Raw genomic sequence first — 51,399 nt, 5'->3', positions numbered from 1 at the left:
GAGATATCGACAGTCTTAGCCTTCTTGGACGGGTCGTTGGCCCAGCCTTCCTTCAGCTTTTCGGAGGTCTTGTCCAGAGTCTGGACCTTGGCCTTACCCTTGAAGCCGTCGATGTCGAGCTTGATGTCGAAGTCGCTGTAGGGGCTCTTGTTCACGAGCAACAGCTGCTTCTTCTTGCCCTTCACGGTGTAGTAGGCCGTGAGGAGAGCATCTTCGTCACCGGTAATCGTCGTCTTCATGAGCTTGCCGCGGAGAGCGTCGGAAGCCATCTGGAAGGCCCAGTAGCTCGGACGCGGGCAGTTCATGCAGTTTTCACCGGAACGGGTCAGGTAACCATAGTCACCGCCTTCCGGAGTGATGTCGTTATGGATATCCCAGTACTGGGCGTTGTCCACGTTTTCGGTGGCGAGCATACCGAGGTAGTCGGCGACGAACAAGCCGTTCTCGACAGAGAGAGTCTGCGGGCCCGGGTTGAAGTCGACAGAGTTCCATTCGGTGAGCCAGAGTTCGATCTTCTTGTCCTTCTTGTAGTGGGCAGTCCACTTGTCCACGACCTTGTGCAGGCGTTCGTAGATAGCGGTGAGAGTCTGCGGAGCAGAGAGGAGCGCGAAGTCGTTTTCTTCGCCGAAGTGCTGCGGATAGTGGTGGACGATAAGACCGTCAGCGATGTCACCGGTTTCCTTGAGCACCTTTTCGTTCCAGTCGCCTTCGAGAACGCCGAGCACAGCCACCTTGATGGTCGGGTCGACTTTCTTCATGGCTTCGATGAACTTGCGGGCGCGCTTACCGTAGATAGTACCGCCGTCCTTACCATACTTTTCGTAGTACGGGTGCCAGTTACCATAGACTTCGTTACCGATTTCCCAGTAGAGGATGCCGGCCTTCTTGTCGATGTTGGTGTGCTTCACCCAAGCGGCAGCTTCCTGTTCGGTGCCGGAACCGAAGTTCACGGTGAACATGGCGTTGGAGCCGGTCTTCTTCAACCATTCGAGGAATTCGTCGGTGTCGACCATCCAGTCGTGGTTGTCGAGAATTTCCTTCCAGTGGTCGTCATCAGCACGGAGACCACCCGGATAACGGACGATACCGTGGTTGATGCGCTTCACGAAGTCGCGAGTCTGGACCTTGAAGTTCTTGTTGTCGAGCATGTCGCCATCCCAGAGGGCGGCGTTGATACCGAACAGGCCACCGGAGATTTCCTGGTTGAGCACGTCGTTAGAACCCTTGATGGCCACCTTGATGACGGCCGGACGTTCCTTGGCCTTGACTTCGCGCTGGTTGGTGAGTCTGATGTTGTCAATCTTGAAGCCACCGGCAGTACCTTCGCCACTCGGCTTGAAGTCGAGAGCAACGACACCCTTCAGGTCGAAGATGCCGTTTTCGACAGCGTTAGGCGGCTGGTAGTACGGGAACTTGCCGAAGGTGCGGAACGGCACGAGCAGAGTGGTCTTGCCCTTCGGAGCACCGACGTTGGAAACGAAGATTTCGTTGCCGGCATCCTGCACCTGCACGGTGATGGACTGCCAAGCCTTTTCGGAGTACACGTCGAACATGATGCCCCAGTGCTTGGTCCAGTCGCGGTCAGCAGCCGGACGGCCGCGCTTGTTCATGTCGAGCACGACGTCGACCCAGTCGGCGAGGAGGTAGTGTTCGATGTTCAAGCAGTTGCTCTTGAATTCGGGGCAGTTTTCGATCTTGAACTTGAGCTGGGACTTGGGACCGAATGCCGGTTCCCAGGTCTCGCTGCCGTACTTGCCTTCGAAGTCAGAAATCACGAGATCCTTAGCCGTAGACTTGAAGCTATCCCACTTGAGGTCCGGGTCAACCCAGTCGATGTTCTCGGTGAAGGTAATCTGGTCGACGAAGACGGTCACAGGAGCCGGCTTGCCCGGTTCACCCTGGTTTTCGCCCTTGCCCACAGAGAAGCGGATTTCCTGAATCTTGTTCCACTTCATGTCCTTGGCGACTTCGGCCTGCTTGTTAGCATCCCAAGCCTTGCCCTTATCCATGAAACGCTTCAGAGGAATCTTGACGAGCTGCCAATCCTTGCTGACCTTGGCCCAGTCGTTGAGGCCGACCTTGGTCTGGCTCTTCACGTCGTTGCCCTGGTTGTCGAGGATACCCACGTACAGCTTTTCGCCGCCGAGCTTACCCTTGATCCAGAAGTAGAGGCCACCCTTGTTGCGGACCTTGGAGAGGTCGATGTACTTGCCTTCGCCCAGCGAGTAGGTCACACCGGACCAGTCGTTGTTGTCGATGTACATGGCGAGCACATTCTTGTTGCCCTGGGTCTTGGACTGAGCTTCGCGCTGGGCAGTGAGACCACCGTAGCTGTAGCTGAAGCCCTTGAGGCCGTCGGAGTAGAACGTAGCGAGCGTCTTGGCCTTGCCGTCGAGCTTTTCGGGGTTCTTCGGGCCGTCGATGACGTCGTTGTTTTCGTCCCAGTAGATCATCTTCTTCTTCGGCGGGGCCTTCTTGTTGCCCTTCACGATTTCGATGTTGTCTACCCAGATTTCAAATTCGGAGGCACCGCTCTTGTCGATGGAGAAGCGGATTTCCGCAATCTTGTCCCAGTCGATGCGGGCCGGGAATTCAGACTTGCGGGTGTTGTCCCAGTAGAGGCCGCGGTCCGGGAAGTCCACGAGAGGGATGGAAACCTTCTTCCAGTCCTTCGTCACAGCACCACCCTGAATGTACTTGTTCATCGGGAGCACGACCTGCGTCTTCTTGCCGTCGCTGACTTCTTCGTCGAGGAGGCCAATCTTGACGTTTTCGCCGCCGTTCTTGCCCTTGATCATGAACTCGACCTTGGAATCGAGCATGAACTTATTCAGGTCGAAGAATTCGTTGTACAAGCAGATGGAGGCACCGGAGTATTCCTTCGGGTCCAGTTTGATGTTCAAGGCAGCCTTGGACTTGTAACCGCCGTCCTTGGTAATCGTGACGCCCTTGCTCGTGCCACCATAAGCATAGTCGAACCCGCCCTGACGATACTGTTCGTCAAAGAACTTGTAAACGACCGTCTTCGGCTGCTTCGGCTGCGCCATTACGGCCACGGCCATGCCCATTGCGGCAATCGCGGCGACCTTCATAGTTTGCTTCATCATGATTAGCATCCTTTGGTTTGTGTTTTAAAATCTTTCAAGAATATAATTTTCTCAAATCAAAAAACTGCAACCGACGGAACATCCGCCGGTTACAGTTGTAAACGTTACTTGGCTTCCTTCAGGAGCTTTTCGACCAGTTCCGGAGAGAAGCGGTCCTGGCGCTTGCCGTTGATGTAGAAATTCGGGGTCCCCTGAACGCCGACCTTGACACCCAGTTGGAAGTCCTTGTCGATGCGGGCCATCATAGCAGAGTCGAGAACCATGTCCTTCTTGAACTTTTCGATATCGAGGCCAACTTCCTTAGCCACGGCGACATACATAGAATCGCTGAGTTCGCGGCTGTGCGGAGCGAGCGCATAGCGGAATTCCCAGAACTTGCCCTGCTTGTGGGCGGCGATGGAGGCTGCGGCAGCGGCCTGGGCGTTAGCATGGAAGCTGAGCGGGAAGTGCTTGTAGACGAACTTGATTTTGTCCGGGTACTTCTGGTTGAGTTCCTTCATCGTAGGAGCGATACGAGAGCAGTACGGGCACTGGAATTCGGTGAACTCGACGATGGTGAGCTTCGGATCCTTGGTGTTGCCAAAAACCGGGCTGTCTTCGTCCGGGATGTCCCAGACCTTGTTATCGGCTTCCATCTCGGCGCGGGCCTGTTCGAGAGAAATGCCACGCTTGTCGAGAGCGTACTTGATGATTTCGAATTCTTCCTTGACAATCTTGAAATCCTTTTCAAGGCTGTCCAGGCGAGCCTGCTGGTTGAACGACCCGCCGGCAGAAGCCTGGTTGCATCCGACCAAACCGACAACGAGAAATGCCATAGCGACAATAGAGAAGTGTTTCATATTTTTCCTTTATTAATGAAAATAGGTCAGACCGGACATGCCGGCCCAAAGTCTGCAACGAAATATATTAAATGTTCGGTGTCAAAAAAAAGAATTACTTGCATAAAGTAAAAAGTGGCCACGTTCATGTTTCGGAATTTTTACACTAAGTCCAAACTATCTAATAGTAGCGACGGCATCCGCTCATTCATCCTACTTCGTACCTGTTTTTTGCATGCGCCTTGCTAGCGCCGCAACAGGTTAAAAAGCTAAATTGCTTTTGCATCATGCTAAAGGAATTGCTGACATCGACTGCCGTGCAGGAGTTCATCCAAGGCGCCCTTGCGAAAAAAATGGACAAGTTGCAGGTATCAAGCGCACTCGCCAAAAAGTACAGTTTCGACGAGCGCGCCGCCATCATGGACTACATGGCGCTCGTGCCCAAATTCCGCGAAAAGTTCGGGGCAAGCAAAGCGTTCCTCCTGTGCGACAAGCTCGCCCTGGAACAGAGCACCGCCCAGGACATCGGCCGCTACAAGGCGACTCTCTGGCCAAACGGCGAGGAGGCCAGAGGAAAAAGCGTACACGACCTATGCTGCGGCATGGGCGGGGACAGCTTTTTCCTGCCGCGCGAACTCAAGGTCACCGGAGTAGACCTGGACGAAGACCGCATCACCATGTACAGCCATAACGCATGCGTGATGCGCGGCGACGGCGAAGCCGTCCTGGCCGATGTCAAGGAAGCCTTTGCCAAATCCCCCGCCGACTACTTCACCATCGACCCGGCCCGGCGCACGGACGAGGGCGACAACCAGCGCGACCTGAACAACCTCTCGCCCACCTTTGCCGAAGTCCTCGACATCGCGAAGCACTACAAGGGCGGCATGGCGAAACTCCCGCCCGGCTACCCCGTTGGCGAAATTCCCCACGACACCGAAATTCTCTACATCGGCAAGCATTCCGACTGTCGCGAATGCCTCGTCCTCTTCGGCGAACTCGCCCGTGCCCCGGGCACCGTCCGCGCCGTCATCGTCGACAAAGAGGGCAATGCCATCGCCCAATGGGAAGCCCCCCGCGATGCTGCACGCGAGACCCGCGACGAAGCTGAACAGCGCCATTTCGACGAAAACCTGCAAATGGAAGGTCGCGACAGAGTCTACCGCACCGCAAGCAGCCAGTCGGACCTCCCTCTCGGCGAACTATCCAAGTACATCTCGGAACCCGCCGCGGTCCTCGTGCGCAGCCGCCTTTTCGGAATCGCGGCGCTGGCCCACGACCCCGTAGCCCACCTCATCTCCGAAGGCATCGCCTACGTATCTAGCGATACGCCCCTCCCCTCGCCCGGATTTTCCTGCTACGAAGTCGTCGACCGCACCGACATTTCCACCAGCGCCGTCCGCAACATGCTCAGGGCGCACAATGTAGGCCGCCTCACGATAAAGCTCCGCGGAGTCAAACTCGACCCCGACGCCGAAATCGCACGGCTCAAACCCAAGGGCAAAGAATCCGCCATACTCTTCTACACCCGCGCCTACGGTGAAAAAATCGCAATACTGGCAAGGCCCGAGCCTCCAGCCTCTAACCACTAACCACTGTTTACCAACCACTATTCCCCATGTCCGTCAAACTTGAACAATCCTGGCTCGACCTCCTGCAAGACCAATTCGAGCAACCCTACTTCAAAAAAATCAAGGAAGTCCTCCTAAAAGAAAAAGCGGAGCACCACGTTGTCTACCCTCCCGGCTCCAAAATTTTTGCAGCACTCGACTTCTGCCCTGTCGACAAGGTGAAGGCGGTCATCATCGGCCAGGACCCCTACCACAATCCAGGCCAGGCACACGGGCTCTGTTTTTCTGTCCCCGTCGGCATCGAGCCGCCGCCATCGCTTATCAACATTTTCCAGGAACTCCACGACGATCTCGGCATCACGCCCCCGCCCCATGGCAACCTAGAATGCTGGGCACAGCAAGGAGTGTTGCTCCTCAATGCGTCCCTCACCGTGCGCGCCCACATGGCGGCAAGCCATGCAGGCATCGGCTGGCAGCAATTCACCGACACCATCATCCAGAGGCTCTCGCAAGTCCGCGAAAACCTCGTATTCCTGCTCTGGGGCAGCTTCGCCATCAAGAAGCAATCCCTGATAGCGCCCGGCCGCGGCCACCTCATCCTCACGGCCCCGCACCCCAGCCCGCTATCGGCATACCGTGGGTTCTTCGGCTGCAGGCACTTCAGCAAAGCGAACGCTTATCTGCAAAACAAGGGCCTCGAACCCATCGATTGGAGCATAAAGTAGCGGGCACGAAAAAGCCGGCGCAAACAGCACCGGCAAATATCAAACAAACTAGACAGAGACTGGCTAGCGGAACTTATATTCCAGCTTGCCCTTATCGGAAGCAGTGACACGCAGGTACATGCTGCCGCCATCAAAATCCAGCATCCGGTAATCCACGAGCGTATCGCCACTCGCGTCCGCACTTTCGGTGTACTTCACGCGAATCTTGAACTCGCCCACCCAATCGCCGGCCACGACGCGGCTGCGTTCACCCGGTAAAACAGTCTCGTCGATCCACGAAGAATAAACGCTACCATCAAGTGACACGACATCCAGCGAGAGAATGGAATAATCTTCGGTCGCGTTTTCCACCTGGAGTCGAGTCTCGGATTCGATGAACCAATGACTCAAACAACCGGTTAGCGAAAGAGACAGAGCACAAAGGATGCAAAAAGCAAACATCGGACGAACAAATGCTTTCATTACAGAACGAACCATTAGTGACCTCCATTCCCGCTACCGGACTTTTCATAGCGGATTCCGGTCGCTTCAAGAGTCTTTGGCTTGTTCCCGACCGAAGTCGAGGCATCTGAGGGATTCAAGTGAATCAGGCCATCACCCTCGGGCGGATTGTCCTTGTTTTTCTTTTCGATATTAATCGTCTCGAGCGGGGCCGAACGCGTGCCGCCACGAGCAAACAAGAAACCGTCAATCGCTGCCAGGTTGAACTGGAACTCGACAATGAACGTTCCCTTGGCATGGAAAAAGTTTTCGTATTCGTAAGAGGAATTATAGGCAAAGCGGACAAACGGGAACTCAACCGCACCACCCCAAAGGAGGTCGTCCGTACCGTCGATATTCTTGTCCCGGCGAATGCAAGTTGCCTCGAAGGCCACCATGCGCGAAGGATCCGGGTAATACTTGAGTGCTGCCGAATGGAATCCGTCGTCGGGGAAATCGTACGAGACTTCAGCATAAAGGATTTGTCCGTACAAATTCTGTTCCCAATTCACACGGTAATTGTCGGCACTGAACCGATCTGCAGAGTGATTGTACACCGTGACATCGACATTGGGCAAATAAGTCAAGATTCCGCGAGCCGAACCGCCGTAAACAAACCGTGATTCCAAGTCCAGCGACAAGCGCAAAAAACGCACGTCGGAACGGTGGAAATTTCCCTGTAAGCTGAGGTGTCCCCAACGCAAGTGTGCCCAGGAGTAAAGCAGGGAATCGTTCTCTTCGGGATAGATATCGCCGATACGCTCCACGTTGTAGTGTTGCATACCCCCTGCAAGAGTTACATCATACTTTATCTGGGTAAAAGTAAGCCCCCAGGTCGTCATGGAAGACACATGCGAGAAATCGTTATACTGCGGGAAGAGAAAGAAGTCCTCGCCATCCCAGCCAGAACGTTCGAACCACAGCAATGCACCGAGCTGAGTGTGCTTGGCAACCTCGCCACTGCCGAAACCAGCAAAATGGTGCCTGAAGGCAAAACCGTCGTGTTCACCGTAAGGGCTCTCCAAAGGAGTCTGGCTCGGAAGGGGCAAATAGTTGAAACCCACGTCCAAGAATCCACCTCGTCCACCGCGCATCACATCGCGAATTTCGCGGAGTTGCTGGTCACGCGTCTGCGAAGCACCCGCCGAAAGCGCCCCGGCAGGGATCGCATCGGCAATGGAGAAACTCGCCGCGAGCGAAAGCAGGCAAAGAGCACGTCCTAAAATTTTCCGCATCAACATGTCCATAAATTAGAAAAAAAATTTTTAGAGGCGTCCTAGAACTGGAAATAAAGGAACGGGTTGTAGCTCTGGGTAAATAGCGCAAGCGTCGCGAGCACAAAGAGCCCGAGGGCGACCACCGCCTTCCAGAATTTCACCTCGTTACACCAGTCGAAACTGCGGAACTTCCAGAACGAAAGCAGGCCCGCCACCGCCATGAACACCACACACGTCGGCGTGAAGATCTCGGCAGTCAGGATGGCATCGGCGCCACTTACCGGCATAAGCCCGAGCATCGATTTCCACATGCGCCACGCCTCGCCAATGTTATCGGCACGGAACAGCACCCAGCCAAACAGCACAATCACCTGCGTAATGAGAATCTGCACCACGCGGGGCGCCTTGTAGTAGAGCGCGTTCTTGTTGTTTGCACGTTCCAGAATCATGAAGAAGGCATGGTACAGGCCCCAGCAAACGAACGTCCAGTTCGCGCCGTGCCACACGCCGCTCAAGAACATGACCATGAACAAATTAAAGTACAGGCGTTTCTTGCCCACACGGTTTCCGCCGAGCGCAATGTAGAGGTAATCACGGAACCAGCTCGTGAGAGAAATATGCCAGCGCTTCCAGAATTCGGTAATGCTCCCCGAACGGTACGGGCCGTTGAAGTTGCGCGGGAAATGGAACCCGAGCATCAGGCCAAGGCCAATCGCCATGTTGCTGTACGCCGAGAAGTCGAAGTAAATCTGGAACATGTAGGCAAGGCTACCCCACCAGCAGTTCAACACGCCGGGGGCGTCTGCCGCAAACACGCGGTCGGCGATGATGCCCACCTGGTTCGCAAGGAAAATCTTTTCGGCAAAGCCGAAACTGAAGAACATGATGCCGCGCACGAAGTTCTCGAGCGTATGCGTGCGGGTTGCGAGTTCCTCGGCCACCGTATTGTAGCGCACAATCGGGCCCGCGACAAGTTGCGGGAAAAGCGCTACGTAGCAGGCGAACGTCACGAAGTCCTTGACCGGAGGAGCCGTACCGCGCCACACGTCAATCGCATAGCTCATGGACTGGAACGTATAGAACGAGATGCCCACCGGCAAGAGCACCGTCATCACCGAGAACGGTTCGCAACCGAGCTTCGCTACCACATCGTTGATGACACCCATGCCGAACATGTAGTACTTGAAGAACCCGAGCGCACCGAGGTTCACGACAATCGCCGCGAGGAGCGCCAGGTTACGCTGCCGCTTGCTCGCCCCCGGAGCCGAGATGAACCGCCCGCTCACGTACACCACGAGCGTCGAGCCGAACATCAGGAACACGAGCCACGGTTCGAGCCAGCCGTAAAAAATGTAACTGAAAACAGTGATGAAGAAGTTCAAGCCGGAATGCTTGACCCCGGCACGGAACAGCACAAAATAGCCAACCAAGAACGTCGGCAAAAAGTAGAACAGGAATATCTGGGAAGAAAAAACCATAAGCTAGTGGTTGGTGATTAGTGGTTGGTGGTTAGGATTTATAATCGCGGCGAAGCCGCCCTATTTACTAACCACTGTTTACTAACCACTGTTTACCGATTACTCGTTCACCTCTATGGCCAGATAGCGCGGGGATTCGTCGTCAAAGTATTCGTCTTCGACGGCTCCGTCCCAGTTTCCCTCGAGCGGCACAATCTTGAGCGTGTGCTTGGCCTTCGCCTTGAACTCGCCCACGTTGCCCTTGCTCTTGTCGGCCATCTTGTCTTTGACCTTGCCGCGTGCAATGAGCGGGTTGTAAACGCCCACCAGCACTTCCTTGGCATCGAGCTTGCCAGAGACGACCTTCAACACCTTGTACTTGAACACGTACACGTAGCTGTACAAGTCGTTGCTCGGCATCTTGCCCGGGATTTCGGTCAGGCGGCCTTCGATAGTGACTGGATCAGCCGCCAGCGCGAACGCGGCCGCTGCGAGAATAGCGATAAAAATTTTCTTGAGCATATCCGAAATATAAAAATTTCCTATCAAAAAAAAGAGACCCACCACGAAGGCAGGTCTCTGTTGTATGAACTTTCTAGAAACTCATGTAGAGCGTTGAATTGCTGGAATGCCGATTTGCATAGAAAACATGCAAATGGTGCCAAGTACCGTCTTTCCAGGATCCATCATTTTCAATTTTCCCTCTACAGTAAGCCTGCAAGGGGTCGTCCGAATGGCATCCATGACTGTTCACTGCGAGCCGATCCAATTCAACCCAACCTTTCTTGGGCGACGAGGTGCCGCCCAAATCCAGCACCATAACGCCATCGACAAAAACCCACATATCGTCCAGCGAAGTAAACTCGAACATCTTGCCGGCACCCTTCTTATACTTGAACGGAGCATACCCCATCATAGTAAAGCCGGAATTGCGGAGATTAACTAACCCAGCCCGAGCATCTCTCATGGCAGCAGTCAAAGCCGCATCTTCAACTCTCGGCCCACCTGCATTCAACCATGCCGAGCAAAGATTATTTGTTTGCGACCCAAACCGATCCGTTTGAGTTGACGCATATATATAATTGTAAGGCGGACAATAAATCGTCAAACTTTGCGGACCAAATTGGTTTTCGAACTTAGTATTTATAGACTTCCATTTGCCATCATCTTCAACGGAATCTAGAGGATAGAACCCACCATTATTCCAGTCATACCAAAGTCCCGTCTCTGACTCTTTTTGCTTGAGTTCGAGCGTTCCTTCGGAAGTTTTATTCATTGAGTTGTCTGTAAACCACAATTCAAAATACATGTTGTCACATGCGTCGCGCGCCTTCGTAATGACCGGTTCGAGCATGTTCAACTTGCCATCTTCACCATTCTTGAAAGTAAGTTTCTGTTCGACCATGCCCGGCGTAATATACACCTTTTCGGCCCAAATATAAGCGCCACATTCTTTATCACACCTACGGGTTACTGTAGAATCATCCCACGTTTCCGTCGCATCGGTACAAAGTTCGTGAGCATAACCGCGAACAGTTCTGTTACCGCCATTGCATGCCCCAAATTCTCCATACCAAACGTACGAAGCATCAAGATTTTCATTTATGTAATCGGGCGTAGCCAAAGATACTCCCGTGGCACTTGTACGGTCATGAGGAGCCCCCTGAGTCCCGACAGCTATACCATACTTAGGCGTCTGGGCATTTCCGCAGCCATAAGTATCGTAACCATTAGGAATTTCACGGCGGGCCTTCCAATCCTCATTGTCGACATAACCGGGATAAAGCCAAGTTTTCCATGTGTCAACGGAGGGGGTTTCAGGATATTTTTCGCGATTGATTTTACTACTGACCTGGCTTTCGTAAGCTTCCGACTGGAAGTTATCAAAATCAGGGAATCCTGTAGAGAAATCGCGGATAACGACTTCCAGAGCCTTGATATCTTCGCTCTGGGTCGGATCCGGATCAATCGATGCAAGTTCTTCATCAATGACAATCGGCTTAGAAGTGTGCGAAGAATCGCAACCAACGAAAGCCATAGTCAGCATGCCGACCGCACAAAAAAAGATGAATTTGTCCATATTTAACCCCACAATTAAAAAATAGTAACTAATCCATCAGGCAGCGGACAGCCATGCCCCAATCCTTACTATAAGTTTCCTTGTAAGGATACAAGTCAGAGCGGTCATTCAGCAGACAGCGATATTCATATTCGTCCGATGTCCAGTACACGCCGTGATCTCCTCTGCAAATATAGACGCTTCCGAAATAATGACTGGCAAGACCGGAGAATCCGAATTCGTCATTTCCCTTTTCTCTGGTCCACGAATTAATGGATTTCAAGGCATTTCCATTGCCGATGTCGCTTTTTTTCAAGGCGCTGACGATTGTATCCAGGGTATTCCATTCCTCGCTGCTCGGCAAATGCCATCCTTCAGGGCAAATATGCAGAGCTTCCGACTGATAGTAGAGACGTCCATATTTTGAGCAAGCGTTATAGCATTGACTAGAATCAGTCATGTAATTTAAATTTTGAGCAAGCCAAATCTGCGAACCGATTGCTATGGTACGATAAACCTGACTATCACGGACATCAAGGAACTGGCCGTACACGCCGGAATCGAGCATATTCTGGTTCAGGAGCGCCGTTGTCACGCAATCGTACACCTCGCAATCATATTCCACAGACAGGTCAATATTCGGTTCACGTGGCAGCAACAACGAATCAAGTATCGACGAGCTAGATTCCTCGGAAGAGCTGGATTCCTCGGAGGAACTGGATTCATCGGAAGAACTAGATTTATCGGAAGAAGATTCCGGCTTCGACGAACTGGATGACTTGGCAGAAGACGAGGACTTTTGCTTCGAGGAACTAGACGACTTGGCAGAAGACGAAGAAGACTTCTTGCTCGACGAACTCGATACCTTTTTAGAAGAGGACGAAGACTCCGGATCCGCATCCAGTTTCAGCCAATCTTCACCTTGACAAAGGCGGTACGATTCATCCTTCAGAATAAAAACAACTTCACCATTACGCTTTTTATTGCATTCGCCCAAATCGTAAATGGTTTTGACAGAATCAATAGCTTCGGCATCGTCGGAGCCACGCCCTGAGTCAAGTTCAGACGTCGTAACTTCGACATCACCACAAGCACTCAGGAGAAAAAAGAGGCCAAACAAAATACTCAACAAAGCAGACTTATACATTGGATTTTTCCTCCACGTCATTGTAATTTTTTTATTTGCGAAATATAAAAAAACGACAAGAAAATCCAATAACAAATTAAGCTACAGAATAAACAAAGAACCCCGCTCTTTCGAACGGGGTCCTAAGCTGCTTCACTTGGACTCGAACCAAGGACAACGCGATTAACAGTCGCGGGCTCTACCAACTGAGCTATGAAGCATCGTCTGTTAGACGCCCCCAAATATAGATAAAGAAAAAACTTTGTCAAGGGGAATTTTGAAAATTTTTGAAAAAAAACGCTTTTTTTTGAATATATGCGGGAAGGGCCCCTCCCCTTCCCTGGTCGACGCAGGCAAAACTACTTTGCATGCTTACGCATAAGCGCAATTTCGGCGGCGTAGCCGGGGAGTTCGTTCGGAGTTTCCAGGTAGAAAGGCAAATCGCGAAGTGCCGGATGGTTCACAATACGAACAAGCGCTTCCAGCCCAATAAAACCCGCACCGATAACTTCGTGGCGATCCTTGTGGCTTGCAAGCGGATTCTTGCTATCGTTCAAATGGATGGCGCGCAACCGTTTCAACCCGATAATTTTGTCGAACTGTTCCAGCACCCAGTCGAGGTGGTTCACGATGTCGTAACCGCCGTCGTGTACATGGCAGGTATCGAGGCACACTCCGATTTTATCCGCCAGTTCCACGCGGTCGATAATCGCACGCAGTTCCTCGAACGTGCGCCCGATCTCGCTCCCCTTCCCCGCCATGGTCTCGAGGAGCACGACCGTCTTCAATTCCGGGTGCAAAATGGCGTTCAGGTGGTCGACAATCAGTTCGATTCCGCGCTCGACGCCCTGCTTCACATGGCTCCCCGGATGGAAGTTATACATTGCCCCCGGGAAATGGTCCATACGCCACAGGTCGTCCTTCATCACATCGCGGGCATAGTCGCGAAGTCCTGGATCGGCAGCACACGGGTTGAGCGTGTAAGGAGCATGCGCAAGTGCTGGCCCGAAACCGTTTGACTGCATCAAATCCACAAGCGCCAAGGCATCGGCCTTGTCAAAAGGCTTCGCCGCTCCGCCGCGCGGGTTACGGGTAAAAAACTGGAATACGTTTGCGCCAATAGAAAGGGCATCCTTGCCCATCGCAAGGAAGCCCTTCATAGAAGATAGATGACAACCGATGTACATTCGGCCCTTGATTAGAGGGACAGACGAGCCACACGGGACTCGCGGTCCACGCGGACCTGCAAAACATACACGCCGCTGCGAGCCGGGGCGGCCAAGCGGAAGTCGTTCGTGCCGGAACGGGCATTCCCGTAGACCGTCGAGACCACGTTGCCGTTCACGTCGAGGAGGCGCACAGAGGCCTTCTGGCCGGCCATTCCGGCCGACACGTCAAACTGCACGGCAATCCCGCCAGCAACCACATCGTAATGCACATTGCCAATTCCCTTGGCTGCGGCAATCTTCTTGCCCGCCGGAACGACCTTCAATTCGGCCGTCTTGGAACCCGAGACATTCACGTCCATCGAGGAATTGTCGTTCCATTCGTAAGTCTTTCCATCCATGACGAGAGAGACTTCGTAGCCCATGGCCCGAACTTCGTCCAGGCCTTCGAGAGCAAGGTTCACCTTCCCGCTCTTGGAGGCGTTCAGCTGGACCTTCCAGGTGTATTCTTCACTGGAGGCCTTGGCCAAGATGCGCTTGGCGAGCATGGCATTGTCTTCACCCACGAACGACACGCCAACAGCACTTTCCATACCGGCAGGCGGTTCGGCAATCGCGATGTTCTTGGAGCCCACGCCGAGTACGTTCCAGGAATCGGCAGCGCCGTCTTCCGTAGTAGCAACAAGCATCATACTCCAGGAATCCTTCGTTGCACTCTTGAGGAGCGAAGACTTCTTGGCCGCGGAGTTTGCCTTGACCGCCGGGAACACCGGCTTCGAACTAATGCTGATCGTGCTCTTGCGATCCACCTGGATCCAGAACGCTTCGTTCGCCAACAAGGTATCGATAATATCATACCTTGCGGTGATGTTATTCCAGTGCCAAATCGGGGATGTTTCGTCTTCCGGAGACTTGAATCCATCCACAGAACCGACATACAGGTTCCAGGAGTACGGGTTAGCAAGCATATTCCAACCACTGAACGACTTCTCGACAGTCCAGCTCAGGGAATCGGATTCGGCCTTCTTCAGCGGCAAATCCAGGCTGAATTCCACGTTGGATTCGGTACGGACCCAGTAACCAACCGTCTCGACGGCCTTGGCATTCTTGGGCAAAGCTTCGTACTGCCAGTAGTCGCCAATCGCGTTCGACTCGTTCCAAGAATAAATCGTCGGCTTGGCGTTCTTCAGAACGTTCTTCGGCCAAGAACCGTAAGCCACCATGTTCCACACGCGGCCGCGGATTTCGATATCGGCAGAGAATTCCTGCTTGACAGACTTGCTCTTCTTCGAAGAAGCCTTGATCTTGAAGGTGTACTCACCCGGATCGAGCGGATAAATCATGAACTCACGAGTCTTGCGGCTAAATGCGAACGCAGAGTCCTTCACGATTCCATCTGCACCCGAGACAATCACATGCGGATTCAGGAGCGAATCGCAGAATTTCGGAGCATCCATCTTGAAGGAGAACAACGCTGCGGTACCCGACTTGATCACACTGGCATCGGAAATCGAGACACTGTCAGCACATTCGTCGGAATGGTCGACAACAGGCGGAAGATCAGGAACAATATCTTCCGGCGGCTCTATAGGCACAATCACCGAGGTTCCAGTCGAATCAACAGTCACGATAGAGGGCTTTCCTGTAGAATCCACAACAATCACGGAATCCGGCCCTGTCGGCACATGATATATGCGTCCCATCCGATAAATCATCAGTTGGTCACCGTCCGAGAGAAGCGTGGACAAATCAAGATCTTCTCCATACAGATATTCAGAACGGAGCACTTCACCACCGGTCTTGCTGATGACAAAGGAGAACGAAGAAGAATCTCCATCCAAGACATCGATAATTGCGAACTTGTCAACCTTCGGCAATAGCGCAGAATTTCCACCCTTTATTGTAACAGCACCAATCCTCTCGTGCCCGGCCGAAGTATAGCGAGCCAACACGCCCGAGGTATTTGAGAACACCACAGTCGTTTCGAATCTCTGAGATTCCAGAGATTTCCAGAGATTCTCTTCCTCAAGAGTAAGCGAAGCATTATTCGTTTTCTTGAACATAAGTGCGCTTATGGCGTCAAAAGCGAATTCTAACTTCAGGTTTCCATCTTCTGGCAGATTGTGAGAGACATAATCAATGAGTTGCGCCGAAGAAGTGAACACGACATTTTTCCCAGGAACCGTCCAATAGGCGCCCTTGTAAATCGTCGACACTCCGTTAAACACGATTTCAAATACGGCATCAGGCAACTTTTCATCGTCAACCATGCTGTATTCGGAATTGTCCCAGAACCAAATGCGGTTTCCACTTTCGACAGTTGTATCCACGCCAAACGACACCTTGGGGACATCAACGACCTGCTTCTCGAATACCATGCCATCAGCAAGAACACTCCCCATTTCAGAGAGGCCCTTCCATTCCAGATCGCCACCTTGCTGCTTCCAGAATACGAGCTTTTTCGTTGTAGGATCGTAAATGGCGACATCCAAGTCATTGTCGTTGAAGCGACGACCGTCCCCCTTGAGTTCCCATTTGCCATCACTATTGGTATAAATGACGACATCAGACGCCTCGTCTCCGCTTACGTCAAAACCAGCCAAGGTCACCTTCTGGGTTGGCTTAGGATCGCTTGCAGCCAGGCTCAATTGCGGAAGTCCGCCGTTACTATTCATATCATAGAACCAAAGGGGTTCTTCCAGATTTTCGTTGAGGCTGTATGCAAATGCAGGAGAATTCATCGCCATCTTATTTGTTACATAATTTTCATTGCTAAATGCAAGAGCATTTTCAAGATTCACTTTAGTGTACGCACCAGCCGAATAAAGCGATCCAGAAGAGGCCATGCTATTCGTTTCGCACACATACACATTGCTTAGCGTGAGGTCATCAATCATACCAAACGATGCAACTGGGTAGTAATTTACACTAAGCTCAACATCATCAGGCCAACCAGGATCCACCGACGTAACCATTGCGCCATGGTAGTAGGAATTCATGATATCAACATTCCCATTCACCAAAATAAAGCCTAGCATACCCGACATGTAAGAAATGCCATCATGCTTCATGTCTTGCGCAGTGATATCCCCAGTGACAAAGGTTTTTTCGATTCGAATAGACTTTGTTCTAAGAACAGAGCCACCGATTAACCCACCCGTCATGAAGGAGCTGTAGTTTTTATTTCCTTTGAAAACAGTCGATATCAATGTTCCATTCTTGCCGACAGCACTAGAATTCAAGATAACGACTTCGGGTGCAGACTCCGCATCGTTGGTGCCATAAATTTTACCGACAAGGCCACCAACATATTGTTTTGAGGCTTTTTCTTTTGTCGATCCAGAATTGTCGCGAGTAACCGAAATCGTTCCCAAATAATCTACATCCAATTTCAATGAAGATTCTTCAGCATAACCAACAGCACCGCCTATGGACAAATCCAGTCTATCGGCAGACATGTCTGCATTTTTCATATTGTCGTCAACGAACAAATCGCTTTTGACAGAGACATCGATGAATTTCACAGGAGCTTGGATTGCAGTACCGATAACGCCACCAACAGAAGCGCCATCAATGTCCCCTTCATCTCCAGAAAGCGTCACATGGATGTCTTTTTCAAAAACACTTTCACTTGCGCGAATCGAAGCATTCACAGCAACACCCATGAGATTTCCGACGCTTGCATAGCCAGTGCCATCATACTGTATAGCTCCATCTCCATTCACTTTTACATCAGAGAACGTTAATGGCGACTCGTCAGCACTTGTATTTTTATATACGCCGATAATTCCACCAAGCCCAGGATATCCTAAGTCGCCAGACTGATAATTTATAGATCCCGAAAATTCAGATTCAATGACATTGATCTGATTTTTGTCCGAGAATGCGACATATCCAACAAGTCCACCTACAGCAGATTGGTTGATAACTGCGGAGACACTGCTCGGCTTCGTAATGACAGTCTGCTCATAATTTGACAAATCCACAGAAAAATCCACCGAGGACTGTATTTTTTCAAAATTCAATCTAGAATTCAGATTTCGGGAATTCCAATAAGCGAAAATGCCTGCAGCTCTAATCGTCGAAGCCTTCGTCATTGCAGACGTGCTAGAGTTCTGCACATTAATGTTTCCAGAAACAGAAACGCGCTCAATGTCAGCAACATTGGCCATCACATAACCAGCAACACCAGCGGCATAGGCAAATTTTTCAAAACCTTGGCCCACGAGAGAAATGTCCGCATCTATCGATGTATTGTTCACCGTAAACAATCCGGCGCTTATATCTTGTGAACCCACAAGGCCACCAAACGCAGACATCGAGATAACATCTTTAGAATTACCGGGCATCAACGATCCCGTCAAAGCAATATTAGACAATTGGCAATCATCCGCAGAAACGCTCCATTTAGCACGCCCGAAAAGACTGCCCATATTAGAGACATACATATCGAAAATCTGAAGACCATCTACAGAGACGTGAGTCACCTCAGCCGTTCTTTCGACGACACCCACAAGGAATCCCACATCATTGAACGTCGATAGTGAATTCGTGGAATCTAAAAGTCCCCTCATACCGACATTTTTCAGATTCACATTCTTGAAATAGGCATTCTTCACTGTATCAGCAAAGAAACCGACGTTACGAGGAAGCTTTCTTTCTGCTTGAGGAAGTATGAAACTGTTTTCAATATCAACACCGTCAACATAGAGAATATTACCAAGATTCGTAAAAAGCGACGTCTCCCTACCTTTCAGCACAACACCCTCAATGACATTCTTGCTTGAATTCGGGTCTCCGTAAATGTAGAGGTCACGTTTTTGCAAATCAATTTGCACGTCAATTGTAGGAAATGCCGACTGCTTAGGCATAGAAGAGACATCGGAGAAATGGAGTGTCCCGGAAATTTTGACGGCAATAACAGGGCAATCGAAAGAAGAGTGTGTTGTAATATCACTACGCAGCCTGTCCCAATCAATAACATCGTCTATAAAAAACGTGCAAGCTTTTTCTGGAATAGCATCCGTAACCGAATCTGCATACGAATAGCCCGCAGCACACAACGCAAATGGAAAAATGGCCAAAATGCGATTAAATATTGTCTTTTTCTTGTATTTATTAACGTTTTTCATCTTTCAACTCCCCATACGCCTAGAAGGCATAATTCAAAGAAAGAATACCATAGAAGTCTTTGTATTCGTCAGAGCGGCTATCCGGGCGGTAGTCGTAAACGGCACCCAAAGTCCAGTCCGTAAAGAATGTTTTCGTGAAATACACACGGAACATGACAGATCCGTCCACATCCATTTCCTCTTCGGAATAGTCCACACCCTCGTCGGTGTATTCCAGCAACTCGCGACGGAGCGACCCGGCAAGAGTCAGCTCGAGGAAGTTCTTGGAAATGCCCCAAGTAAAGTTGTCAGAAAGGAACCACTCGAAATCGGTCATGTCGTTGCGGTTGAACACCTTGTAGCGCGGCGTAAACGAAATGACGTTCGTGATGTCGCCCACCGTCGTCGTCAAGCTGGTCGGGAAGCGATGTTCCACATAGTCGCCACCATGGAAATAGTAACCGAGAAGGCCGTAAGTCTCGTCGCTAAAGTCGAATTCGTCCATGGCCTTGTCGTCGTCGAATTCAGAAAGATCGTTGCGGAACGTGAGAATCCAGCCAAGGCTCAGCACATTGTACGGCATCTTGATGTCGAAATTCACCTGGACGGACTGTTTCAGCAGTTTTTCGGTAAAGTCCGCAGCCAGGTATTCATCCTGGACATGAGAATAGTACTGAGCCCAGCGGGCAGAATCGATTTCCAGGGAATCGTTGACCTTGAGGGTCGATTTTCCTCTAGCCTTGAACCAACTGTCTTCATAGACACCCGAAGCCTTGTCGAAATCGGCATAGAGGCGAGTCGGGCGATGGTGGCTTCTGTAGTTCAACGCATAACCGAGAGTCAAGTCCACATAAGAACCGATATTGATGAGGTTCTTGGCGCTCGCATCCTGAGTGTTGATGGCGCGGTTTTCATCCATTTCGTGTTCCTCGAGCCAGCTATCCGGAGCTTCGTTGAACAAGCCCCAAGTCGTACCCTCGTTGAAACCGAAGGCGTTGTACTGGTTGCCGTTACCGGCATTTTCGACATCCACGTCATAAGTCATCGTCAATGTCCAGAAGTCGGAGAATCCCTGCTTGAAGAAAGCACCGAACTCACGGGAGTTCTGGATCTGATCCGGAGAACCGGCACTGTAGAATTCAGGACCGACAGCACGGAGGTAGGCGCTCAGTTCGGACTTATGGTATGTCCAGCGGAAATCGGCACCGAAAGCGGCATTTTTGCCGTTCCAGTCAGAAAGGCGGTCATTTTCGTAACCATTCGAGGCATACTGATTGCGAACCCTCTTCGCCTCTTCGAGCAGGCGCTTCAGTTCAGCCCTCATCTGCGAAGTCGTCATCATCGTGTTGTCGCCAAAGATGGCCACGAGTTCCTTTTCGCTCATGCGAGAGACGACACCCGGGTCCTTCATCAAGCGGTTGAGCAGGTTATAATTGGAAGTGCTCACGCCCGCATTGGAGAACACCTGGTTCACAGCGCGGATAGAACGGGCGTTCGACGTATCGGCGGCACCGATAGCGAGGTTGCCGTGGAATTCCATGTTACCCGGATAAGCAATCCAGCTACCCTCGGCAAAGGCGGTCTGCGAACTGCGGCGCGGAGTGGCAAGCAACGTATTTTCGCTCATGCCGTCGCGGAGGAACGGGTCTTCAATATAGTCCTTGCTGCCCATAAAGCCGAGAAGCCCGGAGAATTGCGGATGCATGTTCCAGCGGACCATACCGCCAGCGACCATTTCCTGGGATTCAGCCTCGCCCACCTCGACATAATCCTTGTAGATATCCGGATTTCTATCGCCTTCTTTCAGCGGGTTACGAGTTTCACCCGCAAAGCCGGTCACGACAAAGAGCGGGTCACCGGCACGGTTGTGCAAAATCTTCAAGTCATAAGAACCACCGAGCACATCAATACCTTCGAGGTAGGTGTTCCCACCGGAGAGGTATATATTACCCAAAGCCAATTTCTGGAACGGGTCCGTATAAATAGCCTGCAAGGTATGGGGATTGAAACTGTTCCAGGAATCGCTCGAGAGGTCCACAGTGAGTTCCAAGGAACTGCCCCACGGAGATTCCATCAACATGTAGGCGCTCAAATTCGTAAAGAATCCAGGCGTCTGGAAGTAGTTGACGTAGCGGTCGCCATTCTTGACCGTATCCCTCACGCCACTATAGAAATCGGCACCCGTATGATTGTGGCGGGTACGCACGAGGTGGTATCCCACATCGGAAACCACGTTACCGGACATTTTCCAGCGAGCATCGGGGTCGATATCGTCAAGGACCGGCTCGTTTGCACGATAGCCACCCGCATTGGGGTTTTTCGGTTCCTTGGGCAAGGTGGAATGCAGCTTTCTCGCATTGGAAGCGGCATCTTCTTCGTTATAGCTAATGGCATTCTTGAATTTCACCGGGAATTCGGTAGAGACGACGCCAAAATTGTTCCCCGTGATGGACGAACCCGTCTCGGTGACATTGTTGTCGCCCATGTTCAAGACAGCGACCTCGTTGGAGCCGAAGGTAGAGGTATTAAGCCGGACTTCGGCATTCGATTCGGCCACAAGGCCGACCTTGTTGCCGTTGACACGGACATTGTCCAAGCGGAGAGTCGACTTGTCGGCAGCCCAGAAACCAACGCCCAAGGCGTTCGTCATGATAGAATTCTGGAGGGTCACCTTCGCAGCGCGGGCGTAAACACCCGTTTCGAGCGGTTTGTCAATAACGGCATTCTGGACTGTAAGAGTTCCATTTTCCACCGACACGGCATTGACGGCATTGCGGATAAATACGTTCTTGAAGTCCGCCTGCATGGGGCCAGCAATGCGGATACCGCCCCAGTGGCCCATCTTGTTGAATGGGCGGAAAATCACCGGAGACTTCTCTTCACCAGCAACAGCAAGGGAGCCTCCACGAATATCGAGGATAGCTCCCGGTTTGAAAGCAATAATAACACCCGGCTGGATGACGAGGGCCTGGCCTTCGCCGACAATCAGGGAATCGCTAATGAGGTACGGGGACTTGTCTTTGCTCAAGAAGCCTGAAACAGAGCCCGAAAGCGGCGTTCCGTTCACGACAGGGAGCGTATCGCCAGAAAGAGCATCTATATCGTCAACCGGTTCTTCGTCTTTCACCTTCTTTGCCACATTTTCCGTTGCCGGAGCCGGAGCTGCCGTTTGCTTAGGGGCCGGAGCAGATGCCGCAGCGGGAGCTGGTGCCGGGGCGGGAGCTGGGGCTGGGGCCGCAACCGGAGCCGGAGCAGGTGCCGGAGCCGGAGCAGGCGCTGGCGCAGGAGCCGGAGTCGCCGCCGGGGCAGGCGCGCTAGCTTTAGACGAAGCCTGCGAGGTTTCTCCTGCAGCAAACGATAGAGGGGTGACAATGAGAACTAGCGGGAGAATTCGATATAGAAAATTCATTTAAAAGACCTCGTATACCTTCTGAGCTTTTACAATGTAACCACTCTTATGAGTGACTTCGACTTCTATTTTGTTGACTCCTTTGCGAACCAGTTCCACAGGGACCTGGTAATCCAAAGCCTGAATCTGGTTCAGAGATTCCTCCAAGATGATGCGGCTATTCTGCTTCACAACAACCTTGTAAAGAACACTCGGATCGCCACCCGGCACACGGACGGTAAACTGAACCGTCTTTACAATCTTGTCATACCCCTTCGGAGTCCCTGGCGGGTTCGACACAACTTCGCGTTTTTTGCCGAGAATCTGGACATTGAACTTCCGCGGCGGGAAACAGCCCAGCTTTTTATTCAGTTCAACCTTGTTTTTCGCCATATCCACTGCGGAGAACACGTATTCGTGAACCCCTTCGGAGAGTTTGGCGCGTTTCAAGGCGTTACGGGTCAAAGATTCGTGCGTTTTCGGAGTTCCGTCCACATCCACGGAGAATATGGCGGCATCGTCCTCGAGGCCGGAAACGGCCACATTCGCGACACAACGGAGGGAATCATAGCTACTGAAGCGGATCTGTGCGGGGCGCGTATTCACCTCGGCACAGCTCTTGTCGGCCGTATAGGAGACCGTCTCGGTAACAACCTTTTCGCCGGCAGTCAAGACAACGTCAGCAGAAGTAAGCGTCCAAAGTTTGTTTTCATCGGTAACAGGAACGCTGACAGAGAAAGTATGCGTCTTCCCGTCGGTCGATGTGGCCAGGTTCTCAGAAACATACGTTCCGGCCTTCACAACAAGGGAAGCGGTAGAAACCGCCGTACGGTAGGAACCTTCAATCTGGAGGCCACCCGAACAAACTACCGACGAAACGGAAGAAACCTTCATGGATTCTTCGTCAAGCGGCGCGTTTTCCTTGGCAGCGACCGTAGAATCGGCCACTTTGGCCGCCTCGACAATCTGGTCGATAGAAAGCGTCGAGTCTTCGGTTACCTTGGCCAAAGCCTTGGCCAGAGAGGGGCTACCGGAAGTTGCAAGTTTGAGCACAACGAGAGAATCACGACCCAAGGCCGTTTCACCGGCGCCGATCGAGAATTTCCGGCCGCTCTTCGTCGAGGTAATCTCAAGCTTACCTTCCTTCAAGCTACCGACAAAGCCCTTTTCGCCGCCGATAAAGCCCTTTGTACCGCGAATCGCAGCGGTCGCCGTACCGGTTTTGAACTCGAACGAGGACTTCTCCGAAAGCTTCTTGACATCGAAGCCGACATGGCCCTTCTTAATATCCAATTTTGTCCTGAAAACGCCATCCTTTTCGAAAAGGTCGGCAATCACCATTTCTGCATTTTCGGCAATGCTAACGACACTCCCGTCCGGCAGGCCGAAGATCACTTCGGACTCTGTCCCCGTACGCACACGGTCGGACATGTACACGCTAGCCCCGACAGAAAGGGGTTTCCATGTTTGTTGATTTTCCTTCTGGCGATTGACATCGCCTAGCTTGGAACGGACTTTACCTGCAGTGGAATCAGAAAAAGCCATTGTGGGAACCAATAGGAATCCCAAAAAGGCCACGCAAAGAGACTTTTTAAACATATATACCCCTGACTGAGTAATGAACCAATAATAGTAATCTATGTAAACTTTTGATTTAGCGTTTTTGAAAAGTAAGCTAAAACACACCTTTTGGAGAAAAAAGGCGCAGAGTATGATTTACATCAACTTTTTGGGGTCTAGCCGCCCGAAATTTTGACGGTAAAGCCGCGTTTTTCGAGTTCGGCCTTGAGGACGGCACGCTTGTCGCCCTGAATTTCGATATTGAAGTCTTTCACGGCTCCACCGACACCGCATTTCTGTTTCAGGGTGCGAGCCAAGTCCTTCAACTCGGATTCGTCCAGAGGGACACCCGAAACGATACTCGCCATTTTGCCACCGCCAAGACGCTTCAGCATGATGCGGACAATTCCATCACCTTGGGGGCGTTCGGCCTTGGGTTTTTCTTCTTTGATACGGCCAACGCCAGAGACAAAAACTAGGGAGGAGCGTTCTTCAATAGACATAGTCGTGTAAGATTAAGTTAAACAAAAAAACATAGAGAGGTGTCTTTCGTCACGATTCAGTGTGTTTTTTGTCACACTTTTGACTGGACCGCCCATTCAGGTCGGACCGACGCGAAAACACAAACCCGATGCAAACCGCCGCCAGCACATACAGACCGACAGCAGCAAGCAAAGCGAGAATCTCGGAACCGGACACCGCCTGAACCTTGATATAGAGCCATACAGACAGCGGCGCCGCGAGAATGAAGAGGATTCCGGGGAGTTGTTTCATGCAAGAGAAAATAGCAAATCGCCCCTTACCAGACATCCTTGTCGAAGCTCTTGTCGCCGACCGTTACCTTGTAGCGGCCCTTGAACCCGTGGAACTTCGCCATGCCGTCCGGACCGGCCGTGGCGGTAGTATCCGTTGTCCATTCCTTGTGCCACAAGTCGTAGACGCGCTTTGCGGCGGGCTTTTCACGGCCGTCAGCGGCGACGATGCCGCCGTTCTTGACCCAGTGGCGGTTATCCCAGAAGCCCCACAGCACAATGCCGTGTACAGCCGGATGGCTAAACGCCGTGCGAATAAAGGTTTCGAACTTCTCGGCCTGCACCTCCTCGGACTCGTTCATGCCGACCTGCCAGTCGCCCACGTCGAACTCTGTCACCTTGATAGGCAGTCCGAGCGTGGCAAGTTTGTCCAAACGTTCCTTGATGAGGCCCGGCACCACGGGACGCAGCCCGAAATGGCACTGCACACCGATGCCGTGGACGGGCACCTTGCGGTCGAGCATTCCCTTGACCAGGTCCACATAGCGGTCGGTCTCCCCCGCCGCGACGACGTTGTAGTCGTTGATGTAGAGCTTGGCCGTAGGATCGACGCGGTGCGCCCAAATGAACGCGCTGTCGAGAATGCCCCAGCCACACGTGTTGAAGGCGTAGGCCTCGTGGAGCGGCTCGTTCCACACGTCGTATTCCGTAATCTTGCCCTTGTATTCCGTCAGGTCGCGCTCGATGCGGGCCTTGAGGTACTTCGCGAGGTCGCCGCACTGCTTGGCCGATTTGGGATTGGAGTAATGTTTGTCGTAATCGTAGCCCTGGTGCGCCCACATGATGGCGTGGCCGCGCAGTTTCCAGCCGTTCGCCTGGGTGAACTTCACGTAGCGGTACATCTCGTCCTTGCGGAGCTTGCCCTTCTTGGGCTCGTACTCAGGCCACTTGAACTGGTTTTCGCTCACGGCGTACCAGAAGAGCTTCTTGGCCTCGGCCTTGTACCAATTTTCGATACTGTCGCGCGGGTTGTCGGTATGGATGTTGAGCGCGGTGCCGAACGGGAACGCATGGCGAACAAGCTTCACGCTGACCTTCTCGCCCGGCTTGGCCTCCACGGAAAAGTCCTGCTTGCGCAGCCACTCGATACGGGAATTCGCCTTGGAATACCATTCGGAATCCATGGACTCGGCCTTCTCGATTTCCACGTCATCAATCTGCATCCAGCCCTTCTGGAGCCCGACATGGAACGTTACGTTATTCAAACCATACCCTTTCTGGTCGGCAAGGAACGTCATCGAGAACGTCTTCCACTTGTCGGTCAGCTGGAAACTGCCGCTCTCTTTTTGGCGATAATCGGGAGGCCCGCCCTGCACCACGGCGTTGATGGGCATGTTGCCCTTCGCCTTGAAGGTGAGCGTATAGTAGCCGGTATCGGGAGCAAGCCACTTGGGCGGCTGGAGTTGCAGCCCCCACCAGTCCTTGGGAAGTTTCGTCACAACCACTTTCGCGCCTTCGGAAGCGTCGACACCGAGACCCATCTCCCCTATCTTGGTCTGCACCTCAGCCGGGCCGGCGGGATTGTTCCAAAGGTACCACCCCCCGTCACCGTACGACAAGTCACCGTTGGTCAAGAGGTTCTGCGCCAACAGCGGAGCAGCAACCAGGGCTAAAGCTAAGACAATCAATCTTGAAAGTTTCGTTTTCATAGGCGTCCCATTTTAATTTCATTCTACATGGATAATAAATAAAACTGAGCCAAACGGGAAGAATGCATTTCTCATTCTTGACCAAAGTGTATCAATTGTATCAATGTCGGGACAGCGCAACGAACACGCTAGTCAAAATAAATGTAACCGTTCGCATCCGCCTTCCGGGTAGCGCCAAGAATAGCCTCGATAATACCCAGCACCCCAGGAATAAACGTCCAGCAGAACAAAAGATACAGGATTCCCATCCCGATTTTCCCAGCATAAAACTTGTGGATGCCGAAACAGCCCAGGAGGGCAGCCATGAGTACATAGGCAACTTGGTTCACCCTTTTACCGGTGTGAAACTCTTCCAAACGAATGTCCGTATAAGACTCGGAATTCATTGACCGAGCCAAGCCACATTTCGGGCAGAAGCGTCCATCCTCGGCAAGCTCAGTCCCGCATTTCTGACAATAAGGCATGAAAAATCCTCTTTTCTTGTAAAATAGCAAAAAAGCAGCATAAAAGCACAAAGTATCGCTTATTTTCCCTCTCGTCTTTCGTCTCTCGCCTATCGTCTATAACTATCTTTCTCAATATGCACTACACTCCCTACCGCGATTTACTGCTCAAGATTTTCCCGAACTACCTCAAGGTGCGCAAGCTCCCGCTAAACGGAGGCATGAGTTGCCCGAACCTCGACGGTACCAAGGGATTCTCGGGTTGCAGCTACTGCAACAACCGCAGTTTCAGCCCGGTGTTCGACCAGGCGAAGGTTTCCATCCAGGAGCAGCTCGAGACATTCGTGCCGCGCCTACGCGATAAGTACCCGCATGCGGGCATCCTCGCCTACTTGCAGCCGTACACGAACACGCACGCGCCGCTCGAGCACCTGAAGGGGATTATCGACCCGATCATAAAGCACGAAGAAATCGCCGGACTTGCCATCGGTACGCGCCCGGACTGCCTCGAAGACGAGAAAATCGCATACCTCGCGGAGATGAACCGCATAAAGCCCATCATCGTAGAAATCGGCCTCCAGACCGCCAACGACCTGACGCTAGCCGCCATCAACCGCAGGCATACCCTCGCCGAGTTCGAAGATGCGGTCAAGCGCTGCCAAGCGGCAAACCTCACCGTCACCACGCACGTGATTGTCGGGCTCCCTGGCGAAACCATGAATGATTTCAAACGCACCGCCGAAGTGGTTCGCGATTTGAAACTTGCCGCCGTGAAAATTCACCCGCTGCACATTGTCGCGGGCACCGTGATGGCGCAGGACTTCTCCGCCGGCGAAATCAAGCTGCTGGATTTTGAAGAATACTGCGCCGCCGTCGCCGAAATGATCAAGATTATCGGGCCAGATACCGCTATCGAGCGATTCAGCGGAGAAAGCCCGAGCGATATGCTCCTCGCCCCCAACTGGTGTGGGGAAAGGGACAGGATTATTGCGAAGGTGGAGGAGATTTTGGGAAGGGATTAGAATCTAGGATCTAGAGGCTAGGGAGAAGAATCTAAAGATTAGGGGAGCAAATGAAACGTATCGAAGACTTTATTATCTCTGTTCCGGATTTTCCGCAGCCGGGAATTTTGTTCCGCGACATCACGGGAATTTTGAACGATGCCGACGGACTCAAGCTCACGCTCAACGCCCTCTACAAGGCGCTAGAGAACGTGGAATTTGACTTGGTCGCCGGGCTGGAGGCACGCGGATTCCTGTTCGGGGTCTCGCTCGCCGAGCATTTCCACAAGCCGTTCGTGCCCGTGCGCAAGAAGGGAAAGCTCCCCCGCGAAACCGTCGGCATTACCTACGATTTGGAATACGGGCAGGCAAGCATAGAAGTTCACAAGGATGCCATAAAGCCCGGCCAGAAAGTAGTCATCATCGACGACCTGCTTGCGACAGGCGGCACGGCCAAAGCCGCGGCGCACCTCATCGAAAAATTGGGTGGTAAGGTAGAACTGCTGCTGTTTGTCATTGAGCTATTCGACCTGCATGGCCGCGATGTTTTGAAAGGCTACAACATCGAGACACTCACGAAATTCCCCGGGCACTAATAGAATTTGGAATTAGGAATTCGGAATTACTATATTTCCGCGCGTAAAAAAGAGGATTTTAAAATGGCAAAGACTAGCGCAAAGAAAACTGAAAAGAAAGGCACCCAGACCAACATGTGGACCGGCCGCTTCGCAAGCGGCATGGCGCAGAGCATGGTGGACCTGAGCTTCAGCCTGCAATTCGACGCCGAACTCATTGAAGAAGACATCGAAGGCAGCATCGGCCATGGCAAGGGCCTAGTGGAATCGGGCGTGCTCAGCAAGGCCGACTACAAGAAGATTTGCGACGGCCTGGCCAGCATACTCAAGGACTACAAGGCCGGCAAGAACCTGTGGCAGGAATCCGACGAGGACATCCACATGGCCGTGGAACGCGTGCTCACCGAACGCATCGGAGCCCTCGGCAAGAAAATCCACACGGGCCGTAGCCGTAACGACCAGGTCTGCACGGACTTCAAGCTCTACATGCGCCACCGCGCCGCCGAAATCCGCGCCCTCGAAGTTTCTCTCATGGAAACGGTGCTCGACCTCGCGAAAAAATACTTCGGCAAGATGATGCCGGGCTACACGCACCTGCAGCAGGCACAGCCCATCTACTTCAGCCATTACCTGATGAGCATGTTCTTCGCCGTGAGCCGCGACGTGAAGCGCCTCGACAACTTCCTGGAACTGCACAGCGAACTCCCGCTCGGTAGCGGTGCCATGGCCGGTTCCGCCTTCCCGTACCACCGCGCCTTGGTGGCCAAGGAACTCGGTTTTAATGGCGTGAGCCCGAACAGCATCGACGCCGTGAGCCATCGCGACATGATGCTCGAATTCGAGGCCGACCTCGCCATTATCGCAAACACGATGAGCCGCTACGCCGAAGATTTCGTGAACTGGAGCACCAGCGAATTCGGCTACCTCACCTTGCACGACGCATTCTCTAGCGGTTCCTCGATGATGCCGCAGAAGAAGAACCCCGACTCCATGGAACTGATTCGTGGTAAGTCTGGCCGCATGCTCGGCAACTTCAGCGCCCTCTACACTCTGGTGAAGGGAGCCCCGCTCAGCTACAGCCGCGACCTGCAAGAAGACAAGGAACCGGTTTTCGACTCCGTCCATAACGTGAAGGTGATTCTCCGCGTCATGAAAGAAGCCTTGGAAAGCGCACGTTTCAATTTCGACAAGATGCACGCGAAGATGCTGCCGGCGCTGCTGGCTACCGACCTCGCCGATCTTCTGGTCGAATCCGGCGTGCCGTTCCGCGACGCCCACCACGTGGTCGGTAGCCTGGTCGGCGAAGCCGCCCGCCAAGGCCTCGAATTCACGGACCTCAGTGACGAGGCCTGGGCCAGCGCCGGCGTCCCGAACGTGAAACAGATGAAGAAGACCCTCACCTTCGAATACAGCGTTTCCCGCCGTAACATCGAAGGCGGTACCGGTCCCAAGTCCGTGAAGCAGCAGTTCGTGAAAGCCGCCGCAATACTGAAGAAATTAGGCTAAACTTTACATAAAAAAATTTCATTCCGGCCCGGATAAAAACCGCCGTAAAAACGTCTATAAGCACAGACGGATTTTCGTCCGTTTGCGAACCGGCGCGTTCCGGAATGGAAAAGACATATGATTCGAGAAGAATTCGCGCAGTTCCTCGGGAAACTGAGGGAAACGAGCAACAACGGCGGGGATATTGACGCATTCGTCAAGGAGTACGAGCACAAAAACGTGTACTTCTACAACGACGGATGCATCAAGAAAATTCTCGCAAGCGAAAAGAACATCATGCTCACGACGGATCTCGTGAACGCGGCCCTGGGCCTCATCGGCTCCGACCGCATCATGAACCCGAAACTCGTAAACCCGTTCATCCCCGGCGAACTTGGCTACCGAAGCGCAGAGCCGGACATTCTCCTGACGAACGACCGCGATGGCGATGTTCCTCGGGACCGAATATCTATCGAGGTTCAGCACGAAGACAAGAGAGTGTTTAGAGATCGCTTAGTCCTCTACGTGGCTCGTCTTACAAGCAACATGGCAAGGAAAGGGAAAGAGCCTCAACTCGAAAACCTGAACGTGATCGGATTCCAGTTCTTCAATGCGTTCCCCGAATCTGCAAACTACCGCCATACAGTACAGCTGCGCAATCAGGAACAGCAGGTCTATTTTGACCGGCAGACAGTAACACTGATTGAGGTGGAGAAATTCTTCAAGGATGCCGAACGTTTTGCGGACGACAGCAGCCGCCTTGCACAATGGCTCCGCGCCATCGATACATTGAATCGAGAAGCCGATTTCAGCGAATTTGCAAATGACCCCGTGTTCAAGGTATTGCAAAACGAGGTGAAATTATGTAATTTCAGTTCGAGGTATCTTATGACAGTAGACATGAGCGACTATGACAAAGCCATGGAACGCTATGAAGGAGCCATGGATAAAGCGGAAGAAATCGCGAAGGGTTTGCTGAAAGATGGCGTTCCGATGGAAATAATTGTGCGAAATACCGGCCTTTCTGAAAAAAAGATCCGTGAGTTGTAGTTTGTATACTTAAGCAAATTTGAGCGGCCTCGATGGCCGCTTTTTTTGTGTTTTGCTTCTAAGCCACAATGTTTATGTTTTTTGGGGGCTGAGATTATTCCGGCGCTGATTCGGTTTCATTCATCGTACAACGGACTGAATAACCATTTATTTTTTCCGCATGAATATCGGTATATGTTTCTGTTGTATATCTTGATTGCCATGCAGCGTTAGACCATTCTGCCAAATTTTGCGAATTTTCCTCAGGATAGTGCCAATAGGTATATTGATCTAACCCCATGAATGAATAAACCCAATTAAGGCCTGCTCCAATCAAACTGAATCCACTACCGTTAAGCCCTCCGTATCCCGCAGCACGAAGTTCCATGGCTCTATAGTCATCATCAATTCCATTTGTATTTACGACAATGTAAAAGTCATCGGAAGTCAACAGATGCCAGCCCTCCGGGCAGATTCCTTGATGGTTCGGTTGTATTAGTTCGGCGCAACTTTCCTTGTTGCAGCGACTCGGTAACTGCATCATTTCAGCCCACTGGTACAGGCCCCCATATTTTTCGCATTTTGTGGTATCGTTATCATAGCAATAACGCTCTATTGCTTTGTCATCTGACTGATCTTTTGATCCGTCCACCATCTCACCAATATTCAAATTTTCTGCCATTACCGTAACAGAAGCAGAATCTCCATTGCGATTTTTTCCATTAATCGTCAAATAAAAATACGTTCGCCCATTACGGCTATCCGTAAATTTCTTATAAGCTCCAGCTTGTAAACTATCAGCTCCAATCGGACGAGAACAATACATATAGCCCGGTGTACATAATCTTGCCGAATCAAGAACAAGAACAGAACTACTTGATGCAATTTTCACACTACTACTCGATGCCACCTTTTTGCTGGAGCTGGAGCTTCTTCTGACATTTCCCGCAGAACTGCTGGATGACGAGGATGCCGTTTTTTTGTCGCTAGAGGAATCCGGGAGAATCTCGACCGAGTCGGCCACAGAAGAGTGACTCGCCTTACCGCTACTCGATACGACCGACAAACTTGTCAGTTCGTCACTGTCACCGAGAACATCGCTGTTTGCAGATGTCCCATCGTCCCCGCAAGCGGATACCAAAAGAAGAACAGCCCATAACAGCACAGTCCAAAGGCAATACTTCTTATTCATATCCAACTCCATTTTCTACAGGAAGTCAACTTTCTGCAGTCGACTTTCCGTAACCTGTTTTAACTACAGCTCGATATTGTCGATCAAGCGAGTCTTTCCGAAGAACGCAGCGACAAGGATTGTCACCGGGATATCGTCTGGGAGGAGCCCGTTGCAGCGCTGGAGCGTCCTGCGGTCGACAATTTCCACGTACTGCACGATGCCGCGATTGCCGAGAATCGATTTCAACACAAGGTCACGGAGCTTAGCAACGCCGCGTTCACCCGAACTGTAGGCAATCTTTGCCTTCTTGAGCCCTTCGTGGATGCCGAGCGCCTTGTACTTCTCGTCCGAAGAGAGGTATTCGTTGCGGCTAGAAAGGGCAAGGCCCGATTCCTCACGCACAATGGGAACGCGCACAATCTTGATGTCGAAATTCAGGTCGCGCACCATCTTCTCGATCATGAACACCTGCTGGTAATCCTTCTCACCAAAGTAAGCGACATCCGCGCCCGAAATATTGAACAACTTGGAAACTACGGTAAGCACGCCACGGAAATGGCCGGGGCGGTAAGCGCCGCAATACATTTCCTCGAGTTTTTCGTCGCGGACCGTCGTCATCGGCGAACCATCGGGATACATTTCGGCAACAGACGGAGCGAACACGTAATCGGCCCCCATGGACTCGGCAAGTTTCACGTCGGCTTCGAGGCGCACGGGATACTTTCCGAGGTCTTCGTTCTTGCCAAACTGAATCGGGTTCAAGAAAACACTCACCACGGTCACGTCACATTCCGCGGCAGACGCCTTGATGAGCGCGCCATGCCCGTTGTGGAGCGCACCCATCGTGGGTACGAGCCCGATCTTTTTTCCTTGTCTAGCGAGAGGTTTCAACTGTTCGCGAAGTTCGTCAATCGTCTTGACTAAAAGCATTATAGACTTCCTTGTGGTACAAAATATGTCGTTTGGGTCGGGCACGCACTGATTGCGTCAAGGATCAAATTCAAATGGTTCTCGTTATGGACGAAATCAATGTTGTCCGTGTTGATGATTAAGACTGGTGCACTGGTGTAGTGCCAAAAATGGTGGTCGTAGCGTTCCTGCAAATCCTTGAGGTAATTCCCTTCGATGGCTTTTTCCATTGCGCGGCCACGGCTGCGGATGCGTTCCAACAAAATAGGCACGCTCGCCTGCAGGTAGACCACGAGGTCCGGCTTGGGGATGTCCTTATCCAAGGAGCGCGCGATAGTTTCGTACATGGCGTATTCGCTGTCGGACAGGTTCTGCGAAGCAAAAATCTGGTCTTTGTCGTACGTGTAATCGCTGACTAACAAATCGTGGAAAAGGTCGCTCTGAAGAGCCGAGTTCTGCAACTGTTTGTGGCGGTCCAGCAAAAAGAAAAGTTGTGTCTGGAATGCGTACGCTTCGGGATTCTCGTAAAACTTTTCAAGGAACGGATTCTTGTCGTAGTTTTCCTCGATGCACATTGCGTTCCAACGTTGGGCGATAATCTGGGCAAGCGTCGTCTTCCCTACCCCGATGACGCCCTCGATGGCGATAAAATGGATTCCGCTTTCTTTTATCATATTAGGGTTCCACCTCTGTTATCTTGCGGAACGGGATTTTCTCTTCCCGTGCGAGGAGAGTCTGCAGCAGGGAGTTCACGGTACATCCGCTCAACGAATCTACCCAGTCCGGAGCGATGTCGTTCAAGGGAACCAAGACAAACTGCCTTCTGTCTAATTCTGGATGCGGGATGCAGGGGCGCCCCGCCTGGACAAACTTTCCATAATACAACAAGTCCAAGTCGATTTCGCGAGAATTCCAATGCCCACGGTCCTTGCGTCCCAATAAAATTTCTGCGCCCTTGAGGTAATTAAGCAAGCGCTTGGGAGTCCCGGAATACATGAAGCTCACGACCTGGTTGAAATAAGGACCCTGACCCGCCGGCCCTACCGGAGGAGTCTCGTACACAGGGCTTTCCATCCAGCCGCCCGAAGAGATACGACGGAGCATGTCCCTGCCGGAAAAAAGGTTCACCCATCGAGGTGGCACATTGCTGCCCAGGGCGACAAAAACTCTTTCTAAAGAATCCACGGCACTAATATAATTATTCCAAAAGTGCTCGAAATGCGCAAAAAAGTGAAATACTTCGGATTTATTGACAAAAAAAAATTTTTTTCCTTTTTTTTGGATTTTTCTATGACAAAGCCGATAATTTTATGTATCTTATGGCAGTTCTCATGTAGAACATTTTATTTATTCCAATCAAATTTTCGGAAATCACTGACTTGCAAGCCAAGCTGTTGTTCCATTCTTCATCATTCATCCACGTAAAATTTTTAATCTAATCTACAGAAGGACGTTACAGTGCCTAGAACAAAGAAAATTCAAGAACAAGACAATGCTTTAGAACTTGAAACTGCACCTAAGCCCGAAGGCGAAGCTGCCCAGCAGCCCAAGCGCCGCGGCAGGAAGCCGAAGGCCCAGGTCGAGGCAGAAAAAGCAGAAAGCAAGGAAGTACAGCCCCAGCAAGAAGCCCCCACTCCCAAGAAAAAAGAAGTGCCCGTTTTTGAACAGGAATTCACGCCCGCTTATGAACATGCGCAGAACGCACCTGTTGTCGATGCCATCGAAGCTGCCGAACGCAAGCAGGCCCGCGAACTCGGAATAGAGACAAACGAACAGAAGGCACCCAACCAGGAAGGTGCGGCACAGGCTCCCGAAGGAGTTCCGGCACAGGCCGGTGAGAACGGCCAGCAGAACGCCAACCCGCAAAACCAAGACGGCAACCAGCAGCGCCAACAGTTCAACAACAATAATGGCAATAACGGGAACAACGGCAACAACAAGTTCAACAAATTCAATAAGTTCAACAAGTTCAAAAACCGCCGCAACCGTTTCTTGCCGCAAGACGATATTCTTGACGATTCCGTGCAGCTGCCGCCTCCCGACCCCGAGAAGGTGGCCGCCTCCCGCGCCAAGTGGAAGGAACTGCGCGGGCTCCCGATGTTCGAACTCCAGCGCCAGGCGATGGAACTGAACATCCCCGACTTCAAGAAGATGCGCAAGCAGGCGCTGATTTACCGCATCCTCAGCGCCACCAACGGCGAAGACACTCCGATTTACGCCGAAGGCGTCCTCGAAATCATGCCCGAAGGCTACGGATTCCTCCGCAACCCCGACCACAACTACCAGGCCGGCCCGGACGACATCTACATCAGCCAGAACTGGATTCGCCGCTTTGACTTGAAGATGGGCGACACTATCACGGGACAGGTCCGCCAGCCGAGAGACCAGGAAAAGTATTTCGCCCTGATGCGCATCGACACGGTGAACTTCGATTCCCCCGAAAAGACAAAACGCCGCGTCGCATTCGAATACCTCACGCCAATCCACCCGAACCAGAAGCTCAATCTGGAATGGAAAAAAGACGAGTTCAGTACGCGCGTCATGAATTTGTTCACACCTATCGGCAAGGGCCAGCGCGGCATTATCCTCGCTCCCCCGCGTACCGGTAAGACGGTGCTCCTGCAGAACATCGCGAACGCCATCACGCAGAACCATCCCGAAGTCAAGCTTATCGTGCTCTTGATTGACGAACGTCCCGAAGAAGTGACGGACATGCGCCGCCACGTGAAGGGTGAAGTCATCGCCTCCACGTTCGACGAGCCGCCCGAGCACCATACCCGCGTCGCCGACATCGTCATCGAGAAGGCAAAGCGCCTCGTGGAAAACGGCAACGACGTGGTTATTTTGCTCGACTCCATCACGCGTTTTGCCCGTGCGAACAACGTTGTCATCCCTCACTCCGGCAAGATTCTTTCTGGCGGTGTGGACGCGAACGCCATGCAGCGCCCCAAGCGCTTCTTCGGTGCGGCACGTAAAATCGAGAACGGCGGTTCGCTCACCATCATGGGCACGGCACTTATCGAAACCGGCAGCCGCATGGACGAAGTGATCTTCGAAGAATTCAAGGGTACCGGTAACATGGAACTCGTGCTGGACCGCCGCCTTTCCGAAAAGCGCATCTGGCCCGCCATCGATATTTTCAAGTCAGGTACGCGTAAGGAAGAACTCCTGCTCACCGAAGACGAACTCCAGCGCGTTTGGATTCTCCGTCGCTACCTGCAAGACATGACCTCCACCGAAATCATGGACTTCATGATCAGCAAGATGAAACTCTACGAGGACAACGAAACGTTCCTCAACTCTATGAACAAGTAAGGTAAAGCCATGAGTGAAAAAATTTTCTTCGCAGGCACCGGCAACATGGGAGGAGCAATTCTTCGTGGCCTCCTGAATGCCGGCACCAATCCCAAAGACATCCTCTTCTTTGACCCGAGCGACAAGGCGGCCGAAGCCGTCGTCGCACTCGGCTGCATCCGCGTCGGCAGTTTCGCCGAAGGCGCCGAATCTGCCGATGTCACGTTCCTGTGCGTGAAGCCGCAGATTTTCAAGGTAGTCTCCGCCGAATGGAAAGCTGCCGCAACTGCGCTCAAGTCCGAAAAGACATTCATCAGCATCATGGCGGGCGTCGCTCGCAAGAACCTGCTCGAAGTCCTGGGCGAAAAGAACCAGGTGCTCCGCGTGATGCCGAACCTCCCGCTCACCGTGGGTAGGGGCACAGTGGCTCTCGCCACTGACGGCGTCAACGAAAAGACTCTTTCCACCGCCGAGAAGATTTTCGGCACCGTGGGCGTCACTTGCCGCGTTTCTGAATCCCTGATGGACGCCGTCACCGGACTTTCCGGTAGTGCCCCTGCGTATGTGTTCGAGTTCATCGAAGGTCTCACCCGCGGTGGTGTCAAGGCCGGCCTCACCCGCGATGTCGCGCTCAAGCTCGCCCTCGGCACTATCGAAGGCAGCGTCGAGCTCGTCAAGCAGTCCGGCAAGAGCCCAAGCGACTTGTGCGCCATGGTCTGCTCCCCCGCCGGGACGACGATTGCAGGCGTGAACGCCCTCGAAGAAGGTGCATTCCGCAGCACGCTCATCAAGGCCGTCGTCGCCGGGACCGAACGTTCCAAAGAGCTGGGCAAGTAAAACATGCCCCGCTAAACGCGAAAGATGTTACCCATCGACTTTTTCACGAAAGAAAATGCGACGTCCTCGTTTATCCAGGACGTCCTTTCTTCCGTGGATTATCCGGTGAACATCTTCCCCATAGCACAGGCCGCCAATACCGACAACCGCGCCTCGCTTGTCATCTGGGACTTGGACGCCTTCGCCAACGAGAGCGAAAGCGCACTTTCCAAGCTGCGCAGCCGCAACCCCGATACGATGATTCTTGCCTACGCCGAGAATCCGGACCAGTTCAGGGACATTCCCAACAACCTCTACGACATTCTCCTTTCTGTCGAGGCGCTACGGCTCCACCTGATGAGCAAAATTGCGCGCCTCAAGGAAATCTACACCGCGAAGCGTACCTTCCGCGAAAGGATGTCGCACCTTGTCGGTAAAAGCGAGGCCATGCAGAACCTCCGCAAGACCGTCGAAAGGGCGATTTTGCACACAGGTTCCGTCCTCATCCAAGGCGAATCGGGCGTCGGCAAAGACCTTATCGCGCGCGCCATCGCCTGCGTGTACGACAAGTTTGTCACAGTGAACTGCAGCGCCATCCCCGAAGCCCTTTTCGAAAGCGAACTGTTCGGGCACACGCGCGGGGCTTTCACCGGAGCGCAAAACGAACGCATCGGCCTTTTCGAAGAAGCGAACGGCGGAGCCATATTCCTCGACGAAATCGGGGACATGCCGCTCCACGCCCAGGTCAAACTGCTTCGCGTCATCCAAAACCACGAGATCAGGCCCATCGGCGCAAACAAGACGCGCCATATCAATGTCCGCATCATTGCGGCCACCAACCGCGACCTCCGTGAAGAAATCCGCGAAAAGCGCTTCCGCGAAGACCTTTTCTACCGCCTGAACGTCATCCCGATGCAACTTTCACCCCTCCGCGAGCGCAAAGAAGACATCGAGGACTTAGCCAATTACTTTATCCGCCAGTACGCACCCGAAGGCGAACCCTACACCCTCTCGCCCGAAGCCCTGCAAAAGCTGCAATCCCACGACTGGCCCGGCAACATCCGCGAACTGGAAAACGTCATCCAGCGCACCCTGTGCTTTACCGCCCCCGGCATTTTGAACGCCGACGATTTACAAATCGATACAGGCATGGGTCCAGCGGCAAATATGCCCGGCACAACCAATGGCGGAATCGCCATGTCGGCCGATACCTACAACGAGTTCCGCAAAAAGCAGATGGACGAGGAAAAGGAATTCCTCAAGGCAAAAATTCTCGAATGTAACGGTTCCATCAGCCTCGCCGCCGACAAACTCGGCATGGTCCGCACGGCACTATACAACAGGTTAGCCCGACTCGGCCTGAATGTCAAGGATATCCGTTAGTAACGTTGTACTTTAAGCCCACGACGGCGCAACAAATCTACGACATTATCTTCGTCAAGTACCAAGTGCGCAGCCCCGACTACGACAAACACGTTCCTGTCTTCGGAGAGGAATTCTGCAATGCGTTCTGCAATTTTCACGTTGCGGGACTTGTAGACCTTTTCATCTAGCTTGTCACTGAATTCCTTCTCACGAGTTCCTTCGTCGTACTTTTTCTCGCCTTCCATCGTCTCACGCAACAGCGCGTCATCGCCCGTTTTCCAGGCACGCACAATTCGTGCCACCATCGAATCAAGTTCTGACACCTCGCGCAACGTAGACTTGAGATAGAAAATGCCCGCCGAATCGGAATCCGTCGTGTCGGCCAAGGCACCAATCTGTTCGCTCGCCGTTTCAAGCCCCACGATGGCTTTACCATCATGCGCCGCACGGTCAAGCAATACAGCGTCCACGCCCAAAGTGGGATCAATCCCCGCCCGCTGAATAGCAAAAGCACTCAGCGTCATCGCGGCAAACCACGGGCGCATCACCTGCAAAGTCATCGACGGGAATCCCCAAGCAGAACAAATGCTGTCAATCGAATTCCACATTTCCGGGGGCAGAATATCTTGTAAGCGCTTTCCCGCAGGCATCATCCCACGCTGCATACTCTCCGAAGCAATTTCGCTACTCACAGAATCATCGCTCACGTCGATTTCGACGGCCAATTCCTCGGCGTTCGCAAAGGCGGTCTCGATAACGGAATCAAGCGGGTAGAACGAGGAATCGGCAAAGTGGATACTCCCTAGGAGCCACACCGAAGAATTCGAATCCGACACTTTCCAGAAAAAATGCTGCGGAGCAGAAGCGCTTTGAGGCGCAGACGTTTCGCGTGGGGCATTTCCGGCGCAAGAGAGCAACAGCCATCCCGAAAAAAGCACGCACATCACCCGCAAAGCCAAGTGAATCATCACATATCTAGCCTTCATTCGTCCCTCGCCCAGTCTAAAAGCCCAAGCGTCCGTGCTTCGGAAGCAGGAGCCACACGGAAACATCCACCATCAATGACGGCGATGCGGTCGCAATACTTTTCGGCATACTCGATAGAATGGGTCGAAACGATAATTCCCATTTCGCGCATTCCGACAAATTTTTTCAACAGACGGAACAGCGCATGGCTCCTCGGAATATCGAGGAATGCGTTCGGCTCGTCGAGCAAGAGCACGTTCACCTGCTGGGCAACCGCCTCGGCCAAGAACACGCGGCTACGCTCGCCGTCACTCAGTTCCGTAAAAGGGCGTTCCGCAAAGCAGGCCACATCCGTTGCCTGCATTGCGTCGTCCACGATTTTTTCATCTTCAGCGGTCCGGCCATCCAGAAAACCGGAATACGGCGAACGGCCAAGCCCCACGAATTCCCGGACCGTCATGCGGTCCGGTGCCGTGCCCGACATACGGACAAGTCCGACACGACGGGCCCGCTCGCGGGCGTTCCAAGCCTGCAAAGGCACCCCATCCAAGTACACATTCCCCGAAACCTGAGGAACAAGGCCGGCAAACGTCTTGAGGAGCGTACTTTTCCCGCAGCCGTTCACACCCATCAAAGCGACGACTTCGCCAGCATGCAGTTCAAACGAGAACGGTTCGAAAAGGGACAGCGGACGCTCGGCACCCCGTTTGGGCCGACTGTCACCATACCCTACGCAAAGGTTCTCGCACTTCAACAGCACACCGCAAGCCATCACCACCACCCCGTCCTAGAGCCGCGAACAAGCACATAAAACACAACCGGCACGCCGACAATGCTGAGTACCGCATTCAGAGGAATGCTCACCGGGAACAGCCCCGCCAAGAGGCAAAGCACCGTGCCGCACAATGCGGCTCCCGGCACAAGGACGCGGTGGTCGGTTGTTTTGAACAACATAAAAGCCAAATGCGGGACGGCGATACCCACAAAAGCCACCGGACCGCAGAACGCCGTACATGCCGCAGCGAGGATACTCGCACCGAGTAGCACGCACTTCTTGGAAACTTCAACGCGCACACCGAGACCGCGGGCAAAATCGTCGCCAAGCCTCGCCGCATTCAAATAGCGCATGCTCACCACCACAAGCCCAAGCCCCGCGGCCACGGCGAGCGCAAACACCCACACGCCATCGAGCAGCATACGGCCAAAGCTGCCCATGCTCCACGTCACGTACACGCGAAGCGCTTCGGCCTCGCTCCCCGCAATCAGCACGCTCACGATAGCGTCAATCAAGTACCCGAGCAAAAGCCCAACAATCAAAAGCACGCCCACATTGCGGAACCGCCCCGAAACCCACATGACAATAATCGTCACGGCCGAAGCGCCGACAGCAGCCGCGCCGAGCACGCCAAAATTGCCAAAACTGAAACCGGCCAGCAACGAGAGCGCCACCCCTAGACTCGCGCCGCTGCTGATGCCCAGCACAAACGGCCCGGCAAGCGGGTTACAAAAGACAGTCTGCAAAGCGAGGCCCGCCACCGAAAGCGAAGTCCCGGCCAACACCGCCGCACACATCCTGGGCACGCGGAGCCGCCAAATGATTTGCGAAGTGATGGAATCAGCCCCGACCTCAGCCGATGGTCCGGCGAAAAGGGCCGAAAAAAAATCAGGCCACGAAACCCATACAGGTCCCGTAGCCAATGTGCAAAAGCTCAGAGAGACGGCGACTAGAAAAAGGAAACCAAAGCAAAACCAAATGCGGTTTTTCATCGGCCCTTATTTTTTTCTCTTCGCCCAGAGTTCCGCAGTCTTCTTCATCTCGGCGGTAAGTTTCTCGTCCTTGATGTAGACTTCCGGCGGAACATTGTCGAAGCCCTGCAGGGCATTCAACCAGTTGTCGTTCATGTCGCGGAATTCGAGTTTCTTGAGGTTGTAGGTCAAGGTGTCCTCGAGTTTGCGGAACGCGATGTAGTCCCAACGGACAACCTGGCGGTCGGCGAAGACTTCGCGGGTGACCATGGAGGTGTCGTTGTCGAAACGGTAGCGAGCCTTGAAGGTGTATTCACCAGTCATCTGGTAGCGGCCCGAATCAGAGTAAGTGCGGGTCGTTCCATAAACCGTGTCGTTCATGTCGAAGCGCAGTTCGGCGTCACGGAAAGCGTGGCCGTGAGCGACAATCGGAGTGCGCCAGATACCATAAACGGATTCCTTCATGCTCTTCTGGAAAACAGTATCGATCTTCCAGGAATCGAAGTTCGACTTGTCGTACTTGGCACGCTGGACGTACTTGCCTTCCTGGATCATCTTGCGGACGCTGTCCGCCTTGACCTTGGCAAGGCTATCGGAGCTGCCAGAAACCGGAGTGCTGACTTTAATCTTGCTGAGGGAGTCGAGCTTCTTCTGGATCATCTCGTCAAGAGAAGAAGCGCCTCTCGGAGCGACGTTGACCGGCACACTCGGTACGACCTTCTGTTCGGCCTTCTTGGCAGGAGCAGCCTTCGGGGCTTCCTTGGCCGGAGCCGGAGCAGGGGCCGCCTTTGCGGGGGCCGGAGCGGGAGCGGAAGCAGCCTTAGGAGCTTCCTTAGCAGGAGCGGGAGCAGGTGCAGCGGCAGGAGCCGGAGCAGGTGCGGGAGCGGGGGCCGGAGCAGGAGCTGTTGCGGCAGGTGCAGCCTTTGCAGGAGCAGGAGCCGAAGCAGGATCCGCTGCGAAGGCGAACCCGGCAAAAGCTATCGTACAAATAGATGCGATTATTCGAGTATAAGAAGACCAAATCATTGCTTTAAATTTAGTTAAAGGATTTTTTAAAAGACAACAAGATATCATAAAAAAACACTTTTTTTCTAGCAAAACAACCCCAAAAAGAGGCAAAAAAAGCACCCTTGGCTTCTTTTCCTATATTTGGCACATGCCCGATTATACACAAGCCACCAGTCCCTGTTTCGTTCTGGACGAAAAACGCCTTCGCCGGAACATGGAAATATTGAACAACATTCAAGAAAGGACAGGCGTCAAGATTATATGTGCCCTCAAAGGTTACAGTTTTTGGAGATCGTTCCCCATTATCGCGGAATATCTCCCTGGCGCCACAGCCAGCAGCCTTAACGAGGCTCGACTCGCTAAAGAAGAAATGGGCAAAGAAGTCCATGTATTCGCACCGGCATACGAAGACGGGGAAATCGACGAGATTCTCAAGTATGCCGACCACATCACGTACAACAGCTTTTCCCAGTGGCAGCGCTTCAAGGCAAAAACCATTGCAAGTAAAATAAGCGCGGGCATCCGTGTAAACCCGGAATTTTCCACCGTCGAAACAGATATTTACAACCCATGCGGGCTCCACTCCAGGCTCGGCGTGACCGAGGCCGAGTTCAAGCCAGAACTGCTGGACGGCATCGAAGGGCTGCATTTCCATGCCCTGTGCGAACAAGACGTTGACGCCCTCGAAGGCGTACTCACAGCTTTTGAGAAGAAATTCGGGCGTTACTTGCCCCAAATGAAATGGGTGAACTTCGGTGGAGGCCACCACATCACCCGCAAAGATTACCATCGCGAAGAGCTTGTCAAGTTGCTCAATGACTTTAAAAAACGCTATCCACACCTCGAGGTCGTCATGGAACCGGGAGAGGCGGTCGGCTGGCAAACGGGCGAACTGGTAGCGACGGTCGCCGACATCGTACACAACAAGATGGACATCGCCATCTTGAACGTTTCTATCAGTGCGCACATGCCCGACTGCCTGGAAATGCCCTACAGGCCGAACATCACGGGAGCTGCACTTCCCGGCGAAAAGAAGTTTACATACAAAATAACTGGAAATACCTGCCTAGCCGGAGACCAGCTCGGCGACTACTCGTTCGACGCTCCGCTCCAAGTCGGGGACCGCATTATCTTCGAGGACATGATCCACTACACCATGGTCAAGACGACGTTCTTCAACGGGGTCCGCCACCCGGATATCGGCATGTTCGACATGGACGGGAAATTCCACCTGCTGCACAGGTTCACCTACGAACAGTTCAAGGACAAGCTGTAGGTTAGAGGTTAGAGGTTAGAGGCTAGAGGCTAGAATCTATGGTGTTTTACAGCGAAGATGAAACGTTCAACTGGGCGAGCGAATTCGGGAAGTCGCTGCAGCCAGGCGACCGAGTGGCCCTTTACGGGAATTTGGGCGCGGGCAAGACCGTCATCAGCCGGGGTGTCTGCAAGGGGCTCGGTTACACGGGCACAGTATGCTCCCCCACCTACACCATCCTCCACGAATACCCGAACGACCCGCCCATCTTCCACTTCGACCTCTACCGTCTCGAAGGTGGCGCCGACCTGTACGAAGTCGGTATGGACCCGGACTACTTGGCATCGGGCATCAGCCTTATCGAATGGCCCGAACGCCTAGAAGGAAACGACGCGGGCATTACCCACGTCATCCAAATAAAAATCCTCTCGGAAACCGAGAGGGAAATTACTGTCGAGAAACTCCGCTAAGACTATATATTATCTAGCACGTTTCCCTATTTATATATAGCAGAATTACTTTGCCGCAGCAGAATCACCTGCCGGAGCTGCAGCCGCTTCGACGGCCGCTTTCAGCGAAGCCGCCTTGGCAATGGTTTCCCACGTTTCGCGGTCACTCTTCGGCAAAAGCATCGGGCCCTTGTAGCCGTTCACGATTTCGAAAGCCTTTGCAGAATCCTTGTCGGCAATAGCATCCATCACGTCAGTGAACAAATCCTTGAGGTGATTGCGCTTGTCTTCGATAGCGCCCAGGCGGTCCTGGCGGAGGATTTCCATAGAATCGCTCACAAAACCGAGGTCCCACGTGGCATTGTAGCAGGATTCCGCCTCAACCAGCTTGGAGGGATCCGTTTCGGCAGCCACATAAAGGACATCGCACTTGGCAAACTCCTCGGCACTGTTCTTCTTTGTGTACTGATAATAATAGTAACCACCGACAACCAGCCCCACGAGCACGATGAGGAACACGACATCCTGCCAACCCATCGTCGGTGTAGGGAGTTTCGGCTTGCCGGAAGGATTCTCACCGGCTTCCAATTTTTCTTCGGCCTCGTCAAACGGGCTCTTTCCACTCAAGAAACTAAAAGACATGTTGACTCCTACCTATGTTTTTGAAATTGCGTCGAAGACGCGGGCATATAAATAAATTTGCTTGATCAAGCTGGCAAAACCGTTGGAGCGCGTGGGCGAAAGTCCCACGTTCAAGCCGATTTCCTGGAAAAACGCAGCATTCACCGAAAGGATTTCCTTCGGAGGCATATCGTTGTACACCAATAAGGCAAGGGCACCCAGCCCGCGACTAATCAGCGGGTTCGTCGTTCCGCCTTCCACGTCCATCTCGAAATGGATTACGCCAGATTCGAACTTGGGAACCAGGTACATCGTGGATGCACAACCTTGGATAATGTACTTCTCCGCCTTCAGCGAAGCGTCCATTCCCTTGTGCGCACGGGCCAGATCAAGCAGATATTTCCACTTGTCGTCCTGATCCGAGAACGAAGCGAACTTCGCACGAACTTTTTCCAACCGTTCTTCTATTGCCGACATTTCATTACCGCAAGAAAGAGCGCATCTTCCAAATCAACGATGGGCAAGCGCTCAAAACAGTGAAGAATATACGCCAGAGGGAAGCCTTCCCCTGCGGGATACGGGATAGTTTTTCGGCAGCGCGATCGAACTGCGCATCCGAAATTTTCCCGAACGTGGGCTTCGCATTTGCAATCTGCAAATGGGCGCGTCCCTGGGCCTTCATCCAGCGGTCGAGCACCGAAGCTTCCACACGGGAGCGTTCAGCATCGGTACCGCAAGCCAACCATTCCACGACAGATTCAGCGACAATCTTTCCACAAAGAATCGATTCAACAATACCGGAACGGCTAATCGGGTTCACGCAGCTCGCGGCATCCCCAGCCTTGAAAACACCGTGCATTGCAAGCGGGCGCTTGGACTGGCCGCAGGCAATCATGCCACCGTACACAGCCTTGACCTTCGCACCAGGATAACGCCTGTTTATAAATTCCAAAAGTTTCTGGCGCAGAGGAATCGGCGTATCGTGGTCTTTCCCTAAAACGAATCCGACATTGACTTCTACACCATCGCGCGGGAATATCCAGCCATAGCCGTTCGGGAACTCACTCCCAAAAAAGAGCTCAATATGTTCGCGACTATGCTTGATACCTTCGGTCACCGCAAAAATTGCCGGTTCCAAATCCGTATCGCCGGACTCAATTCCCTTGAGGCAATCGACATTCCGAGTCAACCGGCATCCCGGCCCCGTCGCATCGATCACGGCCTTGGCACGAACTGTCGAAAGTTCGCCGCCAGTCATCGACTGGACCAACCAGGAATCCCCGTCGCGGGAGAGATTTGTAACCAGAGCATCAAAATGGCATTCGACACCCGCCTCAACACAGCCATCTGCGAGAGCATGATGGAAACGGGAACGGTCCAACATGGACCCACAGTCCTTGCTGTAGAATTCGGCCCTGTAACCCTTTGGAGACGTAAAATATATACCGGAGATGCCGCCACGGACCCATTCTTTGGAAATTGGCCACAAAGCGTTCAAACGCCCCGTCGAAACAGCTTCCGCGCAGAAAATGGGTTCTTTCCAAGGTTCCTTCTTATCGAGAAGCAAAACCCGTCCGGCACCGCCCGTCAGCCTTCCATAGGTACAGGCAGCCATCAGACCGGCAGGGCCGGCCCCGCAAACGACGACATCATATTCCTTGGACTCAAATTTTGGCATTTGCGCCAAAACTAGCAATTTTTGCAAAACAAATACCCTAGGTAAAGGAAACCAAACATTTTTTTAGATGTTTTTTTTTTATTTGGAATCTTTTGCCAAATTTTTAGTTATTTTAGGGCTATCCGTTATATTTGTTCATAATTAAAGGGAATTTTATATGAATATGATTAAAGTATCCAAGTTGGGCATCGGCCTTGTCTGCGCAATGACGTTTTCGGCATTCGCCCAGCAAACAGATTGGTCCGGCAAAGACCTGAACATTTCTTTCCGCGACAAGCGTATCGATGATTTCAACTTCTCCAAAGCCAAGGCTGTCAAGCATGTGACGGACTTCCAGCGCGCAGCTGGTGAGAATATAAAGTTCACGGAAGCGAACCTCCCCGAAGTCTCCTTCCAGAACGCGGTGATCAGTGGCGCCAACTTCAAGAACGCAAACCTCACGAAGGCGACGATTAGCGGTGCCGACATCCGCTCTTCCAATTTCAAGGGCGCAAACTTCGAAGGCGCAAACCTCTACCGTGCCACCTTGCTGGACAGCGAATTCCCGCAGGCAAACTTCAAGAACGCCCGTCTCGACGCCATGAAGGTCTCCGACGGTGCCGACTTCAGCAAGGCAGACTTCACGCAGGCCTCCGTCATGGACGTCGACCTTACCAACGCCGACTTCAGCAAGGCCAACATGACGAACGCGAACTTCTCGCGCTCCCTCATGGCTAACACGAACCTCAAGAAGGCCAAGCTCGTCAAGACGGACTTCACCGCCTGTAACCTGATTGCCGCCAACTTCGGCAGCACCGACCTCGAGAACGTCAACTTCGCCAAGGCCGGTCTTTCCCAGGCCAACTTCGGTGGTGCCGACTTCAAGAACGTCAACCTCCAGGAAGCAGACCTTTCCCTGACCTCCTTCAACGACGTCGACCTCTCCAAGACGCAGCTCCAGAAGGCCAAGTTTGCCCAGTCCTCTCTGAAGAACATGAACTTCAACAGCCAGGACCTGACCGGTGTCATCTTCGACAAGGGTAGCGTTTCCAAGAGCTCCTTCGAACGCACTAAACTCAACAAGGCCTCCTTCTTCGATTCCGACGTGAACAAGGTCGTGTTCAAGGAAGCCGAAATGATGAAGACAGTCTTCGACGGTGCTTACATCCGCAAGAACATCTTCGACAAGGCTGACCTCACCAAGGCCAACTTCTCCAACTCCACCATCGAACGTACCGACTTCAACCTCGCAACGCTCTCTGGTGCAAGCTTCGCCGGTGCCAAGCTGACCAAGGTTAGCTTCCTCAACGCCAACATGGAAGGCGTGAAAATTGACGCCGACACCAAGATGGACGACGTTGACTTCTCCGGTGCCGACCTGACCAACGCAAAGATTGAAAAGTTCACCGCCAAGAAGGTCATCTACGACAACAGGACAAAGTTCCCGGGCGGTCTCGATCCGCGTCAGTTCGGTTTCACCAAGCGTGGCGAAAAGGCCGCCGACATCAAGGTCGAAGGCACTGGCAAGAGAAAGCCGCGTGAAGAAGCTTCGGACGACGATGATGCTCCGAAGAAAAAGAAGAAGAAAAAACACTCCGACGACGAAGAATAGTCTTCCCTACATAACGGATTTAAAAGGACGCCCCACGGGGCGCCCTTTCGTTTTATACATCGGTTACTTCTGGTCCATGAGCCAGGCCACAGCCTCGCTGAGACCGGCCACGCGAACAATGCGCATGCCCCCCACAGACTCAGGCAATTTACCGGACGAGGGAATCACCGCCACAGTCATCCCCAGACGGCGTGCCTCCTTGAGCCGCTGGTCCAAGAGACTCACATTCCGGACCTCGCCCGACAGACCGAGCTCCCCTATGGCGATGGTCTGGCGGCCCAGCGGGATCCCCAGATGGTTGCTCGCGATAGCGAGCGCGAGGGCCAGGTCGGACGATGTATCGCTCACGCGGATGCCGCCGGCAATGCTTGCGAACACGTCGCACATGCCGACACTTACGCCACCGAATTTTTCGAGCAACGCAAGGATAATCGTAAGGCGTTTCGGGTCGATACCTGCGGCCACACGCTGCGGCACGGCAAAGTTTGTCTGGTTCACGAGCGCCTGAGTTTCAAAGAGCAACGCGCGCGAGCCTTCGAGCGTACAGCAGACAACGCTCCCCGGAGTCGGCGGAACGCCCTCTTGCAGAAACACGCGGCTCGGGTTCGGCACGGCGTTCAGCCCATGGCTCGTCATCTCGAAAACACCAATCTCGTCGGTAGCACCGAAACGATTCTTTATAGTGCGCAGCAGGCGGTACTGGTTATTGCGGTCCCCTTCGAAATACACGACGGTATCGACCATGTGCTCCAAAATGCGAGGACCGGCAATCTGCCCGTCCTTGGTCACGTGACCAATAAGGATAGTGATGCACCCCGTGTTCTTCGCGAACACCATCAAGTCCAAAGTACACTCGCGCAATTGCGAAGCCGACCCCGGCGTTCCCGGCAAGTCGCCCTTGTACACCGTCTGGATAGAGTCGACGACAAGCACCTGCGGCTTGATTTCCTTGGCCTTCTCGATAATTTTCTCGAGCCCCGTCTCGCAGAGCAGGAGCATGTCGCTCCCGGAAACGTTCAGGCGCTCGCTGCGAAGTTTTACCTGGCTTGCACTTTCTTCGCCGCTCACGTAAAGCGTCTTGACACCGGCAGCCGTCATCGTGGCAAGAGTCGTGAGCACGAGCGTCGACTTGCCTATGCCCGGGTCGCCGCCAATCAGCACAAGCGACCCCGGTGCCAGGCCACCGCCCAGCACGCGGTCGAATTCCGTATTCGCCGTACTCAACCGGCGCGTGTCTTCGGTAGAGACATCCTTGAGCGCCACGACCTGGTGGACAGGGCCACCCAAGCCACGGCCCCCACGCCCCGAATTCTCCAGAACCGGTTCTACCACATGTTCTTTGAGCGTGTTCCACTCCCCGCAAAACGGGCACTTCCCTACCCACTTCGTCGTGGTGTTGCCGCAACTCGTGCAGAGAAACTCAATCTCTTTTTTTGCCTTGCTTTTATTTAGTGCTACCATGTGCACTAATATAACAAAATCAGATGACATTTTGTGTCAACCACAATAAAAGAAACGAAAATATTTTTCGGAAGCTGATAAAATAAAAAGTATAGGTTTTTTGGGCATTTTTAAATCTTTTTGCTATATTTTCGCCCGTTCGACGATTTGTGTATCAAACCGCCACGTCATAATCGAGGCAAAGCGATGGAAATAAAGATTCTCCCTCAGCCAGACGATGTCACGTGCGGACCGACCAGCCTACACGCGGTATATTCGCATCTCGGCTACAAGATACCCCTTAAAAAGCTCATCTCCGAAATCGAGTTCCTGGAAGAAGGCGGCACGCTCGGCGTGTTCCTCGGCATCGACGCGCTCAAGCGCGGGTTCAAGGCGACCATCTATTCTTATAATCTCAAACTTTTCGACCCCACATGGAGTAACCTCAAGATGCCCGAGCTCCGCGAGAAACTCGTGAAGCTCCACAAGGCAAAACATGCGCCCAAGCTCAAGAAGGCAATTGACGCCTACATCCGGTTTATCGACCTGGGCGGTACAGTCGCAACGGCCGATTTACGGGCAAGCATGTTCGAAGGATATTTCAAGCGCGGTATTCCTGTGCTTTGCGGCTTAAGCGCCACATATCTATACCGCAGCCCCCGCGAATACACGAACGATAAAGACCAGTCCGTCTTTGACGATATCCACGGCGACCCGATGGGTCACTTTGTAGTGCTTTACGGACTTGACGAAAAAAAACAGTTCATGGTTGCAGACCCCGACTGCACCAACCCCATGGCAAGCGGGCCCTATTACAAAGTCGACAAGTTCCGGCTTATCCACAGCATCCTGCTCGGGGTCATGACCTACGACGGGAACATCCTCGTCATCGAAAAGAAGTAATCCCATGAAGGCACCGGCACTCGTCATCACCTGCGAACACGCATCCAATGCAGTGCCGGATTTTGTCGTGCGCGCATTCAAGGTGGCGAGGCTTGCGGGAATCCCGAAAGACACGCTCAAGACACACAGAGGCTACGACATCGGCGCTTTTGAAGTTTACCGGAGATTGGTTCGCACGATGCGCCCGGACTTCTATCTCGCCGGAAAATTTTCTAGGCTTGTGGCCGACCTGAACCGGAGCGAATCCAGCCGGGATTTTTTCTCGGCATACACCCGCGACTTGCCCGACAATGTCAAGGAACACATCCGCAAGTTATGGTTACAACACCACAGCAAAGTGGAACATTTCGTGGCAAAGCACATTGCAGGCCATAGCAAGGGCCTTCACGTAATTCACTTGGGCATCCACAGTTTCACCCCCGTATTAAACAACGTTGTCCGCAATGCCGACGTAGGAATCCTTTACGACCCCTCTCGTGAAGCGGAGTGCCTCATCGCAGACGCCCTCATCAGCGAAATCCATGCACGCGCACCGGAGCTGCGCATCCGCCGCAACTACCCCTACCGAGGCACCTCCGACGGGCTCACGACAGAGCTGCGGCAAAAGTTCGGCGAAGCCTACGCCGGCATCGAAATCGAGATAAACCAAGCACTCTTGGCATACCCCGCCCACGTTTAAAATTCTTTACATCGTGTCATGGCCATTTTGGCCATTTTTTTCGTTCCTAGTTACTCTTCTCGAACTATTTCTATCTAATTTTATTCTCGGATTTTTAATTCAACCCAATATTGGAGATACACACATGGCAAAAAAGATGATTGCGTGTGATGGTAACGAGGCCACCGCTAACGTAGCGTTTGCTGTTAGCGAAGTCGCGGCTATCTACCCGATTACACCGTCTAGTCCTATGGCTGAGCACGCCGACAACTGGAGTGCTGCAGGCAAGAAGAATATTTGGGGACAGGTTCCCCGCGTGTTTGAAATGCAGTCCGAAGGTGGCGCTGCCGGTACCGTTCACGGTGCTTTGCAGGCCGGTGCCCTCACCACGACCTTCACCGCATCCCAGGGTCTTCTCTTGATGATCCCGAACATGTACAAGATTGCGGGCGAACTGACCCCCACGGTCTTCCACGTTACCGCCCGTGCCCTCGCCATGCAGGGCCTCTCGATTTTCGGTGACCACTCCGACGTGATGGCTTGCCGCCAGACCGGTTTCGCCATGCTCGCCTCCAGCTGCGTGCAGGAATGCCAGGACCTCGCTCTCGTGGCCCACGCTTCCACTCTCGAAAGCCGCGTTCCGTTCATGCACTTCTTCGACGGTTTCCGTACCTCTCACGAAGTGATGAAGATCGAAGCTCTCGAAGACGGCGTTATCCGTAACGTCATCGACGAAAAGTACGTGAAGGC

42 protein-coding genes, 1 tRNA gene and 1 pseudogene are annotated in these 51,399 nt (G+C 52.8%); 15 read left to right on the top strand and 29 right to left on the bottom strand.

The window, feature by feature from the left end; translation table 11 throughout:
* Positions 1–3,107: carbohydrate binding domain-containing protein (locus Q0Y46_RS10915; protein WP_297947343.1), on the bottom strand; the 3,107-nt coding region annotated here is incomplete at its 3' end.
* A 104-nt stretch (positions 3,108–3,211) separates the two neighbouring features.
* A complete protein-coding gene (locus Q0Y46_RS10910) occupies positions 3,212–3,922 on the bottom strand; it encodes a thioredoxin domain-containing protein (protein WP_295679458.1) in 711 nt (236 codons plus the stop codon).
* A 290-nt stretch (positions 3,923–4,212) separates the two neighbouring features.
* Here Q0Y46_RS10910 and Q0Y46_RS10905 point away from each other — a divergent pair, with 290 nt between their 5' ends.
* On the top strand, positions 4,213–5,514 hold the full coding sequence (locus tag Q0Y46_RS10905; RefSeq protein WP_297947341.1) for a hypothetical protein: 1,302 nt from the start codon (positions 4,213–4,215) through the stop codon (positions 5,512–5,514).
* Positions 5,515–5,540: 26 nt separating this feature from the next.
* Positions 5,541–6,218: a uracil-DNA glycosylase gene (gene ung, locus Q0Y46_RS10900; protein WP_295679463.1), complete on the top strand. Its 678-nt coding sequence runs from the start codon at positions 5,541–5,543 to the stop codon at positions 6,216–6,218.
* Positions 6,219–6,281: 63 nt separating this feature from the next.
* Here the strand turns inward: ung and Q0Y46_RS10895 are convergent, their stop codons facing one another.
* From Q0Y46_RS10895 to Q0Y46_RS10825, 15 genes are all read right to left on the bottom strand, one after another.
* Positions 6,282–6,695, bottom strand: a complete 414-nt coding sequence (locus tag Q0Y46_RS10895; RefSeq protein ID WP_295679465.1) for a hypothetical protein — start codon at positions 6,693–6,695, stop codon at positions 6,282–6,284.
* Positions 6,695–7,933, bottom strand: a complete 1,239-nt coding sequence (locus Q0Y46_RS10890; protein WP_297947339.1) for a hypothetical protein — start codon at positions 7,931–7,933, stop codon at positions 6,695–6,697. Before Q0Y46_RS10890 ends, Q0Y46_RS10895 begins: the two co-directional genes overlap by 1 nt.
* 41 nt (positions 7,934–7,974) lie before the next feature.
* On the bottom strand, positions 7,975–9,393 hold the full coding sequence (locus tag Q0Y46_RS10885; RefSeq protein ID WP_297947337.1) for an MBOAT family O-acyltransferase: 1,419 nt from the start codon (positions 9,391–9,393) through the stop codon (positions 7,975–7,977).
* A 99-nt stretch (positions 9,394–9,492) separates the two neighbouring features.
* Positions 9,493–9,894 carry a hypothetical protein gene (locus Q0Y46_RS10880; protein ID WP_297947335.1) on the bottom strand — a complete coding sequence of 134 codons (402 nt, stop codon included), beginning with the start codon at positions 9,892–9,894 and terminating at the stop codon, positions 9,493–9,495.
* 73 nt (positions 9,895–9,967) lie between these two features.
* Entirely contained in the window at positions 9,968–11,452 is a 1,485-nt protein-coding gene (locus tag Q0Y46_RS10875; protein ID WP_297947333.1) for a fibro-slime domain-containing protein, read from the bottom strand.
* Positions 11,453–11,480: 28 nt separating this feature from the next.
* Positions 11,481–12,578: an FISUMP domain-containing protein gene (locus tag Q0Y46_RS10870; RefSeq protein WP_297947331.1), complete on the bottom strand. Its 1,098-nt coding sequence runs from the start codon at positions 12,576–12,578 to the stop codon at positions 11,481–11,483.
* A gap of 127 nt (positions 12,579–12,705) precedes the next feature.
* A tRNA-Asn gene (locus tag Q0Y46_RS10865) sits at positions 12,706–12,778 on the bottom strand.
* A 138-nt stretch (positions 12,779–12,916) separates the two neighbouring features.
* Complete coding sequence (locus tag Q0Y46_RS10860) at positions 12,917–13,744, bottom strand: deoxyribonuclease IV (RefSeq protein ID WP_297947329.1); 828 nt, start codon at positions 13,742–13,744, stop codon at positions 12,917–12,919.
* 11 nt (positions 13,745–13,755) lie between these two features.
* Positions 13,756–18,807, bottom strand: a complete 5,052-nt coding sequence (locus Q0Y46_RS10855) for a hypothetical protein (protein WP_297947327.1) — start codon at positions 18,805–18,807, stop codon at positions 13,756–13,758.
* Positions 18,808–18,874: 67 nt separating this feature from the next.
* Positions 18,875–22,243, bottom strand: coding sequence for a right-handed parallel beta-helix repeat-containing protein (locus Q0Y46_RS10850; protein WP_297947325.1), 3,369 nt, complete (start codon positions 22,241–22,243; stop codon positions 18,875–18,877).
* Positions 22,244–23,821, bottom strand: a complete 1,578-nt coding sequence (locus Q0Y46_RS10845; protein ID WP_297947323.1) for a FecR family protein — start codon at positions 23,819–23,821, stop codon at positions 22,244–22,246.
* Between the two features lie 137 nt (positions 23,822–23,958).
* Complete coding sequence (locus Q0Y46_RS10840) at positions 23,959–24,285, bottom strand: stress response translation initiation inhibitor YciH (RefSeq protein ID WP_295679487.1); 327 nt, start codon at positions 24,283–24,285, stop codon at positions 23,959–23,961.
* Between the two features lie 49 nt (positions 24,286–24,334).
* Positions 24,335–24,556 carry a hypothetical protein gene (locus Q0Y46_RS10835; RefSeq protein ID WP_295679489.1) on the bottom strand — a complete coding sequence of 74 codons (222 nt, stop codon included), beginning with the start codon at positions 24,554–24,556 and terminating at the stop codon, positions 24,335–24,337.
* Positions 24,557–24,581: 25 nt separating this feature from the next.
* Positions 24,582–26,243 (bottom strand): endo-1,4-beta-xylanase, encoded by a 1,662-nt coding sequence (locus Q0Y46_RS10830; RefSeq protein WP_297947321.1) that lies wholly within the window; start codon positions 26,241–26,243, stop codon positions 24,582–24,584.
* Between the two features lie 128 nt (positions 26,244–26,371).
* On the bottom strand, positions 26,372–26,707 hold the full coding sequence (locus Q0Y46_RS10825) for a TM2 domain-containing protein (RefSeq protein WP_295679492.1): 336 nt from the start codon (positions 26,705–26,707) through the stop codon (positions 26,372–26,374).
* A gap of 116 nt (positions 26,708–26,823) precedes the next feature.
* On the opposite strand from Q0Y46_RS10825, the gene Q0Y46_RS10820 reads away from it, so the two are divergent.
* The 4 genes from Q0Y46_RS10820 (at position 26,824) to Q0Y46_RS10805 (ending at position 30,797) form a co-directional block, all read left to right on the top strand.
* The gene (locus Q0Y46_RS10820) at positions 26,824–27,708 is read left to right on the top strand and encodes a TIGR01212 family radical SAM protein (RefSeq protein ID WP_297947318.1); all 885 of its coding nucleotides are present in this window, start codon (positions 26,824–26,826) and stop codon (positions 27,706–27,708) included.
* A gap of 50 nt (positions 27,709–27,758) precedes the next feature.
* Positions 27,759–28,283, top strand: a complete 525-nt coding sequence (locus Q0Y46_RS10815; protein WP_297947316.1) for an adenine phosphoribosyltransferase — start codon at positions 27,759–27,761, stop codon at positions 28,281–28,283.
* 63 nt (positions 28,284–28,346) lie between these two features.
* Entirely contained in the window at positions 28,347–29,768 is a 1,422-nt protein-coding gene (gene argH / locus Q0Y46_RS10810) for an argininosuccinate lyase (protein WP_297947314.1), read from the top strand.
* Between the two features lie 117 nt (positions 29,769–29,885).
* Positions 29,886–30,797 carry an Rpn family recombination-promoting nuclease/putative transposase gene (locus tag Q0Y46_RS10805; RefSeq protein WP_297947312.1) on the top strand — a complete coding sequence of 304 codons (912 nt, stop codon included), beginning with the start codon at positions 29,886–29,888 and terminating at the stop codon, positions 30,795–30,797.
* Between the two features lie 94 nt (positions 30,798–30,891).
* Here the strand turns inward: Q0Y46_RS10805 and Q0Y46_RS10800 are convergent, their stop codons facing one another.
* The 4 genes from Q0Y46_RS10800 to folK form a co-directional block, all read right to left on the bottom strand.
* The gene (locus Q0Y46_RS10800) at positions 30,892–31,968 is read right to left on the bottom strand and encodes an FISUMP domain-containing protein (protein WP_297947310.1); all 1,077 of its coding nucleotides are present in this window, start codon (positions 31,966–31,968) and stop codon (positions 30,892–30,894) included.
* 63 nt (positions 31,969–32,031) lie between these two features.
* On the bottom strand, positions 32,032–32,880 hold the full coding sequence (gene panC, locus Q0Y46_RS10795; protein ID WP_297947308.1) for a pantoate--beta-alanine ligase: 849 nt from the start codon (positions 32,878–32,880) through the stop codon (positions 32,032–32,034).
* Positions 32,880–33,533, bottom strand: coding sequence for a deoxynucleoside kinase (locus tag Q0Y46_RS10790; protein ID WP_295679502.1), 654 nt, complete (start codon positions 33,531–33,533; stop codon positions 32,880–32,882). Before Q0Y46_RS10790 ends, panC begins: the two co-directional genes overlap by 1 nt.
* A gap of 1 nt (position 33,534) precedes the next feature.
* Positions 33,535–34,044 (bottom strand): 2-amino-4-hydroxy-6-hydroxymethyldihydropteridine diphosphokinase, encoded by a 510-nt coding sequence (gene folK, locus Q0Y46_RS10785; RefSeq protein ID WP_297947306.1) that lies wholly within the window; start codon positions 34,042–34,044, stop codon positions 33,535–33,537.
* An 897-nt stretch (positions 34,045–34,941) separates the two neighbouring features.
* Here folK and rho point away from each other — a divergent pair.
* From rho to Q0Y46_RS10770, 3 genes are read left to right on the top strand one after another with little or no spacing between them, the layout of a single operon-like run.
* Entirely contained in the window at positions 34,942–36,174 is a 1,233-nt protein-coding gene (rho, locus tag Q0Y46_RS10780) for a transcription termination factor Rho (protein ID WP_366522524.1), read from the top strand.
* A 9-nt stretch (positions 36,175–36,183) separates the two neighbouring features.
* On the top strand, positions 36,184–36,990 hold the full coding sequence (gene proC, locus Q0Y46_RS10775) for a pyrroline-5-carboxylate reductase (protein ID WP_297947304.1): 807 nt from the start codon (positions 36,184–36,186) through the stop codon (positions 36,988–36,990).
* Positions 36,991–37,014: 24 nt separating this feature from the next.
* Positions 37,015–38,352, top strand: coding sequence for a sigma-54 dependent transcriptional regulator (locus Q0Y46_RS10770; RefSeq protein ID WP_297947302.1), 1,338 nt, complete (start codon positions 37,015–37,017; stop codon positions 38,350–38,352).
* Here Q0Y46_RS10770 and Q0Y46_RS10765 read toward each other — a convergent pair.
* Genes Q0Y46_RS10765 through Q0Y46_RS10750 form a run of 4 tightly spaced genes read right to left on the bottom strand, consistent with a single transcriptional unit; the run spans position 38,349 to position 42,072 of the window.
* Positions 38,349–39,320 carry a TraB/GumN family protein gene (locus Q0Y46_RS10765; protein ID WP_297947300.1) on the bottom strand — a complete coding sequence of 324 codons (972 nt, stop codon included), beginning with the start codon at positions 39,318–39,320 and terminating at the stop codon, positions 38,349–38,351. The genes Q0Y46_RS10770 and Q0Y46_RS10765 overlap by 4 nt on opposite strands.
* The gene (locus Q0Y46_RS10760; protein WP_297947298.1) at positions 39,317–40,072 is read right to left on the bottom strand and encodes an ABC transporter ATP-binding protein; all 756 of its coding nucleotides are present in this window, start codon (positions 40,070–40,072) and stop codon (positions 39,317–39,319) included. Before Q0Y46_RS10760 ends, Q0Y46_RS10765 begins: the two co-directional genes overlap by 4 nt.
* Positions 40,072–41,067, bottom strand: coding sequence for an iron ABC transporter permease (locus tag Q0Y46_RS10755; protein ID WP_295679518.1), 996 nt, complete (start codon positions 41,065–41,067; stop codon positions 40,072–40,074). Before Q0Y46_RS10755 ends, Q0Y46_RS10760 begins: the two co-directional genes overlap by 1 nt.
* Positions 41,068–41,073: 6 nt before the next feature.
* Positions 41,074–42,072 carry a hypothetical protein gene (locus tag Q0Y46_RS10750; RefSeq protein WP_295679519.1) on the bottom strand — a complete coding sequence of 333 codons (999 nt, stop codon included), beginning with the start codon at positions 42,070–42,072 and terminating at the stop codon, positions 41,074–41,076.
* Positions 42,073–42,202: 130 nt separating this feature from the next.
* Here Q0Y46_RS10750 and nspC point away from each other — a divergent pair, with 130 nt between their 5' ends.
* Both nspC and tsaE read left to right on the top strand, forming a co-directional pair.
* Positions 42,203–43,330, top strand: a complete 1,128-nt coding sequence (gene nspC / locus Q0Y46_RS10745) for a carboxynorspermidine decarboxylase (RefSeq protein WP_295679521.1) — start codon at positions 42,203–42,205, stop codon at positions 43,328–43,330.
* A 38-nt stretch (positions 43,331–43,368) separates the two neighbouring features.
* Positions 43,369–43,779 (top strand): tRNA (adenosine(37)-N6)-threonylcarbamoyltransferase complex ATPase subunit type 1 TsaE, encoded by a 411-nt coding sequence (tsaE, locus tag Q0Y46_RS10740; protein WP_295679523.1) that lies wholly within the window; start codon positions 43,369–43,371, stop codon positions 43,777–43,779.
* A 45-nt stretch (positions 43,780–43,824) separates the two neighbouring features.
* Here the strand turns inward: tsaE and Q0Y46_RS10735 are convergent, their stop codons facing one another.
* The 3 genes from Q0Y46_RS10735 to Q0Y46_RS10725 are packed head-to-tail and all read right to left on the bottom strand — an operon-like array spanning position 43,825 to position 46,057.
* A complete protein-coding gene (locus Q0Y46_RS10735) occupies positions 43,825–44,400 on the bottom strand; it encodes a hypothetical protein (RefSeq protein WP_295679525.1) in 576 nt (191 codons plus the stop codon).
* 12 nt (positions 44,401–44,412) lie between these two features.
* Positions 44,413–44,856, bottom strand: coding sequence for a SufE family protein (locus Q0Y46_RS10730; RefSeq protein WP_295679528.1), 444 nt, complete (start codon positions 44,854–44,856; stop codon positions 44,413–44,415).
* A gap of 4 nt (positions 44,857–44,860) precedes the next feature.
* Complete coding sequence (locus Q0Y46_RS10725; RefSeq protein ID WP_295679532.1) at positions 44,861–46,057, bottom strand: NAD(P)/FAD-dependent oxidoreductase; 1,197 nt, start codon at positions 46,055–46,057, stop codon at positions 44,861–44,863.
* 157 nt (positions 46,058–46,214) lie between these two features.
* Here Q0Y46_RS10725 and Q0Y46_RS10720 point away from each other — a divergent pair, with 157 nt between their 5' ends.
* Positions 46,215–47,648, top strand: coding sequence for a pentapeptide repeat-containing protein (locus Q0Y46_RS10720; RefSeq protein WP_295679535.1), 1,434 nt, complete (start codon positions 46,215–46,217; stop codon positions 47,646–47,648).
* A 63-nt stretch (positions 47,649–47,711) separates the two neighbouring features.
* Here the strand turns inward: Q0Y46_RS10720 and radA are convergent, their stop codons facing one another.
* Entirely contained in the window at positions 47,712–49,109 is a 1,398-nt protein-coding gene (gene radA, locus Q0Y46_RS10715; protein ID WP_295679538.1) for a DNA repair protein RadA, read from the bottom strand.
* Positions 49,110–49,295: 186 nt separating this feature from the next.
* Here radA and Q0Y46_RS10710 point away from each other — a divergent pair, with 186 nt between their 5' ends.
* The 3 genes and pseudogenes from Q0Y46_RS10710 to Q0Y46_RS10700 form a co-directional block, all read left to right on the top strand.
* Entirely contained in the window at positions 49,296–49,991 is a 696-nt protein-coding gene (locus tag Q0Y46_RS10710) for a peptidase-C39 like family protein (RefSeq protein WP_295679540.1), read from the top strand.
* 4 nt (positions 49,992–49,995) lie between these two features.
* Positions 49,996–50,670 carry an N-formylglutamate amidohydrolase gene (locus Q0Y46_RS10705; protein ID WP_297947296.1) on the top strand — a complete coding sequence of 225 codons (675 nt, stop codon included), beginning with the start codon at positions 49,996–49,998 and terminating at the stop codon, positions 50,668–50,670.
* Between the two features lie 124 nt (positions 50,671–50,794).
* A pseudogene (locus tag Q0Y46_RS10700) lies at positions 50,795–51,399 on the top strand (pyruvate:ferredoxin (flavodoxin) oxidoreductase); the annotation flags it as partial.

The sequence above is a fragment of the uncultured Fibrobacter sp. genome, from assembly GCF_947305105.1.
Lineage (GTDB): Bacteria > Fibrobacterota > Fibrobacteria > Fibrobacterales > Fibrobacteraceae > Fibrobacter.
This window is presented reverse-complemented; position numbering and strand designations above follow the sequence as displayed.

Excerpts from the sequence above, each read along its gene's own strand:
- Q0Y46_RS10910 (WP_295679458.1), bottom strand. The coding sequence starts at position 3,922 with ATGGCATTTCTCGTTGTCGGTTTGGTCGGATGCAACCAGGCTTCTGCC.
- Q0Y46_RS10905 (WP_297947341.1), top strand. The coding sequence starts at position 4,213 with ATGCTAAAGGAATTGCTGACATCGACTGCCGTGCAGGAGTTCATCCAA.
- ung (WP_295679463.1), top strand. The coding sequence starts at position 5,541 with ATGTCCGTCAAACTTGAACAATCCTGGCTCGACCTCCTGCAAGACCAA.
- Q0Y46_RS10895 (WP_295679465.1), bottom strand. The coding sequence starts at position 6,695 with ATGGTTCGTTCTGTAATGAAAGCATTTGTTCGTCCGATGTTTGCTTTT.
- Q0Y46_RS10890 (WP_297947339.1), bottom strand. The coding sequence starts at position 7,933 with ATGCGGAAAATTTTAGGACGTGCTCTTTGCCTGCTTTCGCTCGCGGCG.
- Q0Y46_RS10885 (WP_297947337.1), bottom strand. The coding sequence starts at position 9,393 with ATGGTTTTTTCTTCCCAGATATTCCTGTTCTACTTTTTGCCGACGTTC.
- Q0Y46_RS10880 (WP_297947335.1), bottom strand. The coding sequence starts at position 9,894 with ATGCTCAAGAAAATTTTTATCGCTATTCTCGCAGCGGCCGCGTTCGCG.
- Q0Y46_RS10875 (WP_297947333.1), bottom strand. The coding sequence starts at position 11,452 with ATGGACAAATTCATCTTTTTTTGTGCGGTCGGCATGCTGACTATGGCT.
- Q0Y46_RS10870 (WP_297947331.1), bottom strand. The coding sequence starts at position 12,578 with ATGTATAAGTCTGCTTTGTTGAGTATTTTGTTTGGCCTCTTTTTTCTC.
- Q0Y46_RS10860 (WP_297947329.1), bottom strand. The coding sequence starts at position 13,744 with ATGTACATCGGTTGTCATCTATCTTCTATGAAGGGCTTCCTTGCGATG.
- Q0Y46_RS10850 (WP_297947325.1), bottom strand. The coding sequence starts at position 22,243 with ATGAATTTTCTATATCGAATTCTCCCGCTAGTTCTCATTGTCACCCCT.
- Q0Y46_RS10845 (WP_297947323.1), bottom strand. The coding sequence starts at position 23,821 with ATGTTTAAAAAGTCTCTTTGCGTGGCCTTTTTGGGATTCCTATTGGTT.
- Q0Y46_RS10840 (WP_295679487.1), bottom strand. The coding sequence starts at position 24,285 with ATGTCTATTGAAGAACGCTCCTCCCTAGTTTTTGTCTCTGGCGTTGGC.
- Q0Y46_RS10835 (WP_295679489.1), bottom strand. The coding sequence starts at position 24,556 with ATGAAACAACTCCCCGGAATCCTCTTCATTCTCGCGGCGCCGCTGTCT.
- Q0Y46_RS10830 (WP_297947321.1), bottom strand. The coding sequence starts at position 26,243 with ATGAAAACGAAACTTTCAAGATTGATTGTCTTAGCTTTAGCCCTGGTT.
- Q0Y46_RS10825 (WP_295679492.1), bottom strand. The coding sequence starts at position 26,707 with ATGCCTTATTGTCAGAAATGCGGGACTGAGCTTGCCGAGGATGGACGC.
- Q0Y46_RS10820 (WP_297947318.1), top strand. The coding sequence starts at position 26,824 with ATGCACTACACTCCCTACCGCGATTTACTGCTCAAGATTTTCCCGAAC.
- Q0Y46_RS10815 (WP_297947316.1), top strand. The coding sequence starts at position 27,759 with ATGAAACGTATCGAAGACTTTATTATCTCTGTTCCGGATTTTCCGCAG.
- argH (WP_297947314.1), top strand. The coding sequence starts at position 28,347 with ATGGCAAAGACTAGCGCAAAGAAAACTGAAAAGAAAGGCACCCAGACC.
- Q0Y46_RS10805 (WP_297947312.1), top strand. The coding sequence starts at position 29,886 with ATGATTCGAGAAGAATTCGCGCAGTTCCTCGGGAAACTGAGGGAAACG.
- Q0Y46_RS10800 (WP_297947310.1), bottom strand. The coding sequence starts at position 31,968 with ATGAATAAGAAGTATTGCCTTTGGACTGTGCTGTTATGGGCTGTTCTT.
- panC (WP_297947308.1), bottom strand. The coding sequence starts at position 32,880 with ATGCTTTTAGTCAAGACGATTGACGAACTTCGCGAACAGTTGAAACCT.
- Q0Y46_RS10790 (WP_295679502.1), bottom strand. The coding sequence starts at position 33,533 with ATGATAAAAGAAAGCGGAATCCATTTTATCGCCATCGAGGGCGTCATC.
- proC (WP_297947304.1), top strand. The coding sequence starts at position 36,184 with ATGAGTGAAAAAATTTTCTTCGCAGGCACCGGCAACATGGGAGGAGCA.
- Q0Y46_RS10770 (WP_297947302.1), top strand. The coding sequence starts at position 37,015 with ATGTTACCCATCGACTTTTTCACGAAAGAAAATGCGACGTCCTCGTTT.
- Q0Y46_RS10765 (WP_297947300.1), bottom strand. The coding sequence starts at position 39,320 with ATGAAGGCTAGATATGTGATGATTCACTTGGCTTTGCGGGTGATGTGC.
- Q0Y46_RS10760 (WP_297947298.1), bottom strand. The coding sequence starts at position 40,072 with ATGGCTTGCGGTGTGCTGTTGAAGTGCGAGAACCTTTGCGTAGGGTAT.
- Q0Y46_RS10755 (WP_295679518.1), bottom strand. The coding sequence starts at position 41,067 with ATGAAAAACCGCATTTGGTTTTGCTTTGGTTTCCTTTTTCTAGTCGCC.
- Q0Y46_RS10750 (WP_295679519.1), bottom strand. The coding sequence starts at position 42,072 with ATGATTTGGTCTTCTTATACTCGAATAATCGCATCTATTTGTACGATA.
- nspC (WP_295679521.1), top strand. The coding sequence starts at position 42,203 with ATGCCCGATTATACACAAGCCACCAGTCCCTGTTTCGTTCTGGACGAA.
- tsaE (WP_295679523.1), top strand. The coding sequence starts at position 43,369 with ATGGTGTTTTACAGCGAAGATGAAACGTTCAACTGGGCGAGCGAATTC.
- Q0Y46_RS10735 (WP_295679525.1), bottom strand. The coding sequence starts at position 44,400 with ATGTCTTTTAGTTTCTTGAGTGGAAAGAGCCCGTTTGACGAGGCCGAA.
- Q0Y46_RS10730 (WP_295679528.1), bottom strand. The coding sequence starts at position 44,856 with ATGTCGGCAATAGAAGAACGGTTGGAAAAAGTTCGTGCGAAGTTCGCT.
- Q0Y46_RS10725 (WP_295679532.1), bottom strand. The coding sequence starts at position 46,057 with ATGCCAAAATTTGAGTCCAAGGAATATGATGTCGTCGTTTGCGGGGCC.
- Q0Y46_RS10720 (WP_295679535.1), top strand. The coding sequence starts at position 46,215 with ATGAATATGATTAAAGTATCCAAGTTGGGCATCGGCCTTGTCTGCGCA.
- radA (WP_295679538.1), bottom strand. The coding sequence starts at position 49,109 with ATGGTAGCACTAAATAAAAGCAAGGCAAAAAAAGAGATTGAGTTTCTC.
- Q0Y46_RS10710 (WP_295679540.1), top strand. The coding sequence starts at position 49,296 with ATGGAAATAAAGATTCTCCCTCAGCCAGACGATGTCACGTGCGGACCG.
- Q0Y46_RS10705 (WP_297947296.1), top strand. The coding sequence starts at position 49,996 with ATGAAGGCACCGGCACTCGTCATCACCTGCGAACACGCATCCAATGCA.